Source organism: Mucilaginibacter sp. 22184 (genome assembly GCF_052045695.1).
Classification (GTDB): domain Bacteria; phylum Bacteroidota; class Bacteroidia; order Sphingobacteriales; family Sphingobacteriaceae; genus Mucilaginibacter.
The window spans coordinates 346,028-403,698 of record NZ_JBQEPI010000006.1 but is presented as its reverse complement, the minus strand read 5'-3'; the positions used below and the strand labels follow the sequence as shown (position 1 = coordinate 403,698).

Sequence of the window (57,671 nt, the reverse complement as noted above, 5' to 3'; positions counted from 1 at the left end):
TAATGAGGCGGGAGAGTACTTCCTGGCGGGTAAAAAACTACGCTGGCCCATGATCGGTTTGGCTCTATTCGCTACCAATATATCCTGTGTGCATTTGGTGAGCCTGGCGCAAAGTGGTTTTGACAAAGGGCTGCTCAATGGCGATTTTGAGTGGATGGCTGCTTTCACTTTGATCTTGCTGGCTTTGTTCTTCGCGCCGTTCTATATCAAATCCGGTGTGGCTACCCTGCCCGATTTTTTGGAGAAAAGGTATGATCGTGCCAGTCGCGATTGGCTGGCTATTATATCGGTAGTATCCGCGGTGCTTATTCATATCGCTTTTTCCTTACTGGCTGGTGGGGTGGTGCTGCATACGTTATTTGGGGTTGATATGTATACCAGCGTTATCGTTATCTCCATCATCACCACCATTTACACCATTGTTGGCGGCTTAACGGCTGTAGTTGTTACCGAATCTATCCAAACGCTGGTGCTGTTGGGCGGCGCTATCATCATGAGCATTGCCGCCTACAACAAAATGGGCGGCTGGGAGCCGATGGTGGATGTACTGAAACATACCGGCGAACTAAACAAGCTTTCCATGCTGCGTCCGCATGGCGATCCAAGCGGCATGCCCTGGTACGCTGTGTTTTTAGGTTACCCGGTATTAGGCATCTGGTATTGGTGCGCCGATCAAACCATTGTGCAGCGTGTGTTAGGGGCCAAGGACGAGAACCATGCCCGCGTAGGTCCACTATTCTGCGGTTTTATTAAAATACTACCCGTTTTTATTTTTGTGATGCCGGGCCTGTTTGCCTACACGCTGGCACAAAGCGGTCACCTGGATATTTCGGCATTAAAATCGGTTGTTGGCGGGAAAGAGGTGGTTGACAGCAAAGGCATCTACACCCTCATGATCACCCAACTCATACCCCAGGGCTTGATCGGTGTATTGGTGGCCGCCTTGCTATCGGGTTTAATGAGCCAGATTTCGGGTGCGTTAAATTCCATCTCTACCATTGTAAGTTATGATATTTATAAACGCTATAAGCCGGAGGCTAACGATGCCGGGCTGGTAAAAGTGGGTAAAATTGCAGCCGGGGTATCGTTAATCTTGTCGCTCGCCTTGCTGCCGCTGCTTAATCGCTATGGTAGTATTTTCGATGGGTTGAATGACATTATCGCTCATATAGCGCCGCCAATAACCTGCGTTTTCCTGCTGGGGGTATTCTGGGATAAGGCATCGGCAGTATCGGCCAAATATACTTTGTGGATAGGCTCAGCTATCGGTGTGATCGTATTCGCGATGAATAAGTTGTTTCCGGATACCGCGATAGGGCAGATCCCCTTCATGATGATGGCTTTTTACCTGTTTGTGATCTGTGTAGTGATACAGGTAACGCTATCTTATGCTTACCCGGTAAAACATACCAAAGAAAGTTCTGTACTGTACTGGCGATCGCCCTGGGAGCCTCTGCGCGGCCCGGCCTGGAGCGGCCTGGGGAACTATAAAGTGCTCTCGGTATTGCTGGTATTTATTATGGTAGTGCTTTTTTACATTTTTAGATAATTAACTACAGATATGAAGAGCGTTTTTATAGCGATCCTTTGCATGCTGGCTTTTTCGGCATGCCATCATCAACAGCAACAATCGGTAACCGATAGCCCCAAAGTAAAACGCTTTGGCATGGTAACCGGCCTAAAGCCCGAAAAAATGGCTTACTATAAAAAGCTGCACGCCGCGGCCTGGCCGGGGGTATTAAAAAAGATCAAAGCGTGCAACATCCGCAACTATTCTATCTACATTCAAAAAATAGGGGGCAAATATTTCCTGTTCAGCTATTTTGAATATGCGGGGACTGATTTTGATAAAGACATGGCCCTGATGGCTGCCGATACTACCACCCAACGCTGGTGGAAAGAAACCAACCCCACGCAAAATCCACTGCCCGAGGCGGCCGCACAGCAAAAAATATGGCAAAATATGGAAGAGGTTTTCCATACAGATTAAGCATGCCAATGGGTAATTGTAACAAATATCATTTGTGTTTAAATTAAAACTGTAAGTATTACATTTAATTTATATTTTTAGCCCCGATTGCTGCATCCAGGTTCTTTTGGAGATAGAATACGGTGTGAATATCCGGAGCGGGCAATAAAACCAATTAAACACAAAATTTTGTTCCTGATGATTAAAAAGATTGCTTGCTTTTCGCTTTTTTTAACGCAAACCGCATGGGTACTTACCGCCGGGGCCCAACAAGTAAACCCGGGCCTCCATCAAAAAAGTTTGACGGTTTGGGATGATAAACCCGCCAAAACCTGGATGACCGAAGCTTATCCCATCGGTAATGGCCGCATAGGCGGTATGGTATTCGGCGGACTGGCGCAGGAGCATATCCAGTTTAACGAGATCAGTTTATGGACTGGTGACGAAAACGAAACCGGCGCTTACCAGGCCTTCGGCGATCTGTACATTGACTTCAAGGGTAAAGATTCCACCCAAAAAATCCCCGCAAATTATCGCCGTCAGCTGGATATCAGCAAGGCCGTACAACAGATCAGCTATACCGATGCTGGCGTGACTTACCAACGCGAGTATTTTTGCAGTTTCCCCGGCAAGGTGATGGTACTGCATTTTACCGCCAATAAAAAAAGCGCCTATTCTGCCACTATTAAATTAAAGGATGCGCATAACGCGGCAACTACCGCCAATGGCACAACGCTGCAAATTACAGGCAAGTTAGATAATGGCCTGGCTTATGATGGCGAGGCAACTATTAAAACAGAAGGTGGCTCTGTCCAGACTGAATCAGATGGTAAAGGTGGTTCGCAATTGGTGATCAGCAAAGCCGATGGTTTTACTATATTATTGGCCGCGGCTACCGATTACAGCAACCAGCGCAATCAACACTGGCGCGGCGAAGCTCCCGGCATCAAAGTAAAAAAGGCGCTTGCAGCTACGCTGGGTAAAACCGAAGCGCAATTGTTAGCTGCTCATTTGCAGGATTACCAGGCCCTGTTTGGCCGTGTAGCTATTGACCTGGGCAACACCCCGGCAGATCAGGCTGCTTTACCAACATACAAACGACTTACAGTTTATAAAACTAAAGGCGATCCGCAATTGGAGGCTTTATTATATCAATATGGCCGGTATTTGCTCATCAGCTCCTCACGTAAAGGAGGCTTGCCAGCCAACTTGCAAGGACTTTGGAACGAAAGCAATAACCCACCATGGCGCAGTGATTATCACTCCAATATCAATATCCAGATGAACTATTGGCTGGCCGAGCCTACCAATTTGTCCGAATGTCATTTCCCATACCTCGATTATATCAACAGCATGCGCGAGGTAAAAAAAGAAAGTACCCGCAAGCAATATCCCGGCGTTCGCGGTTGGACGGTAAAAACCGAGAACAATATTTATGGCGGGTCCAGCTTTTTGTGGAACACGCCGGGCAGCGCCTGGTATATGCAGGGCATCTGGGAGCATTATGCCTTTACGCAGGACAAAGCCTATCTCAAAAGCTTTGGTTATCCTATTTTGAAAGAGATAGTGGAGTTTTGGGATGATCACCTGAAACGTCGCCCTGATGGTACGCTGGTATCGCCGCTGGGCTGGTCGCCCGAGCACGGGCCTACCGAGGATGGGGTTACTTATGATCAGGAAATAGTGTATGATCTGTTCACCAACTATATTCAGGCTGCAGATGCTTTGGGTATCGATAAAACCTATCGCGACCGTGTGGCGGATATGCGCGAGCATCTGCTGAAGCCAAAAATTGGTAAATGGGGCCAATTACAGGAATGGGAAACCGACCGAGACGACCCGAATGACAAACACCGTCATTCCTCCAACCTGTTTGGTCTGCACCCGGGCAGTCGTATCAGCACCCTCAAAACGCCCGAACTGGCTAAGGCTGCTAAGGTAAGTTTACTGGCCCGTGGTGATATATCAACCGGCTGGTCGATGGCCTGGAAAATGAATTTCTGGGCGCGCCTGCAGGATGGCGACCATGCTTATACCATTCTGAACAACTTTATAACGCTGGTTGGTGGTTCTGGTGTGAATTATGATGAAGGCGGCGGTTTGTACGCCAACCTTTTCTGCGCGCATCCACCGTTCCAGATCGATGGAAACTTTGGCTATACAGCCGGGGTAACCGAAATGCTGCTCCAAAGCCAAACTGGTGAGTTACAATTACTGCCTGCATTACCAAAAGCATGGCAAACAGGCAGCGTTCAGGGTCTGCGTGCCCGTGGTGATTTTGAGATCACTAACATGGAATGGAAAGACGGCAAAATTGTTAAGCTATCTATTAAATCATTGGCCGGCGGCGAGTGTAAACTGCAAAGCCCTAATGCTTTAAAATCGGGTGCGGAAGTATCGAAGGCCGATGGGGCAGGTAATGATGTGGCTTATAGTTTTAAAACAGAGGTGGGTAGGGTTTATGATTTTGTGGGGAATTGATAGCATCGCTGGATCGACTCACCCGATCATCGCTTCGCTTGATCACCCTCTCTTCGCCTGCGGTGGAAAGAGGGGATCGCTTTTCTTTTTGTCATCCAGAGGAACGAAGGATCTATTTTACAATTGAAAAGTTCAATAATAGATGCTTCACTACGTTCAGCATGACAAAATGTTTCCTCAACCCTCTTTCCGCCGCAGGCGAAGAGAGGGTCGTCCAGCGAAGCGTAGACGGGGTGAGTCGTCTGAGAAAGGTGAGGCAAAGGGGATTGTCCATCTATTTCAAAGATTTATCCATTTTTCGAGATATAATTAGCCAATACATTTACCAAACCAGTAAAAAAGCCTTCCGGCGAAACCATTATAACAGTATTACATGATGCAAGGCATGATAAAATTTAAATACTTATTTATTTTAACAATAACCCTGGGGGCTTTTTTACGGGTAAAAGCTCAGGATAAAAATACCCTTTGGAAGGGTTTTGAAAAAGTAACCATTAACATTAACGGGCACGACGCTTATTATGTAAAGCCCGCGCACCCGTTGCCGGGCAATCCCTGGGTATGGCGTGCTTCGTTCCCGGATTGGCATACCGAAATTGACAGTATATTGCTTACAAGGGGTTTTTATGTGGCCTTTGTTAATGTGGATAATCAATATGGCGCTCCACAGGCCTTACAGGTTTGGGATAAATTTTATGCCTATTTAACCGAAAAACAAGCGTTCGCTCACAAGGTAGCCTTAGAAGCGGTGAGCCGTGGCGGCCTGTATGTATATGGCTGGGCCAAGCGTAACCCCGATAAGGTAAGCTGTATTTATGGCGAAACCCCGGTGTGCGATTTTAAAAGCTGGCCCGGCGGCAAAGGTAAAGGCCCCGGTGATGCCAATAGCTGGAAAGAGCTAAAAGAGGTATATCATTTCACCGAAGAGCAGGCGATGGCTTATAAAGATAATCCGATAGATAATCTGGAAGGGTTGGCCTCGTTCCGCGTGCCGGTGCTGCATACTATCGGTTTGAACGATAAGCTGGTACCGCCCGATGAAAATACCTATCCCTTTGCCAAAAATTACCTGGCTTTAGGCGGTCCGGTCAGTATTCAGCCTATAACTCAGGGACCTGTGGAGCTACAGGGACATCATGTTAAAATCGATCGCCCCGATTACTATGCCGATTTCATCTACAGCAATTCGTACCCGGTAAAAAACGCGCTGCTATACAGCAATTATGTGACCACAGCCAGCAAGCTCAATAATTTTTATTACGCGGTAACGGTTAAAAAGAAAGCCACGGTTTCGTTCCTGGGCGGATCGATCACCTTTAACCCCGGCTGGCGCGATAAGATCTGCCGGTACCTGAAAGAAACCTATCCCGAAACAGATTTTCATTTTATAGCCGCTGGTATACCATCATTGGGCAGTTTGCCGCATGCATTCCGTGTGCAGCGGGATATCCTGGATTCGGGCAAAACCGACCTGCTATTTTTAGAAGCCGCCGTAAACGATCGCGGTACCGATAGCACCACACAGGTACGGGCTTTGGAAGGGATAGTAAGGCATGCCCGCAATGCCAACCCTTATACTGATGTGATCCTGATGGCCTTTGCCGATCAGCAGAAAATGGAAAACTATGCCAAAGGCAAGTTATCGCCCGAATTATTTAACCACGAACTGATAGCTAAACACTATAGCCTGCCCTATGTAAACCTGGCGCTGGAAGTGAACGATAAGATCAAAAATAAGGAGCTCACCTGGAACGATGACTTTAAGGATATCCACCCGGCCTATTACGGGCAGGAGCTCTATTTCGCCACCATCCGAACGTTGTTGCAGGAGTGTGCGGAGGCTAAATACAAAGTGCCGTTTAAAATGCCTGTACCCCAGGTGATTGATAAGGCCCGCTATGAAAATGGCAGCTATTATGATCTCAGCAACGCCAAACTGGGCAAAGGCTGGCAGATCACACCCGATTGGAACCCGACAGATGGCCTTTCTACCCGTGCCGGATTTGTGCATGTACCGGTACTGAATGCCGATGAGCCAGGTGCAGAGTTAACACTCCCTTTTAAAGGTAACGCGGTTGGTATTGCCGTAGTAGCTGGTGGCGACGCGGGTACCATATCCTACGCGATTGATAATGGTCCGTATAAAGATAAGGACCTGTTCACAGAGTTCAGCAGTTGGTTGCACCTGCCCATTTATCATTTACTGGGCGATAATTTGAGCAATGGCAGTCATGTGCTCAAAATTAAGATCAGCGATAAAAAGAACGGTTCGAGCAAGGGGCATGCCTGCCGGATAGTTCATTTTTTGGTAAACAACAAATAAATCCTGTATATGATGAAGAAAAAAGCGGTACTGATTGTGGCCCTGGCATTAGGCATTTGCACGGCGTTTGCCCAGGAGGTTAAAACCCCCAAAGTGGTTATGGATCAGTTTATGGACAAGCGTTTTGGCATGTTCATTCATTTTGGCCCGGTAACCCAGCGCGGTACCGAAATTGGCTGGAGCCGCAATAAAGAGGTAGCCCAGGTTGATTATGACAATCTGTACCGGGAATTCGATCCCAAGTTGTTCAATGCTGATGCCTGGGTGAAAACCGCTAAGGATGCCGGGATGAGATACCTCACCATTACCGCTAAACATCATGATGGTTTTTGCTTGTGGCCAACCACTTATTCTGATTATAACATATCCAACTCGCCATTTAAAAGAGATATTGTGGGCGAACTGGCACAAGCCTGCAAAAAGCAGGGCGTAACTTTTTGCATCTATTTTACCGTGTTAGACTGGCACGATCCTGATTATCCCATCCACAACCCTTACGACTCCACCCAAAACGTTAAAGGCGATATGACCGCCTTTAAAACCCGTATGAAAAATGAGCTGAAGGAAGTGATCACCAAATACAAACCCTTTATGCTGTGGTTTGATGGTTACTGGGAAAAGCCCTGGACAAAAGAAGATGGCAAAGAAATATACCAGTTCATCAAAAGTGTTGACGCCAATGTGATCGTGAACAATAGACTGGGCAAGATCAGCGAAAAACTGAACGAAGAATCGGTAGGGGACTTTTTAACCCCCGAGCAGCGCATAGGGGAGATCAATATGAACGAACCCTGGGAAAGCTGCATCACCATTTGCAACCAATGGGCCTGGAAACCTAACGACCAGATGAAATCCCTCAAGCAATGTATCCAGACGCTGGTAACCACCGCGGCGGGCAACGGTAACCTGTTGTTCAACGTTGGCCCGGCTATGGATGGACATATCGAGGCCCGGCAGGTAAAACGCCTGCAGGAAATGGGCGATTGGCTAAAACAATACGGCGAAAGTATTTACAGCACCCAGGGAGGGCCTTATACGCCCAATGCCGTTTATGGCGCTACCCGCAAAGGAAATATCGTATACCTGCATGTTTTTCAACGTAAGGATGGGGTGCTGAACATTCCTGCCATCCCTGGTGTAAAGATCACTAAATCTTATTTTATGAATGGGGATGCCGTAACGATCAAAACAGATAAAAAAACCTACCAGATCAGCCTGCCTGCTGCTTTGCCCAATGAAAATTGCTCGGTGATTGTTTTGGTGCTGGATAAAAACGCACAGAACCTCCCGGTAATACCTACAAAAGCCTAATTACTTAAAACCAATGATATCCAAACGTCTCACATCAATAACAAGCATGCTGTTATTAACCTCAACGCTCAGTTTTGCGCAAAAACAAGCGTTGAGATTGCATTACGATAAACCCGCGGCCGTATGGGAAGAAACCCTGCCCCTGGGCAACGGCCGCCTGGGCATGATGCCCGACGGCGGCGTAAACGATGAAAAGATCGTGCTGAATGACATTACGTTATGGTCGGGCTCACCGCAGGATGCCAACAATTACGAGGCCTATAAACAGCTGCCGAAGATAAAGGAGCTGCTGCTGGCCGGTAAAAATGTGGAAGCACAAGCTCTGATCGATAAGGATTTTGTGTGTAAAGGCCCTGGTTCGGGAGGCAGGCAATGGGGCTGCTACCAGGTTTTGGGCGATCTGGACCTGAAGTTTGACTATGGTAAAGCCGACGCTAAAGTTACCAATTACCAAAGGTCGCTATCCTTACCTACAGCTGTAGCCAATACCAGCTACCAGGTTGATGGTGTTACCTACAAACGCGAATACTTCACCAGTTTTGGCGATGATGTGGACATGATCAGGCTAACGGCTGATAAACCCGGCAAGTTGAATTTCAGTATCAATATATCACGTCCTGAACGTTCGGCCACCAGCACCAGCGGCAACACCTTGTTGTTGCAGGGCAGGCTGGATAATGGTACTGATGGCAACGGCATGCAATACCAGGCCAGCGTTAAAGCCAAATTAACCGGCGGTACGCTCAGCAGCACGGCTAACAGCCTGGTGGTGAAAAACGCCACCGAGGTGATTATTTACGTATCTGCAGCCACCGATTTCCGCAAGCCTGATTTTAAACAAAGGATCCAGCGCGATCTGGATGCCGCTATGAAAAAATCTTATACTGCGCAAAAACAACAGCACATCGCCAATTTTCAAAAACTGTTCAACCGTGTCGACATCAATTTAGGATCGCCGGAAAGCACCGAAACTACCGATCAGCAATTGATCAGCTTTCATAAAGAACCCGCTAACCATAAAGATATGGCTGTATTGTTCTTTCAGTTTGGCAGGTATCTGAGTATCAGCAGTACCCGTGTAGGCCTTTTGCCGCCAAATCTGCAGGGCCTTTGGGCCAACCAGGTACATACCCCCTGGAACGGCGATTATCACCTGGATGTGAACGTACAGATGAACCATTTCCCGGTAGAAGTATCCAATCTCTCAGAACTGAACCTCCCCCTGGTTGAGCTGGTGCGTGGCCTCGTTAAACCCGGCGAACGCACAGCCAAAGCTTACTACAATGCCGATGGCTGGGTGGCCCACGTAATTACCAACGTTTGGGGCTGGACAGAACCCGGCGAAAGCGCATCCTGGGGTGTAACCAAAGCCGGCTCGGGCTGGTTATGCAGCAACATCTGGGATCATTACGCTTTTACCAATGATAAAGCCTATCTGAAAAGCATTTACCCGATATTAAAAGGATCGGCACAGTTTTATAGCAGCATCCTCATCAAAGATCCAAAGAGCGGTTATTTACTTACGGCACCATCCTCATCACCAGAGAATAGCTTTTACCTGCCCGATGGCAGTCACGCCAGCATCTGCATAGGCGCAACTATTGATAACCAGATCATTCGCGAATTATTTACCAACGTGATCACCGCGTCTGAAACTTTGGGGATCGATAAAGCATTCCGCGATACCTTGCAGGCAAGATTAAAACAAATTCCGCCGCCCGGTATCATCAGCAAAGATGGCCGCATCCAGGAGTGGATGGAAGATTATAAAGAAACCGATCAACAGCACCGCCATATTTCGCACCTGTACGGCATTTACCCGGCCTCCGAAATTACGCCCGATGGTACACCCGAACTGGCCGAAGCCGCCAAAAAAACACTCAATGTTCGCGGCGACGACGGGCCGAGCTGGTCTATCGCCTACAAACTGTTGTTCTGGGCCAGGCTGCATGACGGCAACCGCGCGTACAAGCTGTTCACCGAGATCATGAAACCTACCACCCGTACCGATATCAATTACGGCTCGGGCGGCGGTATTTATCCCAACCTGCTTTCGGCCGGGCCACCATTCCAGATCGATGGTAACTTTGGTACTACCGCTGGCATAGCCGAAATGCTGATCCAAAGCCACGCCGGTTATATCGACCTGCTGCCCGCCGTACCCGATAGCTGGAAAACATCCGGCTCGGTAAAAGGCCTCAAAGCCCGCGGCAACTTTACCGTTGATTTTGCCTGGAAAGATGGCAAGGTCACCACATACAAAGTCACCTCGCCCAACCCGCGCGGTGTGAAAGTTAAAATCAACGGCGTAATTAAAAATATTACCGCCCAAAAAAGCTAAACAATTTAAACTATACATGAAGCCTATTGCAACAGCAACAAGACAATCTATCCAAAAAATAGCCAGGCCGGTTTTAGTGTTCGCACTACTACTGGCTTTGCCATTTGTAAATACCGTTTCGGCACAGGCGCGTAAATCGTCGGCCGCGGGACAGGTTATCATACCTTATGGTACCGGCAACGCCATTGCCTACGATCTGAAAAAAGGCCTGTATTCGGTGGCCGGAAATAAGTATTTGGCATACAGTGGGGTAAGTGCCTCCATCTCACTTAATGGTAAAGCTGTTTCCACTAAAGATTATACCTCCCGCACCTATACCAAAACCGCTGTTACCGATGGTTTTGGCAAGGGCGTTAAACATACCATCACGCTAAGCGGTAAAGGCCTTAACCCCATCAAACAGGTGTTTTACACTTACCCTGGGCACGATTATTTTATCACCCAGATAGAGGCATCTGGCAAGGGATTGCAAACCAATTCCATCATTCCGTTCTCAGGCAATATAGCTGCCATTACCGGTGATGCGCGCAGCATTTTTGTACCTTTTGATAACGATACTTTTATCCGTTATAACGCCAAACCGTTTACCGCGCCGTTCAGCAATATGAGCTCCGAAGTAGGTGCCGTATACAGCAACGATAGTCGTAATGGCTTTGTAGCTGGCTCCATCGAGCACGAAGTATGGAAAACAGGTATCCGCAGCACAGCTAAAAAAGACAGTGGCAATGCCATCCAGGTTTGGGCCGGATATACCGAAAACAGCGTAACTCGCGACAATATCGCTCACGGAACCATCAGCGGCGATGTAGTAAAATCGCCAAAAATATTGATAGGTTATTTTGCCGACTGGCGCACAGGCATGGAAGAGTACGCCAAAGCCAACCGCATTGCCGAGCCGCCTTATGTATTCAACTGGACAAAACCTACACCCGTAGGCTGGAACAGCTGGGGCGTAATGCAGGAAAAACTCACCTATGAGAAAGCTACCAAAGTGGCCGACTTTTTTGCCGATAGCCTGGCTGGTTTCCGCACCGGCAAAACCGCTTTTATTGATCTGGACTCTTACTGGGATTTTATGGTGAAAGGCGGCCCCGAAGGTGATTACAGCAAGCTAAAAGAATTTGCTGATTACTGCAAAAGCAAAGGCCTGGAACCCGGCGTATACTGGGCACCATTTACCGACTGGGGTTGGAAAGACGGTCCGCAGCGCAAAGTGCCCGGCAGCAAATACACTTTTGGCGATATCTGGACAAAAGTAGGTAACGGCTATCATGATATCGACGGTGCCCGCGCTATCGACCCAACCCATCCGGGTACCCTTGCACGTATCGACCTCACTATAGGCAAACTAAAAGCCTGTGGCTTTAAAATGATCAAGATCGACTTTTTAGGTCATGCCACGGCCGAGTCGACCCATTTTTATGATCCAACGGTAACCACAGGGATGCAAGCCTACCGCAAAGGCATGGAATACCTGACCGATAAACTGGGCGATCAGATGCTCATTTACGCCGCTATTTCGCCAAGTTTGGCTACCGGCAGATACGTACATACCCGCCGCATAGCCTGCGATGCCTTTAAAACCATCAAAGATACCCAGTACACGCTCAACAGCGTTAGCTATGGCTGGTGGCAAACTTTTTTATACAACTATGTTGATGCGGATCATGTAGTGCTCTCCACCGAAAGCGAAGGGGCTAACCGGGCCCGCTTTTTATCGGCTGTGATCACGGGTACGGTAATCACCGGCGATGATTTTTCGGTACACGGCCAATGGAGCGACAGGGCCAAAACCTGGTATCAAAAACCGGAGATCATTAAGCTGATCGAAAACGGCAAAACATTTAAACCCGTGGAAGGCAACACCGGCGAAAATGCGTCGGAAATGTTCACCCAAAAAATTGGAAATAGTATCTATATTGCCCTTTTCAATTACGGCAGCGAGTCAAAGACCTTTGCTATGGATGGCAAACGCCTGGGTTTAAACAGCAAAGATCAATACGAGTTACATGAGCTGTTACAGGGCGATATCCTGGGTAAAACATTAAGCTTTAAGCTTGATGGCGGCGACGCGGCTTTGTATAAATTGGATATTGACGCGAAGAAATAAAAAAGCATAGGGCCTGTGCGAATCCCCTCTTGAGAGTGGCGGAGGGGTGTGTTTATCAAAGCGAAGAACACACCCCGCCAGTACTCACCCCTCTCAAGAGGGGATTTTGAAAAGAATAATTGCTAACACATTAACACTGAAAATAACCTTATAAATTGAAAAGAATGTTCCGAAATCATTTACTGCCCTTATGCCTGGTTGGTGGCTTGTTTACAGCAGGCAGCAGTTTTGCCCAGGTGGTGACCATCCCGGTCGAAACACAGCACAACGCGCTGGTATTACAAACCGATGCCAATAAAAACCTGAAGATGGTTTACTTCGGCACCAAGCTGAGCAATACCGCGGAGTATGCCCACATCCAGAAAATGTATAACCAAAAGGACGACTCTGGTATCCTCAACTCCGCTTATACACCATCCGGTTCCGCCAACCTGGCCGAGCCTGCCATCACCGTAACCCATGCCAACGGCGATAAATCGCTGAGCCTGGCTTATGTGAGCCACGAGGTAACCAAAGTTGCCGACGATATTTCGCTGTTAACGGTTACGCTGAAAGATCCCGTGTATGATTTTGAGGTGAAACTGTTTTATAAAACCTATTTCAAAGAAGATGTTACCGAACAATGGTCGGTAATAAAACATCGCGAAAAAGGGGAGGTGGTATTAAACAAATTCGCTTCGGCCAACCTTAGCTTAAAAGGTAATGGCTTTTGGCTGAAACAATACCATGGCAACTGGGCCGAAGAAATGCGCCCTGAAGAAGCCAAACTGACACACGGCATCAAAACCATCGACAGTAAACTGGGTACCCGTGCCAATTTGTATGAACCATCTATGTTCGCGGTATCTATGGATAAACCGGCTACCGAAGATGAAGGCAAGGTATTGCTGGGCGCTCTGGAATGGTCGGGCAATTTCAAGATCGACTTTGAACTGGACGTAGCTGATAACCTGCGACTGATTGCCGGTATCAACAACGCTGCTGCCGAATATCACTTAAAACCAAATGAAGAGTTTGCTACACCTGCATTAGTATATACCTACTCAGATCAGGGTAAGGGCGATGCCAGCCGTAAATTGCAGCGCTGGGCACGTAAATATAAAATTGTTGACGGCGAAGGTTCAAGATTGACCCTGTTGAACAACTGGGAGTCGACCTATTTTGATTTCAACGAAACCAAATTGGCCGAATTATTAAAAGATACCAAGAAGTTGGGAGTCGACCTGTTTTTGCTGGATGACGGCTGGTTTGCCAATAAATATCCGCGTAATGATGATCATGCAGGCCTGGGTGACTGGCAGGAAAACAAACAAAAACTGCCAGATGGCGTAAGCTGGCTGGTAAAAGAAGCGCAGAACAATGGCGTAAAATTTGGTATCTGGATTGAGCCCGAAATGGTTAATCCGAAGAGTGAGCTGTACGAAAAACATCCGGATTGGGTGATCAGACAGCCAAACCGCCCCGAAAAGTATTTCCGTAATCAGCTGGTGCTTGATCTGTCGAATCCTAAGGTGCAGGATTTTGTATTTGGCGTGGTTGATAATCTGTTCACCAAAAATCCCGATCTGGCTTATATTAAGTGGGATTGTAACGCGGTGATCTATAACGCTTATTCGGCTTATTTGAAAAAAGATCAGTCGCACCTGTATACCGACTATGTGCGTGGCTTATACAAAGTATTGGAGCGTGTACGCGCTAAATATCCAAAAGTACCATTGATGTTGTGTTCAGGTGGCGGCGGTCGTGTAGATTATGGCGCGTTGAAATATTTCACCGAGTTTTGGCCAAGCGATAACACCGATCCGCTGGAGCGCGTGTTTATCCAGTGGGAGTACTCGTACTTCTACCCGGCTATCACCAGTTCAAACCACGTAACCGATTGGGGTAAGCAACCATTGAAGTTCCGTACGGATGTTGCTATGATGGGTAAACTGGGTTTTGATATTGTGGTAAGCAAACTGGGCGAGCAGGACCTGGAGTACGTTCACGGCGCCTTAAAGAACTATGATAACCTGAAAGAGGCTATCTGGCATGGCGACCAGTACCGTTTACAAAGCCCATGGGATAACGATGCCGCATCGATCATGTATGTAGATAATGCCAAAGCAAAAGCGGTGATGTTTAACTACCTGGTGAACAATCGTTACGGTACAGGTACCCCGGTGCCTATCCGCCTGAAAGGCCTCGATCCGCAGAAAAAATACGCGGTAAAAGAGATCAATCTTTACCCGGGCGCTAATTCATCCATAGAAAAAGACCTGGTACTAACCGGCGACTTTTTAATGAATGTAGGCCTTAACCCACACGTTGATAAAAACAGAACGAGTGTGGTAATAGAATTGGATGAAGCAAGGTAGTGAGTGGTTCTGAGTCTGAAGTTTTAAGTACTAAGTCAAAACAACTTCAGACTCAAGACTCACAACTTTGGACTTACAACTTAGTCCGCGCGTCATTGCGAGGCACGAAGCAATCTCCGACTGGCAGAGCCACTCTGTATAGTTTAGAGATTGCTTCGTCGTTCCTCCTCGCAATGACGCGTTTTTTATGGAACAAACCCACCCTGTCATCTCGAACGAGGTACGAGGAGAGATCTTTTACCCGGGATATATCAACCTGTCAATCTGCTCTTCCAGCCAATCCCCTTTTTCCACACGTCATTGTAATTTAAAACCCTTGCAATAAATTCACTAAAGCGATTACGCAATTATTTTGTTTATTTGATTTCATAAAACAAAAAAAGTTCTGATGGAACAGGAATTACCCTTCTGGTATGCACAGCTGAAGAGAAAATACCCCATAGTAACCGATGAAGAATGGCGCTTGCTTGATTTGATGGCGAATGTGAAGCACATCAAAAAAGGCGATTCGTTTTTAAAATATGGCAAGGTTGCGCGCTTTTCGGCGTTTGTAATTTCAGGATTGTTTAAATTTTCTATCCAGGACGAAGATGGTACTGAGCGGATTATCAAATTCGGTTTCCCCGATGATTTCCTGGCCAACTGCGAAAGCTATAATAAAAAGGCCCCTTCCGCTGTCAGTATCACAGCTCTCGAAGACGCTGTGGTACTAAGAATCAATATCAAAAAATTGCAGCCACTGTATGATCTGCACATGAACCTTTTGCACGTAAACTTGCAATTGTACCAGGAAATACTCGAACAGCAATCAGAGCATCAATACATCCTTTCGTTAAAAAGCCCTGTGCGGCGTTACCGGTATCTGTTAGAGCGGCGCCCGGCAATTATAAAAATGATATCCTTAACCAATATCGCGCGTTACCTGTACATCAGCCGCGAAGCTTTAAGCCGGGCACGATTGTTTGTGATGAAATGATCTGATTGTTTTTTGTGATCGCGATCACAAATTGAATCTGCACGCAGCAATAGCTTTGTTTAAAATGAAACAAAGTATCATATTGTTGCACGGCCTGTTTGGTGGGTTAAGCAACTGGAAGGAGGTTGTTGAATATTTTGAACCCCTTTTTGACGTTTATATTCCGGAACTACCCATATATGAAAAACACCAGGCCGATACCCTGGAGTACCTAATTGATTTCCTGGAAACGATGATTGAGTCGGCCGGTCTGACGAATGTTATCCTGGTAGGCAATTCGCTTGGCGGGCATGTGGCCATCCGCTATACGCACCGGCATCCTCATAATGTGGATAAGTTAGTGCTTACCGGCAGCTCGGGTCTTTACGAGAATACGCAGGTTGGCAGCTATCTGAAACGGGGTAATTACGCTTATATCCGGGAAAGGGTTGCCGCCACCTTTTATGATCCGGCCATAGCTACTGACGAACTGGTTGCAGAAGTGCTTCAGGTTACCACCAATCCATTCAAATGTATATGCGCCATTAAAGCAGCCAAATCTGCACAGCGCGATAATGTCCTGGCGTTGCTCCCTGAAATTTTAACACCAACACTATTAATATGGGGTAGTGATGACCAGATTACACCGCCATCCGTTGCCTACGAATTTGAGCATCATTTACCCAACGCACAGCTCATGATACTACCCAAATGCGGCCACGCCCCGATGATGGAAAAACCGGAGGAGTTTAATAAGGCATTAAATGCATTCCTTAGTTAGCATAACTGCTTTAGTCTTGACTGAACTTTTTAAACCTTTCAAAACAGGCCAAAAATTTGTTAAAAAGTGTTAAAATAGCGTTAAAATTTAGTTAAAACGGCCAAAAGTGATGCGTGTATGCCCTGATTTTAAGTAAAAAGTGTTAAAATTTAGGGTTTAAAAAGTCTTTCAGGCTATCAATTTTCATCGCAGTCACATATTCCAAAATCAAATTTTATTGACCCTGATGGTTTAGTATATTTACAACAAAGAGACGTTCTCCTGCGTTAATCGTACATACCTCATACCCCATGAATAAACAAACTTTAAAAACCACCGCCCAGCAACTTATGGCGGGCGACAAGGGCCTTTTGGCCATGGACGAAAGTATAGCCACCTGCAACAAACGCTTTGCAGAAGCCGGCATCCCCCAAACAGAAGAGTACCGTCGAAAATACCGCGAACTGATAGTAAGAACCCCCAAACTGGGCGAATGCATCAGCGGTGCCATCCTGTTTGATGAAACTACCAAACAGGTGGCCGATGATGGTACTCCCTTTATCGACCTATTGGTTAACGGTGGTGTGATTCCCGGCATTAAACTGGATGAAGGAGCTAAAGATATGCCCGCTTTCCCGGGTGAAAAAGTAACCGAAGGCCTTGACGGATTGCGTGAAAGACTGAAAAATTACGCTACAGCGGGTCTCCGTTTTGCCAAATGGAGGGCTGTGATCGTTATTTCTGGCGATACGCCAACTGATGGCAGCATTTACGCCAACGCCCATGCATTAGCCCGTTACGCGGCACTTTGCCAGGAGGCTGATGTAGTGCCTATCGTAGAACCCGAAGTACTGATGGATGGCAACCACACGATCGAACGTTGTTTTGAGGTAACTCAGCGCGTTTTACACATCGTATTTGAAGTGCTGATACAACAACGTATTTACCTGGAAGGCATGATACTGAAACCCAATATGGTGGTATCTGGCGTTGACGCCTCTGTACAAGCCAGCGTTGACCAGGTTGCTGATCTTACTGTTGAGTGCCTACTGCGTTGTGTGCCCGCAGCGGTACCGGGCGTCGCTTTTCTATCAGGGGGGCAGGCAGCTCCTGATGCCAGCGCGCATTTAAATGCTATGCATGTAAAATACAAAAGCAGGTTGCCATGGGCGCTTACCTTCTCATTCGCCAGGGCGGTTCAGCAACCGGCTATGGAATACTGGAAAGGTAATGATGAAAATGTGGCAGTGGCGCAACAAATTTTCTATAAACGCCTGAGCATTAACAATGCTGCCCGTCGTGGTGAATATACACCTGCATTGGAAGCTTAACTTGACTAAACGCAACAGCAAGTCGTTCATTATTAACGGCTTGTTGTTGCTTATATAGCTGATTGGTATTCTTATTTTTCCCGTTGGTAGTATAGTACAATTACCCCGGCATCCAGCGTTTGGGTTTTAGCCAGTTTTAGGCCCGAAGCCTGAAAATCATCAACAAAAAAGCGTTTTCCGCTGCCTAAAATAATGGGATGAACCATCAAACGGTATTCATCAACCAGGTCGGCTTTGGCCAGCGCTTTTACTAGTTCGGCACTGCCTTCCAGCATGATCTCTTTACCGGGTAGTTCTTTTAAGCGGGTAATTTCTTCTATCACGTTTTTGCTGATGATGGTGGAGTTATTCCAGTCGGCTTTTTCCAAGGTAGTTGAAACCACATATTTTGGCACGCTGTTCAGCTTATCGGCAACGCCGTCTTCGTTATTTTTTTTGGTCGACCAATACGGCGCAAGCATTTCGTAGGTTTTACGGCCAAAAAGTATAGCATCGCAAGTGTTGTGACAATCCTGAATGTAGGCAGCCTTGGCTTCGCCAAAATAAGGCATAAACCATTCGCCCATGCGGTCGGCATCAAATACACCATCTAAGGTTATCCATTCTGAAACTATTAGCTTTCTCATTTTCTTTTAATTTTAAATTGTGTGATCCTGTTTGTTTTTATATCACAAAGTAACGGAGCCAGGGCAACCTGTGATAGAACAAACCCGACAATCTGAAATTAACGAGGAAACTCCGAAGCGCTTTTCAGATACTCCAAAGGCGTATAATTGGTAAATTCTTTAAACGTACGGATCAGATGGCTTTGATCTGCATATCCGCTTTCAAAGGCCACATCGGTCATCTCTGTGAACTGATTTTGGCTGAGCTGTTGCAGGGCAGAATGAAACTGGCATATCCGGCTGAAAGTTTTGGGCGATACACCCACATGGAATTCAAACAGTCGTTGTAGGGTACGCTCGGTAACAAAAAGCTCTCCCTGAACCTGGGTAAGCGATATCAGGCCTTTACTCTTTTGTATAGCCTGTGTGGCAAATGCAATAGTGTTGTTTATGCCTGGTTTATACCGATCGGCCAATTTAAGCACATAGTTATTCATTAGCTGCAAACGCTTACCCAGTGTCATGGCATTCAGGAGCTGCTCTTTCAGACTTATGGAACGGGCCGGTTCAGAAAAATTAAGATCGATGCTGATATTGGTCAGTTCTTTAGCATCGATGCCAAACAAAGCCTTAAGCATATGCGGATACAAGAAGTAAGCTATAATGATCACATATCCGCGGGTGTGCAGCTCAATTGGTTTGGTGTTTTGACCGTAGAGCACAAGACTGTCCATGTTTTTTGGACTATTGAGCAATAGGCCCGTATCTGTTATCTGGAACGTGATACTCGGGTAACTATTGGCTATCAGCGGTAACACGGCTTCCCGGTAAATGTTGTTATTTTCAATCACCACGATGTTGCTCACATAAGCAGCAACGGATGGATGAGGGATAATAGCCTGTGTTTTCATTCCAGGATAAATGTTTCAATTGGTATCTGATCAACTAATTTACGTATATAAACCAAAATCTTATCATTTACCTTTGTAGATCACCGTCTTCTGCCTTGCCCGGTTCGTCAAGCAGTTGTATGGCCGATGCGGGCCCCAGATCAGGATCGCCGCATATAATATTAAAGCAGCGTTTTCTTCATCTGGCAATAATTATTACCCCAGTCGCACAAGGCGTCCATAATGGGTATCAATGTTTTGCCCAGCTCGGTTAACTTGTACTCTACTCGCGGGGGCGATTCGGCATAAGCTGTTCTGAGTAGGATGCCGTCGCGTTCCAGTTCTTTGAGCTGGGCCGTGAGCGTGGCTTGCGTAATATGGGGCATCTTTTTACGCAATACACCAAAGCGCATCGGACATTCTTCCCTCACTTTATTGAGCAGCTTTAGTTTCCACTTTCCACCAATAATGTCCAGTGCATTTGTCATGGGACAGTTATCTTCTAAAAAAAGCTCATTTTCTGCTTTTATAACCAGCTGATCGTCATCGTTAGTATCATTTTCCATACTTGGTATCCTCCATCAAACTACTTGTGAGCCTCACATCTCCCTCTCATCTTTGAATCGTAAAGTTAACAAAATCAGGCTTAAAGCCGGTTAAATTCATTTATCTGCAAATTATGAACAAGCCAATTTCAAGGTGGTTCCTGCTCATCATCCTCTCGTCGTCGGTGTTTTTATCGGTGATCGATATCTTTATTGTCAATGTGGCCATCCCCTCTATTAAAAGGGGTATACATGGGTCCGACAGTGATATCCAGCTGGTTATTGTACTATACCTGCTGGGCTATGCCGCCTTCCTGATCACCGGTGGCCGGGCAGGTGACCATTATGGTAAAAAGAACGTTTTTATAGTATCGATGCTACTGTTTATCGTTACTTCCTGCCTTTGCGGTTTTTCACAAACACCCTGGCAGATCAACACCTCACGTTTTTTACAGGGAATAAGTGCCGCATTTATGATCCCACAGGGTATTACCTATATCCAGGTGCTTTTTCCGTTGCATAACGATCGCATTCAGGCCCTGGGTATCTATGGCAGCGTAGCCGGTACTGCCTCCGTGATAGGGCAGTTTTTAGGAGGATTATTACCCGATGTCCATTTTTTGCTGGACGGCTGGCGACTGATTTTTCTTATTAATCTACCTCTTGGGCTGGTTGCAGTGATACTGGCGGCCATATTCCTGAAGGATACCAAAACCATCAAAAAATCCAGGTTTGATCATTCGGGTGTTGGTTTGCTAACCGTGGCATTGATTGCGCTCATTTATCCACTGGTGCGCGGTCCCGAATTGCACTGGCCCTGGTGGAGCTCAGCATCCATCGGCATGTCACTCATCCTGTTGTACCTGTTTATCGTTAACCAGCGCAGAAAACTACATACTGGCCCGGAACCCCTGGTTGATGTGCGCCTGTTCAGTTTTAAAGATTTTAATATTGGCCTTTGCGCCGTGCTGTTTTACTTTATGGTACAGGACACCTATTTTGTGATCAACGTTGTTCTGTTTCAGAATGGCTTTGGCATCAGCTCGTCAGAGACGGGGATATTCTTTGTTTTCCAGGGTGTCGGGTATGTGGTGGCCTCTTTGTTATCCCTTCGCCTGGTACCACATTATGGTAAACGGGTATTGCAGGTTGGCGTTTTTATCATGATTGGTTCGCTTCTGTTCCATTTATTGTTTTTCAATTCGGGAAATATCAGCAGGTATTTACTATTACCCATACTTTTTATTTATGGCACCGGCTGCGGATCGGTATTGCCATCGTTGTTAACCATGGCTCTCAAAAGTATCCCTACCCATTTTGCCGGGGCGGCCTCCGGCACTTTCTCCACCGTTCAGCAAACCGCTATTGCTTTGGGGATAGGGATTGTAGGTGGTGTGTTTTTTTTCAAGCTGGCCGGTAATACCAGTTTGGCCGGATACGTATCGGCATACAGGTTGGCCACGGGTATCAATATTTTTTTGCTGGGTGTGGTGAGCCTGTTTCTTTATTTGCTGCCTGGCAAACCAGGGGAAAGTAGACACTGAAAACTTTTTAAACCTTAAATTTTAACACTTTTTTGCTCAAAAACGAGGTGAAAACGTATCAGTTTTGGTCATTTTAACTAAACCTTAACGCCATTTTAACACTTTTTAACAAATTTTCGGCATGCTTTTAAAGGTTTAAAAAGTATTAATTTATTAATTGTCAAATAGCTAAATAAAAATCAGTTGATTTTTGGCCTTTTTTGCTCCTTATGCAAACGGCCCGGTTCTCGTTGTTTAGGAGAGAACCGGGCCGTTTGCATACAAATATACTAAAATAAAGGGAGATTCCGAAAGCCGTAGGCCTGGCAATTCATGTGGTAAGAGCAAGGAAAAGCGGTTTTTTTGTACCTCGTAATGACACGTGGATAAATCAGCTTCTTTACCGCCTGCTGCAGAGAGGGTAGGCCAGCGAGACGTTGACAAGGCGGCGAATGGATGAAAAAAACATTTCCAATGTTTTAAGGGTTTTACAAAAAAGCCTAAATTGTAATCGATTACGAACCTTAAAATCATTGCCTATGAATTCGCGCCGTGACTTTTTACAGAAGCTGGGGATCTCTGCCCTGGCTTTACATCTGGCCCCGCTTTCGGGATGGGCCAACAGTAAAAACAATACCGAAGCTCCTTACGAGGGCCGCGTACTCCGTGTTGCCATTATGGGGCTCGGAGGCTACGGCACCCGGGTAGCCGAAGCCATGCAATCATGCACAAAAGCCAAACTGGTTGGCTTGGTGAGCGGTACACCTTCAAAAATTAAGGACTGGCAAAGCAAGTACGGCATCGCCGAAAAAAATTGCTACAATTATGAGAATTTCGACAGCATCAAAAACAACCCAGATATTGATGCGGTTTATGTGATCACACCCAACGCGTTACATCACGATATGGTATTACGGGTGGCCAAGGCGGGTAAGCATGCCATTTGCGAAAAACCCATGGCCGTAAATGCCAAAGAAGGACAGGCTATGGTAGATGCCTGCAAAAAAGCTAATGTGAAATTGCTCGTAGGCTACCGCATGCACTTTGAACCCAAAACGCTCGAGGTGATCCGGATGCGCAATAGCGGCGAGTTTGGGAAGATCTTGTTTTTCCAGGGACAGTGTGGCTTTAAAATTGGCGATCCTACCCAATGGCGATTGAATAAGCAACTGGCAGGTGGGGGCTCTATGATGGATATTGGTATTTACGCAATCAATGGTTCGCGCTATATGACCGGCGAAGACCCGGTTTGGGTTACCGCCCAGGAAACAAAAACCGATCCTGTGAAATTTAAGGAGGGGGTTGATGAAACTATCCAGTTCCAGTTTGGCTTCCCGAGCGGGGCTGTAGCATCCTGCTTATCAACCTATAATATGAATAACCTCGACCGCTTTTTCCTGGATGGGGAGAAGGGTTTTGCCGAGCTACAGCCATCTACAGGTTATGGCCCCATACAAGGGCGTACGCACAAAGGCGAACTTACGCAGCCAGTTACTACACATCAAACCGTACAAATGGATGAAATGTCGGCCATTATTTTTGATAATAAACAACCCGTAGTGCCCGTGAACGGGGAGGAAGCGGTAAAGGACTTAAAGATCATTGATGCCATTTACCAGGCAGTTAAAACTGGGTCAAAGGTGACTATTAGTTATTAACCCTGGCGAAATATATTTATTGCTGAGCTGTTAGGGAAATAAAAACCCGTCATTGCGAGCGTAGCGTGGCAATCCCCTACTTACAGAACGGCCCTGCTAATTGGGGATTGCCACGCTACGCTCAATGACGTGGTGATGATGTGGTCTTACCTAGCAAGACCGTGATGAATTTTTGCTAACGTTTTACTCATTAGTCAAAAAGCCACCCTTGCCCCGGTAAAGATCAAGTTTGCCATTCAATTCAACTTTTATTACGGACATATACTTGTCCTGAAGGTTTTCGGGGATAGTGATGAAGGTTAGGCCTGGCACAACGCTCCAGGATATTTTGCCAACAATTTTATAGGTGAGCGGTGCATCGCTGCCCAGTACGCATACTTTTTTAATGCTGTTTTTTAAGCCTTTTATCAATACCGGTGCGCTGGTTTTGGCTGGCACGAACAGGTATAAGATTGTTGAATCTTTTGATAGGGTACTTGCGCCATAATAATGACCCTGTGGCATTCCGGCAATGGTATTAAAAACGCCTTCGCCATTTTTTTTGTTCCAGGCGCCCAGTTCTTTAAGCAGGTTTACTTCTTCCGGAGGGATGCTGCCATCACCTTTAGGGCCAATATCCAACAGTAAATTTCCACCGTAACTAACAGCATCAGTAAAAATGCTGATGATCTCATAAGGGGTTTTAAAGTTTTTGTCCTGCGGCTGGTAGCCCCAGTTGTCATTGATGGTCATGCAAAGTTCCCACCATTTGTAGGCTGGTCTTGATACCGGGAAGTTTTGTTCGGGTGTATCATAGTCGCCATAACCCTGTAAGCGTCCATTGATGATGGTGTTGGGGTTATAGCCTAATAGTTTTTGTCGTACCCCGGTAGCATTCCATTCTTCGGCACTATGTTCCCAGTCGCCATCAAACCACCAAAGGTCGGGATTGTATTGTTTGGCAAGCTCATCCAGTTGCCCGTTCATAAAGGTTAAATATTTGGCCCATTTAGCAGATTGGTCTTTTACCTGGTAGCGGCTGCTGTCCTTTAAAAACCCAGGATAATCGTTATGGCTCCAGTCTATCAGCGAAAAATAGGCGCCTACTTTTATACTGCGTGCGCGCAGGGCATCATACAGTGGTTTTAACAGATCTTTTTTAGCCGGAGTTTTCTGCACTACGTTAAGCGCACCGTACTTGCTATTCCATAAAGCTACACCATCGTGGTGTTTGGTGGTCATCACCGCGTAACGGGCACCACTTTCCTTAATCAGATCCGCTAGTTCATTAGGTTTATACTGACTTGCCGTAAAGCCCTTTAACTGGCTCATATAATCAGGATAGCTGATCTTTTTGTTATGAAAGCTCCAGCTTTCGTCTATCCCTTTTACGGAGTAGATGCCGTAGTGAATAAATATGCCCAGTTTGGCATCGGCAAACCATTGCATCTTTTCTTTGATCGCATCGGGGCTTACACGGTGTTGCGCCTGGGCATAACCCGTATACAATATGGTAATCAATACCACGAGCAGGTGTGATAACTTTTTGAACATTTTCAAAAGTAATTATTAAGATTATAAACTATTACTAAACTTTTTAAAAAAATTAAAAAGATTTCTTTTTTAATTAAATTAATTTTTTTATATATGCATATATAAACCCCCTGCTACATGTTTTTTAAAAATATTGATTTGATTAAGGCGCTGTATTACAGTAAGACAGCCTCGCTAGCCGACCTGAGTATTGACACAGGCAGAAGCATTCCGTATGTAACCAAAGGGGTAGCCGATTTAGTCAAGTTAAATATTGTAAAAGAGATTGGTATAAGAACGTCAAGCGGTGGCCGTAAACCTGCAACCTACTCTCTGATAGCTGATACCGGATATATCATCTCGGTGGCCATGAACCAGTTTGTGACCCGCATTGTGATTGTGAACATGAATAATGAGTTTGTAGGCGATGTACAGGAATTTGAGCTGAAATTGAGCGACAACAGCAATGCTATCCATTCGCTTATAGCACATATCAACGCTACCGTTATTAAGTCTGGTTTGCCACATGATAAATTTTTGGCTGTAGGTATTACCATGCCGGGGTTTATTGATGCTTTTCAGGGTAACAACCTAAGTTTTCTCAAATCTCCCGATGAAACCTTAGTGACTTATATTGCCAGACAGGTTAAATTACCCGTATTTATCGAAAACGATTCCACATCTATAGCTCTTGCCGAGCAAAAATTCGGGCTCTCCGTAGCCCGTAATAATTCCATGATCATTAACCTGGGCTGGGGTATTGGTTTAGGAATGATCATCAATAAAGAAATATTTAAGGGACATAGTGGCTTTGCCGGCGAGTTTAGCCACTTACCACTCCACAAAAACGGAAAGCTATGTTCATGTGGTAAACAGGGCTGTTTGGAAACGGAAGCATCTTTGTTGGCTATTGAAGCCAAAGCTACCGAAGGCTTAAAGCAAGGGAAGGTAAGCAGCCTGGTGAAATATGATACCATATCGGCCGATAATATCATTGACGAAGCACTAAAAGGAGATGCCTTTGCTGTAAAAATAATTTCCGAAGCTGCTTATTTTATTGGGCAGGGCTTGGCTATCCTGCTGCACCTGATGAATCCCGAAAGTATTATTTTAAGCGGAAAGGGCAGTGTTATAGGTAAACTATTACTTAGCCCCATTCAGCAGGCCATGAATGAGCATTGCATACCGCATTTAACCACATACACCCAACTGGCAGTCTCCAACCTGGGTAACGATGCGCAACTGTTAGGGGGCGTAACCACCGTGATCGAAAATCTGTATAAACTTAGTCCGCAGGCCAATATTTCCGAGCCTGCATAAGCATGCGAAAGGTCTTTTTTTAACTCAATTAATTAATTTTCATGCAACTAAAGATACCCGCACAACAAAAATATTCTGGGATGTAAAGTAATAGTTGATTAAGAGGTGGCTCGCCATGGTGGGCGCCTCTTTTTTACTGATTTTCTATACTAAAGAGGCTGTATCATCAATCATGATCAGCCTCTTTTTTTTGATTACTCAGATACGTAAGCGACGGATAGCCTTGTAGGTTGAATTGATTAAACTACTAAAAAGTGGGTTTACATGGTTTACATAATTTAGGGTTTACATTGATGTATATAGTTTATAGTGAGATAGTTAATTGTTTTTTTTTAAGAAAAAGTGTAAACCCACTTTGTAGCCTCTATTGTTGAATGATTTTATTTTGATGCAAACCAGGCAAGGTAAATTGGGTTATACTATAAATACGCTTAAATATTTTAGTATGAGGGCAATATGGAGAGGGGCTATCGGTTTTGGACTGGTGAGCATCCCAATAAAGTTGTATTCGGCTGTGCAAACAAGTTCCCTTGACCTGGATATGCTGGATGGCAGGGATCATTCCCGGATCCGTTACCAGCGGGTTAACGAGCAAACGCACAAAGAAGTGCCGTATGACAAGATCGTTAAAGGCTATAAGCTTAAGGACGAATATATAATAGTGGAAGAAAGCGACTTTGCCGACGCGGCTCCCGAAAAAAGCAAAGTGATCGAGATCGAGAACTTTGTGGATATGGCCGACGTCGATCCCATGTATTATGAAACGTCCTATTATGTCGAACCTGATATCCCTTCTAACAAAGCTTATGCGCTCTTAATAAAAGCCATGCTCAAATCGGGCAAGGTGGGTTTGGCTCGTTTTGTATTGCGCAATACCGAAAGTTTATGCATTGTTCACCCATCAGATAACGTGATGGTAGTAACCCGTATCCGTTTCGCGCAGGAGATCAGGCCTACTGATGATTTAAACATCTCCGATGATGTTGGTATCACCAAAAAAGAACTGGATGTAGGTTTGGCATTGATCAAGCAATACACCGAGCATTTTGACATCTCCAAGTTTAAAGATGAGTATAATAGTGAACTGCTCAATATTATTAAGGCCAAAGCCAAAGGAAAACGGCCAACCATCAAAAAATTGAAACCACATAAAACCACCAGCGATGACCTGTATGAGCAATTGATGGAAAGTTTACAGACCAAGAAAGGGGCATAAGATGAGCTTAACGGATTATATCAAAAAACGCGATTTTCAACAGACTACCGAACCTAAAACAGGTAAAGGCAGTGGTAAAACCCTCTCGTTTGTGGTACAACGGCACCATGCCACCAGTTTGCATTATGATTTCAGGCTGGAACTGGATGGCACCTTAAAAAGCTGGGCTGTGCCAAAAGGCCCATCCATGAATCCGGGTGACAAACGCCTGGCCATGATGGTAGAAGATCACCCGATTGATTATCAGCATTTCGAAGGCATCATCCCAAACGGTAATTATGGGGCAGGGGTAGTGCTGATCTGGGATCACGGTACCTACGAATCGCTGGCCGAATCACGGGCAGATGATGTAAAGACTTTAAGAGCAGGCTTAAAAAGCGGCAACCTGAAGTTTAAATTAAACGGCGAAAAGTTGCAAGGCGAATTTGCCCTGGTGAAACTGCACAATGCCGAAAATAATGCCTGGCTGCTGATCAAGCATAACGATGAATTCGCTGTAAAAAAGAAATACAGCAGTGAAGATTTGGTACCTGCCGATATTAAAAAAATGAGGAATAATAAAAACGGCGAAGCAACTGCGTTACCGGATCTTAAAGAGAAAGAGGTCAAAAAAAAAAGTCCAGCCCCCAGAAGCAGGAAAAGCGTTTAGTTGAAAAAGCCTATACGCCCATGATGGCCAAATTGGAGAGCAAAGTTTTTGATCAGAAGGGCTGGATCTATGAGCGTAAACTGGATGGTTACCGGGCCATCGGACACACAGGAAAAGGAGCAAAACTGATCTCGCGGAACGGGATAGATTTTAGTGAGAAGTATAATAAAGTAATAGACGCGCTCAGGCAAATAGGTCAGGACGCCATACTGGATGGCGAGCTGGTGATTGAGGATAAAAAAGGCCAAAGCCGTTTCCAGGATATTCAGCATTATGAGGGCGATAGCGCCAACCTGATCCTTAAATATTATGTATTTGACCTGTTGAACCTGAAAGAACATGATCTGCGTGGGCTGGAACTGGTAAAACGCAAGAAATTATTGCAAACGCTGATTGAACCCTTGAACAGCAACACCATAATTTACAACACGCATATAGAAGGCAATGGGGCCGGTTTGTTTAAGAAAGCACTGTCGCTGGGCTGGGAGGGAATCATCGGTAAAGATGAGGAAAGCACATATCACAGCGGCAAACGATCAGACAGATGGCTGAAATTTAAATCGCGCAACTCGCAGGAAGCCATTATTTGTGGTTATACCGCGCCATCGGGTTCGAGAAAACATTTTGGCGCTTTGGTATTGGGTATTCGTGAAGGTGCTAATATCAGGTATATTGGCAATTGCGGCACAGGTTTTAATGATACCGGCTTAAAAGAGCTGTACGGAAAGTTACATTCTTTGGAAACGGATGAAAAGCCGTTCAAAGAAAAAGTTAATCAAAGAAGTAAAGTTACCTGGCTGCGGCCAGAATTGGTTTGCGAAGTTTGGTATGCTGAATGGACAGCAGATGGCCATTTAAGACAACCTGTTTTTAAAGGACTACGCGCAGATAAAGAAACAGAGAACGTAATTATGGAAACACCAGAAAAACAAATGGCCGACGATGAAACTATTGCATTTGGCCGTACAAAATTAAAAGTAACCCATCTGAACAAAGTTTTCTGGAAGGAGGAGGGGATAACTAAGGGCGAGTTGATCAACTACTATCAGCACATGGCCGACTGGATTGTGCCCTATTTAAAAGATAAACCTATTTCTATGCGCCGCCAACCCAATGGTATTGAAGATGGTGGATTTTTTCAGAAGGACGTAGATGTAACGCATTTACCCGACTGGATAAAGACCGAACCATTGCACTCTGAAAGCAATGATAAAGATATCAACTACATCATCGGGAAGGATGCTGTTACTTTGCTGTATATGGTAAACCTGGGCTGTATTGAAATAAATCCCTGGTTAAGCTCCTACAAAAAACCGGACAACCCGGAGTTTGTGGTGATTGACCTTGACCCTCATGATGTGCCGTTTACTGAAGCGGTAGAAGCCGCTTTAAAAACCAAAGAGATCTTTGATCGCATGCATTTGGATGTTTTTATCAAAACTTCCGGTTCAAAGGGCTTGCACATTTATTGCTACCTGGCGGCAAAATATGATTACGATTTTGTAAAAATGTTTGCCGAGTACACGGCCAGCCTCATCCACCAGGAACTACCGGATACAACCAGTATAGAAAGAAGTCCCGCTAAAAGAAAAAACAAGATCTATATTGATTTTCTGCAGAACAGACGCGGCCAAACGGTAGCCTGCCCATATTCTGTACGGCCCAAGCCGGGGGCAACGGTTTCGGCACCCTTGCACTGGCATGAAGTGAATGATGAGCTTAAACTATCCAACTACACAATTTATAACATGGCAGATAGAGTAAAGAAGATCCAGGACCCCTGGAAAAATTTGACAGCCAAGCCCGGTGATCTGAAAAAAGCGCTTGAGTTGATAAAGGGGAAATAGCTTGTTAGCCGGTGGTTTGTGGTGATAACACCGACCATAAGCTAATGAACTATCCACGTCATTTCGAACGAGGTACGAGGAGAAATCTTTTGCGCCATGCAATTGAAGCTTTGCATGGCGCAAAAGATTTCTCCTCATCCCACCACGTTGCCCCTCGCTGTTTGTCGAAATGACATAAGTGTTTATTTATATCAAACTCACATCATCCAATCAGTTCTTTTGAACAGGGGTAACCCGAAACTCTGTTTTATAATTGTTTCGTAATACACCTATAAATTGAAATTGCCCGATTTTTTCGTCGGATAGCAATTTAAAAAGCGCATCAGAACTTTCAATAGCCACATCATTAAAGGAGAATAAAATATCCCCGCTCTGTATCCCGGCTTTATCTGCAGGGCTTCCCTTCGCCACATCAGAAATAAACAGGGCCTGTTTATTAGCTACTTCGGCTATTGTGCGTAATTTGGGTACAATGTCTATCTGTTGTAGTACCAAGCCCAGGTAGGCCCTTCTCACTTTTCCAAAACGTATCAGCTGGCTGGCTATATCCTTTGCGGTATTGATGCTGATAGCAAAACATAATCCCTGCGCGCCATTTATGGTGGCTGTGTTAACGCCAATTACTTCGCCATCGGTATTGATGAGCGGCCCACCGGAGTTTCCCGGATTTAAAGCCGCGTCTGTCTGGATCATGCTATCCATCTGACGCCCATTCTGGCTTTGAAGCGTTCGGCCAAGGGCACTTACAACTCCGGCTGTTACGGTATGCTGAAATCCCAGGGGATTCCCAATGGCTATAACCAGCTGACCTATGGCCAAGGCTTCCGAATCGCCCATGTGTACTGGCACAAAGTCCGCTGCCGAAATTTTAAGTATGGCCAGGTCTGTATCGGGGTCCTGACCTATTAGGGTAGCCAGGTGCGTGGCACCATCATGCATTTTAACCTTAATGATCTCTGCCTGCTGCACTACATGACTGTTGGTAAAAAGGTACCCGTCTGAAGAAAAGAGGAACCCTGAGCCCGAGCCAACAGGTTGTTCCTTATCCTTTTGTTGTTTAAAAAGTTCAATTTTGACCACTGCTGTTTTTACTTTCTCTACAGCATTAATAATGGTCGAAGAATACTGATCCATATAAATCCTTTCAGGCAATGGTCCTCAATAAGCGAACCCTTTGAAAAACACTGTAATAATTTCCGTATTCGACGCAGGTTCATTGAAAAAACATGTTGTTTTGTCATTAATTACCTTGTAATGAACCCGATTAAAGGATTGTCTTTTTTTTGTCTTAACAAAAATATTTTACATAGCTTATTAATATTCTTTCCCGGTGTACAACTTATTTAAATATTATTATATTAGCTCTGCCAATTGAAAAAGTGTTATTAGGACAATTAATGTCTGTATAAACCTATTGATAATTAAACATTTACCTGATAATGCCTGGTTGATAAAGTGCACTTATCAACTTTTTATCAGAAACAGCCAATAGTACACAGCACCCTCTTACTCCACCCCTGAGTATTAGGACGTGATATTATTTGCCCTTGCCACGGCATCCCGGTATCGGGTATCGCCTATATCAGCCTTTTTATCGAATTAACCAATTAGTAAAAAATAAACTAAAACAATTGCCTATGGGGAAAATGAGCTAAAACGATTATGTAATGTCAGAGAGGCCATGATTAATGGATTTCCTCCTGAAAGTATCTGCACATCTTATTACACGCATTAATTATTAACTAATTAAAAAAGCTATGAAACACAATTTGGATAGGAGCTATCCCCTGCTAAAAGTTTATAAAACTATTTTGTGCCAACTATTAATAATGCTGATATGGGTGCCATTTTCCCATGCTGATGTTATTAATACCCGGAAAATATCGTCCAAAACGATATCGGAGCGAAAAAATAACCTAAATACTCCTGTTAAAATTTCCGGTAATGTAAGCGATCAGACCACGGGCGAAAAACTGGTAGGCGTATCGGTTATGGTGAAAGGTACCAATAACGGTACGGTGACCGATATTAAAGGAAACTTTACCATTACCGCTCCCGATGACGGAACGCTGGTGGTAACTTACATTGGGTATAATACTTTAGAGGTTCCTGTTAATGGAAAAAATGCCATCAGTATCAAATTGCAAGCCTCATCAAAAGGACTTTCTGAGGTTGTTGTAGTAGGTTATGGCGTACAAAAAAAGGTAACCGTTACAGGCGCTGTAGCCGCTGTAAGAGGGGCCGAGTTGGAAAAATCGCCTACGGTAAACTTGTCAAATACACTGGCCGGTCGTTTACCGGGAGTTACAGCGGTACAATCAAGCGGGGAGCCTGGTTATGATGGATCAGCTATCCACATCCGCGGAACCAACAGCCTGGGCAACAGTGATGCCTTGGTGGTTATTGATGGTGTACCAGACAGGGCCGGAGGTTTGGAGCGTTTAAACTCGGCCGATGTGGAAAGCATATCCGTACTAAAAGATGCCTCTGCGGCTATTTATGGTTCAAGGGCGGCAAATGGTGTTATTCTGATTACCACCAAACATGGTAAATCAGGCAAAACACAACTTTCCTATGATTTTAACCAGGGTTGGGCGCAGGCAACGGTGATACCCAAAATGGCCAATGCAGCAGAGTATGCAACCATGCTCAATGAACTTACTTTATATTCTATTGTTGATCCATCAGAGTGGGGCCCCGCATGGGCGGGATTTCAACAAACGGGTAGCTATAAAGATGTAGACAAATCCAAAATTATCCAGCCTGCCGATATACAGAAGTATCGCGATGGATCGGATCCGCTTGGCCATCCAAATACCGATTGGTTTAAAACCACGTTAAAAAACTGGTCGCCTCAAAGCCGTCATAATCTTCAGTTAAATGGTGGCTCAGAAAACTTCAAATTCCTCACCTCGCTGGGTTATACCAACCAGGATGGTTATTATAAAAACTCCGCGACGGGTTACAAGCAATATGATTTCCGCATAAACCTGGATGCAAAAGTAAATAAGTATATCAATACCAGCGTTGGCGTAACGGCACGTGAGGAAGCCCGTAATTTCCCTACACAAAGCGCGGGCTCTATATTCCGGATGCTGATGCGTGGCAAACCGACAGAGCAGGAGGTTTGGCCCAACGGGCTGCCAGGCCCGGATATTGAAAACGGCCAGAATCCGATTGTGATTACCACCAACAAAACAGGGTATGACAGGGACAGGAGGGATTACTTTCAAACCAATGGAAAGGTAGAAATACAGGTTCCGGGGGTAGAAGGCTTAAAATTAACAGGTACAGCTTCTATTGATAAATATATCAAGCGGGAAAAGGTATGGTCGACACCATGGACGCTGTATTACTGGGATCATCAATCCTTTGAGGCCGATGGTAAAACGCCGGTACTTACGCCCAGTGTACGCTCTACCTTCACCGATCCGCGGCTATCCCAAAGCGACGAAAACAAACTGAATGTTTTACTCGGTGGCTTTGTTAATTACGACCGCACCTTTGGCGATCATACCCTCAACCTGATGGCCGCCGTAACCCGCGAAACCATAAGCGACGATTATTTTAGTGCCTACCGGCGTTATTTTCTTTCGCCCGATGTGGATCAGTTATTTGCCGGTGGCGATGCCGAAAAAGATAATGGCGGTGGTGCTTATGACCGTGCCCGCTTAAGCTATTTTGGCAGGGCGGCCTATAATTATAAACAAAAATACCTGGCCGAGTTTTTATGGCGCTATGATGGGTCATATATTTTTCCCGAAGCACACCGTTTTGGCTTTTTTCCGGGCTTTTTGTTAGGTTATAATATATCGCAGGAAAATTTCTGGAAAAACAATTTTAAGGCCATCAATTACTTAAAGATAAGGGCCTCATACGGCCAAATGGGTGCCGAGCCATATTTTAATAACACCTTGCAGGAAAATCAATACCTGTCAACCTATGGTTTTGGGAGTTATATATTAAACAACCAGGTGGCCAAAACATTATATGAGCTTAGGGTACCCAATCCTAATTTTACCTGGGAAGTAGCCAATAACTACGATATAGGTTTAGAAGGAGAACTGCTCGAAGGGCGCATTAATTTTGAGCTGGATTACTTCTACAACAAACGAACCAATATACTCTGGGCCCGCCAGGGTTCAACGCCTGCCAGTACTGGTATCAGCAACCTTTTACCGCCCGAAAATATAGGCAAGGTTAATAATAAGGGTTACGAGTTTAAGATAGGATATAAAGGAAAGATAGGTGAGCTTAAATATAATGTGAGCATCAACGGCGGATATGCTAAAAATAAGATCATCTACCAGGATGAAGCGCCCGGTGTGCTTCCATATCAGCGGCAAACAGGCATGCCCATCGGATCGCCGCTTTTATATGTTGCCGATGGCGTGTTTAAAGACCAGGCCGAAATTAACGCCAATAAAGTAGATTATAGCGAAATGACCCCCCAGCTTAAACCCGGCGATCTGCGGTTTAAAGATATCAATGGCGATGGCAAAATTAATGGCGACGACCGTAAAATAATGGATATGGGCTTAACCCCCAAGTTTACAGGTGGTTTTGCTATTAACCTGCAGTACCGAATGTTCGACCTGTCGATATTATTCCAGGGCGCAACAGGTGGCTATCTGCCGGTGGATACAGAATCGGGCGATATCGGTAACTATCTGCAATATACCTATGATCACCAGTGGACGGTTGATAAGCCAAGCAGTGTTGACCCGCGTATAGCCAACCGTGGCGATGCCTGGTACTCCCTGGGTAATAAGGCCAATACCTATTTCTACAGAAGTACCAATTATCTCCGCTTAAAAAACGTGGAGTTGGGTTATAATCTGCCCGGTAACATTGCGCAAAAAATTGGCATGGGCAATTTACGGGTATATGTAAGTGGTCTCAACCTCATTACCTGGGACAAATTACATATATGGGATCCGGAGTCGCTTTCTGGTAACGGACAGTATTATCCGCAGTCGAGAATTTTAAATACCGGTGTCAGAGTAACCTTTTAATAACGAAAACCATGAAAAATTTAATCAAACCTATTTTAACTGTATTAATTGTTTCGGGCGCGTTACTTACCTCATGTAAGAAAGACTTTTTAAATACCAAGCCCTTAACAGAAGTGCCTTCTGAAGATACCTGGAAAGACGGCGCTCTTTCCACCGCCTTTGTAAATGAAATTTATAACGGCTTAGGCAACGGAGGCTTTGATGAACAGGAGCTGGCTTCGCTGTCAGATGAGGCTGTATTTACCCATCCCGGCAGAAGTATCAATATCGTTAATGAAGGTACCCTCGGCCCAAGTAATATCGGCTGGACAAACAATACTTACGAATGGGGCAGCATGTATAACCGCATTCGCACCTGTAATGTGGCTTTGCAAAACCTGGCCAAGGCCCCAATTGATCAATCACTCAAAGAACGCCTGCAGGGAGAAGCTCATTTTTTAAGGGCCTATTTTTATCAGCAGTTAGTACGCTATTATGGTGGTATACCTATTATTACCAAGGTTTACCAATTAGGCGAAGCTGATTATTCCGCAGCACGAAACAGTTATGACGATTGTATCAAATTCATTACTGCCGATTGTGATAGCGCTGTTACGCTGCTAACAGGTAAAACTCTGGATAAGGGTCGTACGTCTGTACCGGCTGCTCTGGCTTTAAAATCAAGGGTATTGTTATATGCCGCGAGCGATCTGCACGATATCCCTACCGCGAAAGCCAAATCAAGTGTGATCAGCGGTTACGCCCATCCCGAGCTATTAGGTTACATCAGCGGCGACAGAACGGCTCGTTGGCAGGCGGCAAAAGACGCGGCTAAAGCGGTTTTAGATGCAGCGGGTACCGGCTACAAACTTAATTTAGCTGCACCAGCTTCTTTTGATGATGCCAAAACCAACTATATCTCTATCGCGATGGGCGGTGGCAGTAAAGCCACATTTGTTGACGCAACTGCCGCATCCGAACTTATTTTTGCCCGCTATTTTGTTGCTGGTAAAGACGAGGGCGGAGAAAACGTAGGTTTAAATAATGGCCCAAATGGTTATCACAATTGGGCAGGTAATACACCGGTTGAAAACTTAGTAAGCGACTATGAAAATATCGATGGCACTAAATTCGACTGGAATAACCCGGCCAATAAAGCCGCGCCCTACAAAAACAGGGATCCAAGGTTCTATGCCTCTATTCTGTTTGATGGAGCCGGATGGAAACCACGCGATAAGATCTCTGGTAATGTTGACCCGGCTAATCAAATTCAAACCGGAAGTTACCAGGTAGGCTCGGGCACGCTGGCCGGTCTGGATACCCGCCAAAGCAGTATAGAAAACTGGAACGGCAGCTGGACTGGTTACTACGTGCGGAAGTTTATCGACATAGACCCGAATGTGGTTGATAATAACACCAAGCAGTTTATCCCCTGGCCGTTTTTTAGATATACCGAAGCGGTATTTAACTATGCCGAAGCCTGTATCGAATTAGGTCAGGATGCCGAAGCCCGGACGTGGCTCAACAAGATCCGTTTCCGTGCGGGGATGCCAGCCCTTACAGAATCGGGCGATGCCTTGAGGCAGCGTTACCGCAATGAGCGCCGGGTAGAGATGGTTTACGAAGAACAACGTTACCACGATGCCCGCCGCTGGATGATAGCACCCACAACCCTGGGCCGAAAGCTGATCTTTATAACAGTAACCGGCACCTTAAAGCCTGGTCAAACAGCTCCATCGCCATATAAGCATGACGAAACTGTTTATAACTATACCTATACGCCCGTTATTGATAACAGTATCGAAAACAGGCAATGGCTGGATAAGATGTACTTTTTACCTATCAGTTTAACAGAAGTAAATAAGAACCTCAAATTGATCCAGAATCCGGGATATAATTAAAAAATAGAAAGGCTATTTAATAAATTAATATTTGCAGAAGGCTTTGCCGTTATTAACAGCAAAGCCTTTTGTTTTTTTAATCAATGTAATTAATTTTTAAGCTTTCAAATCGCTATATGGTGCTGAAATTCGCTTAGATTTATTAAAATGGGTATTCATAAGGATTAATACGGCAGGTTTAGTGTAACAAACCCATGATAATTAAAATATTTATTCTTTTTCAGAGCTTAGATTAATAAATTTAGGGGTAAGTCAATACATATGAAAAAAACAATACTTTTTTGCTTTCTCTTTTTTACTCTAAAAATTTCTAATGCTCAGGAAACCTTCCCGGTTAACGGTGCATGGGATATCCGTCCGGGGCAATATGCGTTTACCAATGGTACTATAGTTACCAGTGCTGATCAAACCATAAGTGGCGGCACGCTATTGGTTAAAGACAGGATAATTGAAGCCGTTGGCAAGGATATCCCTATCCCGAAAGGTTACACTGTAGTTAACCTGGATGGGAAATATATTTACCCCGGTCTTATTGATGCCTATACCACCTACGGTATACCAGAACAACCTCGACAAGCTTTCGGCGCCGGTGGTTTTGGACGGGTTATCGTACCCGTATCCACCAAACCAGGGGCTTATGGTTGGAATGAATCCATCAAGCCTGAGATGAATGCCAAAACGGTATTTCATGGTGATGCAGCAAAGGGCGAAGAGCTAAAGAAAAACGGCTTTAGCACGGTACAATCATTGATACATGATGGCATCGCCCGCGGAACTTCGGTGGTGGTTAGCCTGGCCGATGAGCGCGATAATTTAGTGATGCTGAACGATCAGGCGGCCGCGCATTATTCTTTCAGCAAAGGAACGGCTGCTACCAATTATCCATCATCATTAATGGGGAGCATAGCATTACTCCGTCAAACCTATTATGATGCGCAATGGTATAAAACACAAAAAGCAGAATACAATATTTCGCTGGATGAATTTAACCGTACCCAAAACCTGCCCCAGATTTTCGAAGTAACCGACCCGCAAAGTATTTTACGGGCCGATAAAATAGCCAAAGAGTTTGGCCGCCATTATATTTACAAGACCGATGGGTTGGAATATCGTCGTATCGCCGCGATCAAAGCTACAGGCAGTGAGTTCATTATTCCCGTGAATTTCCCCGAGCCTTATGATGTGGAGGATCCTATAGATGCCCGGACTGTTAAATATGAGCAATTGAAAAACTGGGAATTGGCCCCAACCAATCCCGGGGTTCTGGAAAAAGCAGGTGTGAAATTTGCCATAACATCATACGGACTGACCAATGCCCGTGATTTTTGGACAAACATCAGAACGGCCATCAACTCCGGATTGAGCGAAAAACAGGCGCTAAATTCATTAACAACAATCCCGGCAGAAATACTTGGTGTATCCGGCAAAGTAGGCACTTTAACCAAAGGCAAACTGGCCAGCTTTATTATTACTTCGGGCGAGCTGTTTAAACCGGATAATATCATCTATGAAAACTGGACAGAAGGCCGCCAGTATGTGGTTAGTAAAATGAATATTGCCGACTTACGTGGCAATTACCAGGTTAACGGAACAGGCTTTGCTAATACCACTTTAACCATCAGCGGTACGCCTGGCGTTTATGAGGCGAGTGTTAAACGTGCTGGCACGGATAGCACCCGTACCCGTGGCACCATTACCAGGACCGGCGACAGGGTAAGTATCTATTTTGATTATAAGAAAAGCCCCGAAGGTATCATCCGTCTATCCGGATATATCGCTTCTGCATCACCGGTAACCTTGAAAGGGGATGCCATATTCCCCGATGGATCATTAAGTAAATGGACAGCAACGTTCACCGGCGCAGCTTCTGCATCCAGGTCTTCACAGGATACTCCTAAACCTAATGCAAGCGTTGGTCCAGTTATTTATCCGTTCACCGCGTTTGGTAATACCGAAATACCCAAGGCCGAGACTGTGTTATTAAAAAACGGCACCGTTTGGACAAATGAAAAGGATGGCATATTAAAAAACACCGACGTTTTGCTTGAAAATGGCAAAATAAAGGCGATAGGTAAAAACCTTTCGGCAGCAGGCGCAAAAGTGATTGATGCTACGGGCAAGCATATATCTGCCGGTATTGTTGATGAGCACTCACACATCGCTGCAACCGGCGGGATTAACGAAGGCACACAGTCGGTTACCTCGGAGGTTCGCATAGCCGATGTTATTGACGCGGAAGATATCAACCTGTACCGTCAACTGGCAGGCGGGGTAACCACATCACATATATTGCATGGTTCGGCCAATGCTATTGGCGGGCAAACGCAACTGATCAAACACCGTTGGGGCATGCTGCCCGAGGAGATCAAGGTTGCAGGCAGCGATGGCTTTATCAAATTTGCCCTGGGCGAAAACGTAAAAGGTAGCAATAATGGGCCTGTCGCCAATAATTCGGCCCTGCGTTTCCCGCAAACACGTATGGGGGTTGAAGAAGTATATATAGATGCCTTTACACGTGCCAAAGAATACAAAGCTGCCCGCGCCGTAAAAGGAAGCACTACCCGCAGGGATCTGGAGCTGGACGCCCTGGTAGAGATACTGGATAACAAGCGCTTTATTACTTGTCACTCTTATGTACAATCGGAGATCAATATGCTGATGCATGTGGCCGATTCCATGGGTTTTAAGATCAACACTTTCACCCACATATTGGAAGGCTATAAAGTGGCCGATAAAATGAAGGCGCATAATATCGCCGGTTCCACATTTTCGGACTGGTGGGCATACAAAAGCGAAGTGGCCGAGGCTATTCCATACAACGGTAAGCTGATGCATGAGGTAGGTTTGGTAACCGGCTTTAATTCGGATGATGCGGAAATGGCCCGTCGCCTGAACCAGGAAGCCGGGAAAGCCGTAACCTACGGACACATGAGCGAGGAAGACGCTTTAAAACTGGTGACCCTGAACCCGGCAAAAATGATGCACGTAGATAACCGGATAGGCAGTATCAAGCCTGGTAAAGACGCTGATATTGTTTTATGGTCGGCCGATCCACTGTCTGTTTATGCCGTTGCCGAAAAAACTTTTGTGGATGGCGTATTGTATTGGGACATTGAAAAGGATGCCGAAAAACAAAAAGCCATAGCTGCTGATGAAGCCCGTATCATACAAAAAATGCTGGAAGCAAAAAGCAAGGGCGCTGCTACGCAAAGACCAACTGCTACCCGTCGCAGGCTTTACGAGTGCGAAAGCGTAGAAGAAGATAATTTTGTGGTAGCCGACGACTATACAGAAATGGAGCGGGCAAAACAGGCTGCACGCGAAGCAAGAGACCATAATGAGCAATAATTTCCTATTTAAAATTAACATGAAAAAAACGATATTAAGTTTAGGAGGATTATTGCTTGGCATTTCCTTCTCTTACGGACAAGCGAATATTTCACCAGCCAAACCACAGGCAAAGCCGGTAGTAATTACAGGCGCAACTATACATATTGGTAACGGACAGGTAATTAATAACGGTTACATCACTTTTGTAAAAGGCAAAATTACAGGTATTGGTGAAGGCGCTGCACCAAGCGTTGCCGATGCGGATGTGATTGATGCCACCGGCAAACAGGTATACCCTGGGTTTATAGCTCCCATGACCACCTTAGGCCTGATTGAAATAGAAGAGGGTGCCCGTGGTACGGTTGATGATACAGAAACCGGCGACCTTAACCCGCATGTACGCTCCCTGGTAGCCTACAATACCGATTCCAAAGTTATTCCAACGGTGCGTTCCAATGGTATTTTACTGGCTCAGCCTACACCAAATGGCGGGGTAATTTCAGGGGAGTCATCCGTAGTACAGTTAGATGCCTGGAACTGGGAAGATGCGGCATACAAAAAAGATATGACCATTCACTTAAACTGGCCCGTTGCCGCCAGTGGCCGCGAAAGGAGAGGGGCCGCGTTGCCGGTACCCGGAGTTGTGCAGGAAACACCAGCTCAGCGTGCCCAGAAAAAGATAGATGAGATAACCAGCCTGTTTGAGCAGGCTAAGGCCTATATCGAGATAGCTAAGCCCACGGTAACCAATATCCGCTTTGAGGCTATGCGCGGTTTATTTAACGGTACAAAAAAGCTGTTCATCATTGCTGATAATGCCAAAGAAATAGGGCAGGCAGTAGCCTTCTCCAAACGTTTTGGTATTGCTGCGGTTATTGTGGGTGGTAAGGAATCATACCTGGTTACCGACCTGCTCAGAGACAATAATGTGCCGGTAATCATCCGCGAAACCCAGGCTTTGCCGGATAGGGACGAAGACGATGTTTACCTGCCATACAAATTACCCAAGCTGTTGCAGGATGGGGGCGTACTTTATGGCCTAACCGGAACCGGTTTCTGGCGCCAGCGTAATCTACCATTTGAAGCCGGGCAGGCGGTAGGGTATGGCCTAACCAAAGAGCAGGCCTTATCTATGATCACCCTGAACAACGCCAAAATATTGGGTATCGATAAAACCACAGGTACTTTAGAAACCGGGAAGGATGCCAACCTTTTTATATCCAAAGGAGATGCCCTGGATATGATAGGACTGGATGTGGAAACCGCTTTTATACAAGGTCGTAACATCAACCTGGATAACCTCCACAAACAGCTTTACAAAAAGTTTAGCGACAAATATGGCTTAAAGTTATAATTGATTTTTGAGTCATAAAAGTGGGTTTACATGGTTTACACTTTTTATGGTTTGCATTTAGTTAACTAATTTAAAATCAAATATTTAAATATATTTTATAGCGATAAAGTGGGTTTACATGTAAACCCACTTTATTTGCTTAAAAGAGGTTTTGCGGGTAAAGGTATAATGAAAGAATGCGGGCTGTCACCCTGAGCTCCGCCGAAGGGTGGAGCGCAGAGGCCTGCCACCATGCTTCGACGGAGCTCAGCATGACAGCTATCAAAAGAGCCAGAGCCCTTGTGCGATTCCTTCCCTGGGGAAGGGGAGGAAGGGGTTTATGGAACAGGATAAGCATCGCGCGTAGAAACCCCTCCCTGTCGCCACACAGTTCATCGCACCCCTCCCGTGGGCTACGGTGTGTACTCATCTTTTAGTTAAATCCCCCATTAGGGGGAATAGCTTTGTAGAAAACAGATAGTTATGTGCTTTTTGCTCCGGTAGGCGCAAAACATCTGCTCCCAGATCCAGGCCCATGTATAGGTTTTGCACCTGACGGAGCAAAAATGTCTCACAAAAATGATATGCTACAAAGCTTTAGCTCCTAATGGAACATATTACGTCCCATCAGGGTCTCCTGAAAGGAACCCAATGTTAACCCTGGTCAATACAAGATGCAGGATACTTTTACCAATAGACCGCTGCAAAGACATAAAGCGATGTTAACAAATTGTTTAAAAAAACTTGTTCGTTCTTTTAATTGCCTGTTAGTTTAATTTTATAAATTGCCGGGGTAATATGAGTAAATACTTGATCCTCCTTCTTTTTATAGGCCTTACCACATCGCTGTTCTCCAAAACGCATGTGCGCAGATTTAAATTAACTCATAAAATAAAGCATGTAAATGCCAGTTTATCAACAGATAGCGTTTCGGCGGATACGCTTTTACATTTCGCCCAAACCCTTTTAGGTACCCGGTATCGTTCCAGATGTTCCGATCCATCAGTGGGTTTCGATTGCTCTGGCTTTGTTAGTTATGTTTTCAAGAAATTCAACTTTAATGTGCCCCGCTCATCATGCGAGTTTATCGGTGTAGGCACAAAAATAAGATTAGAGGATGCCCGGCCAGGTGATATTATCCTGTTTACAGGTACTAAAAAACATACCCGACGAATTGGCCATGTGGGCATCGTATACTGCAACTCCAGCGATGAGTTTAAATTTATCCACTCCACATCGGGCAAAGAACATGGCGTTACCATATCCAATATGGACGAAAGGTATAAACGTCGCTTTGTACAGGTTATCCGCTTATTAATTTAACAAATTATCCATCCAATTTGATATAAAAAAAGCTTCTTTGATGACCAAAGAAGCTTTTTTTATGACGATTTTCCGTCCTTTTAACAAATAATTTAATTCTTCTGTTGGGAAAGAAAGGTAATGAGCGAAGCGAATTCCTCGTACGATAACGCGTTGGCCAAACCTGTTGGCATCATGGAGGTTTTTAATTCTTTACGACTGATCACATCAGCAGCTTTGATGGTAAATACATTGCCGGTTATATCCCGCATCACAATTTTTTGTGCCGATTCTTCGGTAATAAAGCCCATATAGTTTTTGTTTCCTTTGGCAGATATCATAATGGTGGCAAAACCCTGCGAAATGGAAGCGTTGGGTTTAAGAACCGACTCCGCAATTTGCTGCCTGGTCATGATCGAGCCTATCTGCCCCATAAAGGGTCCTTTCAGCTTTTCGCCCCGGGTGAGGCTATGGCAGGCGATGCAACCCTGGCGAGCAAAAAGAGCTTTACCTTTTAAGGGATCACCCTTTATTTTAGCGATCATGATCATCACATCCTCGATAGAGGATTTTCCGATCTGGCCTTTTTTATTGGTGATCTTGGCCAGGTCGATCTTAACTTCTTTTTGGGCAGTAGCTTTTTCTTCACCGCCAAAGGCTGTAATACCCATTTGATGGCGGGCATTTAAATTGGCATAAAATTGTTTTCCGGTTGGGCTTGATTTTGTCCACTCGGCTTTTAAAAACTGCTCAATTTGAACTGAACCAGCCCAGGTAACCCCTTTGTAAATTGGCCCGTGCGAATCTGGTCTGGTACCCCACCACCAGGAAGCATCGTAATCAGCCTCCTTTTTATAAAGGCGTGACAGGGTTACCAGTATCTGTTTTTTAGTTTTATCATCCTTCACTTTGGTGTAGGCTTTAATTAAACCATCAACGGCTTTCGCGTCATACATATACCGTAAAGCCCATAAAGCCAGGGTTGAGTTTGCGGTGCCGATGGCATTTACACAAGCATCAACCGCGTTCATGCTCACCAATGCCCTTACCGCAAGGTGCGGCAGTATAATAGGCGAGTTCGGTTTGGCATGAGGGCCTTCTTCGTTTTTGGCTGGCGCCACAAAGGAGGCCGGAACCGGTGTTGCCAATAAGGCCTGCGCCGCGGCTATCCTCCCCAGACGATTCAGACCTACGATCGCTGCTGCTTCAACACGTTCAGATGGATCTTTCAATCCGGCTAAAAACGGCTCAATAGGTACGTTTTGAATGCCCGGCTTTCTATCGGCCAATGCCCTTAACGCAAATTCTTTCAGATCTTTATCTTTAGTAAGCTGCACTAACGCAGGTATGCCATTTTCACGGGTAGCCTGGGCGTAAGTGTAAACGCCAGCTACGCGCGCATATAACGGCAGGCTTGCATCGTTAGCGATCCCTAATGATAGTTTACCGGCCTCTTCAACATGATGAGCAAGGAGCTCCTGAGACGCGTTTAACCTGGCCACGGCACTTGCCGATTTCAATAAGTTTGCCAGATCACTTGCAGAAGCTGTTTTAAGATCAGGGAAAGCTTTGTAGGTCCAATCTTTAGGTACGGCTCTTACCACATAACCCTTGGCAGCATCGCCTGAATAACCGGCGCCATCCCAGGCCGATAGATAAAGCCTTCCGGATCCATCCACATCCAAATCTGTAATTTGCGGTAACTGGATAAATTCTTCTTCTTTTTGCTGAAAGCTGGCGCCATCGGGTTTTATACGATTGATATACAATTCGCTTCGTCCCCAATCGGCGGTCATGGGTACGTGGTTGTATTTTTCTGGCCAGGTAGGTTCGTCCATAAATAAAGATCCCGTGCCCGATCCACCACCTAAATCAACCAGAGCCGGTAAGATCTCATCTGTAAAGTGCTGAAACAATACCGGGTACCCGTACTCGCCTGATTGGATGTGATGAGAAAAGCGGATGTTCCAACCACCACCGTCATTGGTATTGTCGCGGGTAAAAACGTTCATGTAAGGATCGATAGCGACATCATAAATATTCCGGGTGCCATGGGTGTAGATCTCCATCTCGGTTCCATCGGGGCGTACCCGAACGATGCCGCCGCCCAGCATGGTTAATTTTTTACCGCTGCGGTCTACGGCATCATGAAATCCAAAATCGCCCACGGCAATATATATCCAGCCGTCGATACCCATGCGTATACCATTGGTAGCATGGTCTGTACCGCGTTCGGCCAGCATGTGGGCATTGCTGATATGTTCAATAAGCGGTTTTGGCGGCCCGTCGGCAATACCGTCCTGGTCTTTATCTGTAAAAACTTCCAGGTTCATGCCTGTAGCTTTGCCTGTTTCTTTGGAAAATACGGTATGCATTACAAAAACCTGGTCGCCCATTACCAGGATACCGCGTGGATCATCAACTTCGGCAAATTCTGTATGCTTGTCTATCTTGCCATCATTGTCACTATCAACCAGCCTGATGATTTTCCCTTTACCGGGAGTTTTGCCTAAGGAACCTATCATATCCACACCAACAAATACCTCACCGGTTGGCGCTGTGGCAATACATGCCGGACTTGGGGTAAGATCCGGGCCGGCAAACCGGGCAATGGTTAATCCATCGGGCCCATGTGAGGTATCTCTTTGCCCGATAGTTGATGCATGGCTTTGATTTAGCAAAGGATGCTTACTTTGTGATTGATCTTCTTGTAAAAAAGTACCTGCGAAATACCGGAGTATACCCAAAAAAACAACGACAAAAAGCAGGTTGAAAGAAAGTTTTAGCATAAGGTTAAAAATTTTAGGAAATAATTTTGCTGTTACGCGGATAAATTTATGCGTTTCATTTCATGATCTCTTCATTTTTTTTACCCAATTTAACGTAGATGACTGGGGCCGACTGATAGACTAAATCGTTTTTAGTTTCTTTATAATTGAATTGTTTAATACATTTATTCCTTTACAATAAAATATGAAACAAATAGCTTCATTTCTGGTACTTTCCGCTACGTCTTTAGTGGCATTTTCCCAGGAACCAAACACTAAACTCAATCTGGCAACACCAAAGCCCGAGTTTACAATTCTCAAAAATAACCAGGCAACACCGGTTAAAAATCAAGGCAATTCCGGTACTTGCTGGTGTTTTGCTACCACGTCGCTTGTGGAAAGCGAAATGCTTTCTAAAAAGGAAAAAGACCCGGACCTATCTGAAGTGTACACGGTATATAATTTATATATAGATAAAGCCGAAAAGTACATTCGCAGGCGTGGTAACACCCGGTTTACCGAGGGCGGCATACAGCAGGATGTAATGTTTGCTGCGGATAACTTTGGCTCCGTGCCACAAGAAATTTACCCGGGTGTTGGCCGCGATACGGTATTAAACCACGATGGGCAAATGGAAGCTAAATTGAAAGCTTACCTGGATGATTTGCTGAAGAATAATCCTGATACCATTCCAGCAGCCTGGAAAGTAAACTATAAATCAATTTTAAACAGCTACCTTGGGACTCCACCGGCAACTTTTAGCTATAACGGGAAAACTTATACGCCAAAATCGTATGCGGCAGAGTTTGTTCCGCTTAAACTTTCGGGCTACATAGGGCTAACTTCGTTCAAGCATCACCCTTACAATACCACTTTTGCTATCGAAATTCCGGATAATTATAACAGTAACATGTTTTATAATTTACCGCTTGATGAATTTATAAAAACCGTTAAAACAGCTGTAATGCAAGGTTATACCGTAGCCTGGGATGCCGATGTAAGTAATAAGGGTTTCCAGATGAAAAAAGGGTTTGCCAAATGGGTTGATAAGGACGACGAATCAAAAGATTTTGCAACTTTTACGGAGAAAACACCAACGGCCGAAATTCGCCAGGATTTGTTTGACAGACAGGTTACCCAGGATGATCACCTGATGCAGATAACAGGTCTTGCTAAAGACAGCAAAGGTAAAGAGTACTTTATAGTGAAAAATTCATGGGGTAAAGGTGCGAGCCCTTTTGCCGGTTATTTATATGTGAGCATACCTTATTTTGCCATAAATACCATATCGGTAGTTGTAAACAAAAAAGCTATACCTGCATCTTTGATAGCAAATGTTGGTGACTGATAAGCAGTTTTTTCTGCCCCGGTTTTAAATGCATGAGAGGTTTCCTGAATGAAATGATATCGGGAAACCTCTTATAATAAAGTTAGCTGTCGGATAAACCGGGCTGCTATTAATGTAGCGTATCAATCTTTATCGCATTGAGCAATTGCCGGTAATGTACAATAAAATCGGCAAGGGTAAACCCCCGGTTTAAGCCGCTGGGGTTTGGTAACACCCATACTTTAGCCCCACAGAAATCCTCGGGTTGATGTCCCCACATAATCTGCTTTTTTCCGGAGAAAGCCATGTAGGCAGGTTTGCCGAGGAAGGCTATATATTGAGGTTGAAAACGCGTCATTTTGATTTTAAAGGTTTCGATGGAATTGTCGAACTCTTCTTTTGAAAGCTCATCTGCCCGGGATGTGGCCCTTGCCACGGCAGTGGTCAGTCCATAACCAAAATCAAGAATAGTGGCATCATTCAGGGCTTCAATTTCATATGGCGTAAAACCCGCCTGGTACAAAACTTTCCAGAAACGGTTACTTCGCCCCGAAAAATGGTGGCCATCCCATGCCGATTTTAAACCGGGATTGATCCCACAAAAGATCACTGTCAAGTCTTTGATAATAAGATCGGTTAGTATTGGCGGCATTGGATAAGTATAATCAAAATAAACTGGTGTAAACGCTACAGATTAACGGCTGATTTTCTATAGGTAATATCCAAAATTTCTATTCAATAAATGGGGCGTTTTTTAAGGTAATTTTTAATCAACGCGTAAAATAAATTTTACAATTTAATAATGTAAAGAAAAAATACCTATAATTGTTTATTTAACACCAATTGTGTTTGTGTGGTCCCAATGAGTTCTTATGAATTATTTTCAGATACAGAATTGACCCTTTTACTCAGGAAGGGCGACGTGACCGCTTTTTCAGAAATACACAGCCGGTATTATCCCTTACTATACAAGCACGCTTACAAGCGATTACAGGACCGGGAAGAAGTTAAAGACATTTTGCAGGAACTATTTTCGTCTATTTGGCACAACAGGACCGCATTTAACCTGAGTACAAGTCTGTCTGCATATCTGTATACCGCCGTCCGCAACCGGATTCTGAATATTTATAAGCATCATAAGATCAAATCTGATTATGTTGCTTCGCTTCAAAGCTTTATCGATAACAATCAAGTGCCGGAGCCCGATGAAAATGTGAGGATAAAACAACTGATCGAGCTTATAGAGACAGAAGTTGCTAAACTACCAACGCAAATGCGCCGCATATTTGAAATGAGCCGCAATGCCAATCTATCGCACCAGCAAATAGCCGATGAGCTCAACATCAGTCCGCTTACGGTACGTAAACAGGTAAACAATTCCCTTAAAATTTTAAGGGTTAAGCTGGGTACGCATTTTTTTATGATTTTTTTTTAATTCCGTCTACTCCCTCCGCCGGGCTGAGTTGTCTTTAGTATGATCAAGCGCTATATCCTGTATAGACCATGCATAAAAACAACGCAGAAGATTTATTACGACGGTACCATAACGGACAGGTTTCTGAAGAAGAAAAAGCCTGGGTAGAAACCTGGTACCTGCACATGAAAACCGATGACCAGACTGATGAGTTGACCGACGATGTTATGGAACACGACCGGCAGCAAAGCCTGGATGCATTGCTGCACGATATTAACGCACCTCGCCATACACGCCTGTGGCCCCGGTTCGTAGCCGCGGCAGTAATTATAATGATACTGGCCGGTATTTATGCCTTAAACCACAGGCAAAAAACACCACAAACCGTTGCTGCTACTAAGCCGGTAGTACATGATTTTGCACCCGGTAGCAACAAAGTGATCCTGACGCTTTCAAACGGCAGCAAAGTAGAGCTAAACGATGCTAAAAAGGGTAAAGTAGCTGATGAAAGTGGTACCCTTATCAATAAAACTGCCGACGGGCAAATCAGTTACGCGAAACAGGAGGGGGCAGATCATCTCAAAAATCAACAGCTTTTTAATACGGCGGCAACCCCGCGCGGCGGGCAATATCAGTTGGTATTGGCCGATGGTACACGGGTTTGGCTGAATGCTGCTTCATCGGTTAAATATCCGGTTGAGTTTTCGGGTTCGGAACGTAAGGTAGAATTGACCGGCGAGGCTTATTTTGAAGTTGCCCATGATCAGAAACGCCCTTTCCGGGTGGTATCAAACGGGCAGAGGGTTGAGGTGTTGGGCACGCATTTCAATATCAATGCTTATGATAATGAGCAGGCAGTTAAGACCACCCTGCTGCAGGGCAGTGTACGTATTGTAGCCGGTGCTAATATCAAAACGATAAAGCCCGGCGAACAGGCGCAGTTAAAACACGGCCAGGTAACGGTGAATGCAGTAGATACCGACGAGGCCGTGGCCTGGAAAAATGGTTTCTTTAATTTTAATGATGCCGATATAGGTACCGTGATGCGGCAGCTTACCCGCTGGTATGATCTGGAAGTGAAATATGAGGGCAGCATTCCGCAGCGGCAGTTTACGGGCGAAATCTCCAGAAATGTTACTGCCCGCCAGATCCTGGACATTTTAAGCTTTAAAAAAATTCACTATCGGATAGATGGGAACACCATAGTGATAACACCATAACAGAATATTCACCTAATTAATTTAAAATGAAAAGAAAAATACTACAAATGTCTTAACCAGACCACCTCAACAAGGGAGTTCAAAAAAAAGCGTACCCCGACGGCAATCGGAATACGCAAACATTTGAGCCAACCCGTTCCCCAAAAGGAAAAAATGCGAAGCTTAATCAGTATTAACCCAAACTCATCAAAAGTATGAATTTAAATGCTTTTTCTATAGCTGGCCGTAAACAGCGGCTGCTTAAAAAAATTCTCCTGGTTATGAAATTGACCACCTTTATTCTGTTCTTAGGATTACTGCAGTGCAGCGCCAGCGCGTTCAGTCAAAAGATCAGCCTTAATGAAACCAATGCGCCCCTTCAAAAAGTATTGAAAAGCATTAACAAGCAAACCGGTTATGTTTTCTTTTACGACTCAAAAGATGTACGCAATAAAAATGTATCCATTAATGTAAAAGATGCCTCGCTTGATGAGGCCTTGAGCGCATGTCTTAAAAATATGCAGCTAACCTATAAACTGGTTAACAAAACTATCCTTTTACAGGAAAAGGAGACAGCACAGGCAAATGAGCCGGCAGCAGCGGTTGTTGCTATCCCGGTGAGCGGTCAGGTTTTTGATGAAAAAAACAATCCATTGCCTGGCGTAACCATAAAGATCAAAGGCGCTAATGGGGCGGCCATTACCGATATCGACGGTAAGTTTAAACTGGATGTGCCGGATAACAAAGCCATCCTGGTGTTCTCCTACATTGGCTTTACAACTGTTGAATTGCCCGTAGGGTCAGCATCTATGGCCGTACACCTGCAACCAGATCTTAGCAAACTAAGCGAGGTTGTCGTAGTAGGTTACGGTACGCAAAAGAAAGTGAACTTAACAGGTTCCATAGCCACAGTAAACAGCGACAAATTAGAGAACCGCCCAATGGTAAACCTGGGCGATGGCTTGCAAGGTCTTGTACCAAACTTAAATGTAAGTCTTGGTGGTGGCCAACCGGGTACAGCTGCAACATTCAACGTACGTGGTGGTACCACGCTTAACCTGTCGTCGCAGGCGGTGAGTACAACTCCATTGGTATTGGTTGATGGTGTTGCCCGTGACCCTAACCTGATTGATCCGAATGATGTGGCCAGCGTAACGGTATTGAAAGATGCTGCATCCGCGTCTATTTACGGCGGCAGGGCAGCCAATGGCGTGATCCTGATCACCACCAAAACAGGCAAAGCCGAGCCAACAAAGGTTAGTTATTCGGGTTCGTACACGATATCAAGACCTACGCGCCTGGTGCAGCAGGTAAACTCCCTGGAGTATATTAAAATGTTTAATGAAGCTAACCGCACGGGTCTAAAAAGCGGGGGGTATTCAACCACACCATTTACCGCGCTCGACTCTACCATGGCTACGGCTTATTTTAATGATCCGGCAAATAATCCTACTGGTTACCCAGATCCGGGCAATCCAAAAAGATACCGTTATGTGGGTAATACCGACTGGACAAAAGTACTATACCCAGGCTGGGCTCCGCAGCAGCAGCACAATGTATCGGTTTCGGGTGGTGAAGGTAAAACTTCGTTTTTGGGTAGCATGGGTTATTTCAGACAGGATGGTTTAGAGAAATCGGCCAACCAGGTTTATCAGCGTTATACCCCTACCATAAAGGTTAACTCAGACGTGGCCAAATGGTTAACGCTGGGTTTAAACATGAGCATGACGCATACCGATAATAACCAACCGGCAGCAACGCGTATAAACCAGGGCGGTGCATGGCTGTATTCCAACATCCCACCGGTAATGCCGGTATATAACCCCGATGGTAACTTTGCCGGTCAGGGTAATTACACCAATCCGCTGGCAGTTAATGCGCTGTCGGGCAGGGATATCGACTCGCAAAATGATTTCTGGACAACAGGCCGCGTGGTGATCAAACCCATCAACCACGTATCTGTAAATGTAGATTACACCTGGAATGCACTGAACGATAACCGCAAAGCCAACCTGATACCATTTAATGAGTATGGGGTTAATGGCGCGTTCCTGGATATTTATCCATGGACAAACCCATCGCAGGTTATCGAAAACAAAACCAACAATAATTACAACGCTTTAAATGCATTTGCCACATATGAAAACACCTTTGGCAAGCATTACGTTAAGGCCCTGGTAGGTTACAACCAGGAATATCAACACTATCAGTTAGGCAGTACGCTGGTTAAAAACCTCATCGATCCTAACCTGCCTGCATCGGGTATCAATAATGACCCTCAGCCGCAGGTGGGTAGCGTAGAGACCGAATATGCCCTGGTAGGTACCTTTTCAAGGTTGAACTATATTTATGATAATAAATACCTGGTCGAGATCAATGCCCGGTATGATGGTACATCACGTTTCCAGCCCAATAGCCGCTATTCATTCTCACCTTCAGCCTCAATAGGTTGGAATGTGGCCGAAGAATCGTTTATGGAAGGCATTAAAGGTACCTTGAATCAGTTAAAAATAAGGGCGTCATACGGTCAGTTGCCCAATCAATTGGTACCGGGTGTGGGTTCAACCGGGCAGATGCTGAATATGCTGGCCAGCTCCGTTGCTTCATCGGCCTATCAATATCCTTATATAGCTGTACAACAAACAGGTTTGGTTAATTACCTGCTGAACGGCCAGCAAGGTGTTATGGTAGCATCGCCGGGCCTGGTAAGCTCATCATTTACCTGGGAAAAGGTACAAACCAAAAATCTGGGTCTGGATTACTCCTTGTTTAATGACAAGCTGAACGGCTCGTTTGATTATTTTGTTACCAATATTAAAGACATATTGGTACCGGGACAGCAATTACCATCAACCCTGGGCGCGCCGGTTCCGCCAAGTAATTCGGCCAATGTAAGCTCACATGGTTGGGAATTTAGTTTGAACTGGAGAGACAAGATCAATGAGCTGAACTATAGTTTAACGCTGGGTCTGTCAAATACTTCCAACACCCGTGTAACCAAGTATAACGGTAACCCAACCAACAGCATCAATGATTTTATACAGGGGCAGGACCTGGGTAATATCTACGGCTATGTGAATGATGGTTTTTATAAAACCGATGCAGAGGCTGCCGCTGTAGATAACTCTGCCCTGGCCGGGTACAAATGGCTTGCCGGCGATATCAAATATAAAGACCTTAACGGCGATGGCAAGATAAACTATGGTAACAATACCCTGGGTAACATGGGCGATAAAAAGCTGATAGGCAACACCACGGCACATTACAAATTCGGGTTTAACCTGAACCTGTCATACAAAAACTTTGATTTTGCCACCTTTATACAAGGAGTATTAAAACAGGATTTTTATCCTAATGAGTATGTGTTCTATGCTTTCAGAGATGATGAATACAGTATCCCATCACAAATGACCACCAATTACTGGACACCTACTAATACCAACGCTTATTATCCGCGTATCAGGTTTAGTGGCGGCGGTAATGAACAGGCTCAGGATAAGTATATCCTGAATGCCGGTTATGCGCGGGTTAAGCAATTAACATTGGGTTATAGCCTGCCAGCCATGATGGTAAAAAATATTAAGCTGCAAAAATTAAGGGTATATGTAACAGGTGCCAACTTATTCACCTTTACCTCGCTCAATAAAAGCTATGATCCGGAAACGGCTACATCTTTTGGCACTTATCCGCTTAACAAATCATTGTCATTTGGTGTGCAGGCTTCGTTTTAATCAAAGCATAATAATTAAATGGGTTTAAAAATTACAACAATGAAAAATAAATATATCCTATATATAGCTTGTGCCGCATTAGGCATGGTTGCTTCCTGTAAACGGGAAAGCTTCCTTAACCGCACACCGAAGAGTGATATCATCCCGGAGAATTTTTTCAAAAATGAAACCGATCTGCAATTGTATTGCAACCAGTATTACCCGGCATTAACCATTCAAAACTTTTTGAAGCTGGACGATAACTCTGACGATAAAGCTAATGCAAGTATCAACGCTCTTTTGGCCGGTACTTACACCGTTCCCAGCACGGCTACGCATAATTATTCGGGCAGTACTACCTTAAATTTTGATTCCAATAATATTGGTGGTACCGTAAATGTTAACCAATCTGGTACCGACTGGGATTTTGCGCTCATCAGGGCTTGCAATTTCTTCCTGGCCAATTATCAAAAAGCCGCCCTGCCCGATGCCACTAAAAACATCTACGTAGGCGAAACCCTGTTTTTCAGGGCCAATGATTTCTGGAAAAAGGTAAAAGCCTTTGGCGATGTGCCCTATGTAAACCGTTATATTGTTGACACCTCCAAATCTGTACTGTACGGCCCAAGGATGCCGCACAAACAGGTAATGGATTCGGTATTAAAAGATATCAACTTTGCGGTAAACAACCTGCCGGTAACACCTGCCGATGGCCGTTTGGGTAAATATGCAGCCCTGGCTTTGAAAGCACGCGTTTGTTTATGGGAAGGCACTTACCGCAAATACTTTGGTGTGGGCGACGAAACCACTTACCTGCAGGCCGCCAGTGACGCCGCCGAGCAGATCATGAACTCGGGCTTGTATAAGCTTTACACCACCGGTAACCCGCAATCAGATTATTATAATTTATTTATACAAGACGAGTTAAAGGGTAATCCTGAAGCGATATTGCCGATGCGCTACCTGCAAAGTATATTGATGAATGGTATCGACCGTTCATTGGGCGAGGCTGGTGATGGCTACAGCAAGGATTTTGTAAACTCTATTTTGTGTTCAGATGGATTGCCAACCTCGCTAAGCCCGTTGTATAAAGGTGATGATACACCCGAAAACGAATCGACCAACCGCGACCCGCGTTATAAACAACAGATAGCAACCCGGGGCTTCGATTTCCTGGCCGGCGATCTGATCACCCTGCCCCGTATCGGTACTACAGTAACTTCAACCGGTTATCAGCCAATAAAGGGGCGTTCCAACAGCTTGGCAGCCTGGAACGCCAATGCGTCTGTTTATGATTTCTTTATTTTTCGTTATGCCGAGGTATTGCTGATTGAGGCAGAAGCGAAAGCCGAACTTGAACTGGCCACGCAAACAGTAATTGACAATACTATCAATAAACTGCGCGATAGGGTGGGTATGCCGCATATGATCATCGCCAACCTGGTTAAAGATCCTAAATCGAATTTTCCAACGCTGCCGGTACTCATTGATGAGATCCGTCGCGAGCGCCGTGTGGAGCTGGGATCGGAAGGTTTCCGCTTTGATGATATCAAAAGGTGGCATGCGGGTACGTTGATCAATAACCCCAACACTATTCTGGGTATGAAACTTACCCCTGCGCTGCGTACGCAATATGCCGCCGAAAATAAGGATGTCACCAACGTAGTTGTTGATGCCAATAACTATATCCGTATCTACCCCGGCACCACCACCCGCAGCTGGAATGATAAAATGTACTTGTTGCCCATCCCAACACAGGAGATTACGCTTAACCCAAACATTAAGCAAAACCCAGGCTGGTAACAGTATCTGAAGTATAGCACATTAAAAAATACACAGGCTTGTTTGATAACCCTTCGGGGCGAATCAACAAGCCTTTTTTATGCAAACTGGAATAGTTTTATTTATTGAAAATTAAGTGTAATTTAAACACTTTTTATTGGAAGAATGATACACAACAAGCCAATTACGTCGCTGACTTTATTTCTACTGTTATTTATTACAGCCTTCAATTGCCCGGCACAAAATAGATTCATTAAAAATCCTATTACAGAAGGATATTATGCCGATCCAACGGTGGTGAAGGATAAGGGGGTATATTATATTTATGCTACTATTGATCCCTGGGGTGCTAAGGAACTTGGAGTTTTAGAAACACGGGATTTTAAAACGTTTGTACGCAGGCATATCAACTGGCCAACCAAAGAGGCATGTACAAGTCCAACTTCTGGCGATGCCATGGTGTGGGCACCCTCGGTACGGAAGTATAATGGTAAATTTTACATGTACGTAGCCGTGGGCAGCGAGATCTGGGCGGGGGTAAGTGATAATCCGCTCGGTCCATGGAAAAACGCGAAGACTGATCATTCGCCCCTGATCACCAAAACCGATTTTCCAAAGGTGCATAATATCGATGCGGATTGTTTTATTGACGATAACGGCAATGCTTATTTGTATTGGGGCTCCGGGTTTAACTGGGTAAACGGGCACTGTATGGCCGTTAAACTAAAAAAAGATATGGTGAGCTTTGATGGCGCCCCAAGAGATATCACACCGCCCCATTATTTTGAAGCGCCTCATATGCTAAAGCGAAACGGCATATACTATTTGATGTACTCTTATGGAAAAGCTATCGACGGCACCTACCAGGTCAGGTACTCAACGGGCAACACCCCTTTTGGGCCATGGACGGAAGGCCCCCATGACCCGATACTTTCTACCTCACCAGATAGTACCACCATGGGGCCAGGGCATCACACTGTTTTTAAAGAAAAAGATCAATATTATATTTTATATCATCGCATCCATCCGCAAAAAGAGCAGTACGTGCTGAGAGAGCTATGTTTAGATAGCCTGAATTTTGATAAAAAAGGCGATATATTAAAAATTAAGCCATCAGGCGTACATTCCTTTATTAAATAAAAGATTTTAGATCAATGCCACTGGCTTAAAACAAACTAACCTGTTCGGTTCCGGGGCTTTGTAACTCATGCTGATAGGTACGGATCAAACCGATCAGTTCCGGTCCATATTGCGTTGCTTTCTGCATCCCAATGCCTTTGATGCTGCTAAGCGCTTTAAGTGTATCCGGTAGTTTTTCTGCTATAGCCAGCATCGTCTTTTCAGAAAGTACCATGTTAGGCATGATGTTTTCCTTGACGGCCATTCTCTCCCGCCACTCCAGTATTTGTTCGTAAAGCTTTTCATTGGGCGGTGCGTTCAAAGCTTTCAGATAGGAGCGGTCATGCGTTTTAACTTTGTCTTTAGTCTGTTCCAGATAGGCGGCCGCTGTAAAAGGAGTCTGCGCGAAGTATTCCATTAGCCGGATACGGTTCATTAACCAAACCATGAGTTGATCAGCCTTTTTAGCTAATTCTTTTGATTGCCCGATGAGGTCTGGCAACAGTTGATGCAAGCTTCCGGTAGCCGCGGTCAGTTTTTCAAGGAAATAAGTGGCGGCCTGTACACTGCGTTCGATATTGAGCTGTTTGGTGAATTTGGCAGCAACGCTGATAATGTCTTTTTCCAGGTCGGGGAGTAATATCCTGAAGCCCTTGATCCGGGTTTCCAGCGCAGCGAAATTAAATAACTCGCCAAGCAAATACTTTTCATAAAGCACCTGGTCGCGCCGGAGTGTGTCTGCATCGGGCGTAGTCAAAGCAGCCTGCTCATTAAAACGGATAACCGCCGGATCGCCAATAATATTATGGGCGCTTATGGGGTTACGTAATACCATGCCCGATAAAGTACGGCAACGACTCAGCGCAACATAGGCCTGCCCCGAAGCAAAAGCCTCACTCACATCAATAATGGCTTTATCAAAAGTTAAGCCCTGGCTTTTATGGATAGTGATAGCCCAGGCCAGTTTTAAGGGGATCTGTGCAAAACTGCCGGAATTGCTTTCACTGATAGCCTCACCGTCTAGTTGATACTTTACATTTGTCCATTCCGCGGCTTCTACCTCAATCTCTTTATCATTAGAGTTGCATTGAACAAATACGGTATTACCCTCAACGCGACTAACGGTACCAATCTTGCCATTATAATACAGCTTTTCGGCCGAACCATCATTTTTTACAAACATAACCTGCGCACCAATCTTGAGTTTAAGCTTAGTTTCGGTAGGGTAGGCATCTTTGGGAAAATCGCCGCGTATGGTGGCTGCAAATTCAAATTCCTGCCCCTGCAGGGCTTCCAGGAATTCGGTATTTACTTGTTGGGCAATGCTGTTGTGGGTAGTCAGGGTAATATAGGGATCATCGGTGGCTGGCCGAAAGTCGGGCACGTAGCGGGCATTCAATAATCTTAAACTTTCCTCGCTGATCTGCTGGTTGCGCACTTCATTCAGGATATCAACAAAGGCTTGTTCTTTTTGGCGATAGATATGGTTCAGTTCGATGCGGACATAAGCGGCCTTTTGCATAGCCAGCGCGCTGAAAAAATAAGGGGTGGCATAGTAACGACTTAATAACATCCATTCATCATCGCGGATGATGGGGCTCAGCTGTGAAAGATCCCCGATCAATAATAGCTGTACGCCACCAAAAGGATGGGGCGATTCTTTAACGTTCCGCAGGATGAGGTCTATCTGGTCGAGCACATCCGGTCGTACCATACTGATCTCGTCAATGATCAGCAATTCCAAATTATCCAGTAACTCCTTTTTTTCCGGGCTATAATGAACGTCGGG

36 protein-coding genes (2 of these 36 running past the window's edge) are annotated in these 57,671 nt (G+C 45.1%); 28 read left to right on the top strand and 8 right to left on the bottom strand.

Going from position 1 to position 57,671, the window contains the following annotated elements; all coding sequences use genetic code 11:
- The 11 genes from ACTJKG_RS15570 to ACTJKG_RS15520 form a co-directional block, all read left to right on the top strand.
- A protein-coding gene (locus ACTJKG_RS15570; RefSeq protein WP_440739760.1) for a sodium:solute symporter crosses the window boundary here: on the top strand, positions 1-1,549 show its 3' portion. It extends 107 nt beyond the left edge of the window; only the last 1,549 of its 1,656 coding nucleotides appear in the window; its start codon lies off the left edge, out of view; it ends in the stop codon at positions 1,547-1,549.
- Between the two features lie 12 nt (positions 1,550-1,561).
- Positions 1,562-1,990: an L-rhamnose mutarotase gene (locus ACTJKG_RS15565; RefSeq protein ID WP_172337428.1), complete on the top strand. Its 429-nt coding sequence runs from the start codon at positions 1,562-1,564 to the stop codon at positions 1,988-1,990.
- A 177-nt stretch (positions 1,991-2,167) separates the two neighbouring features.
- Positions 2,168-4,450 (top strand): glycoside hydrolase family 95 protein, encoded by a 2,283-nt coding sequence (locus tag ACTJKG_RS15560; RefSeq protein WP_440739759.1) that lies wholly within the window; start codon positions 2,168-2,170, stop codon positions 4,448-4,450.
- Between the two features lie 385 nt (positions 4,451-4,835).
- Positions 4,836-6,773 (top strand): SGNH/GDSL hydrolase family protein, encoded by a 1,938-nt coding sequence (locus ACTJKG_RS15555; RefSeq protein WP_440739758.1) that lies wholly within the window; start codon positions 4,836-4,838, stop codon positions 6,771-6,773.
- 9 nt (positions 6,774-6,782) lie between these two features.
- A complete protein-coding gene (locus ACTJKG_RS15550) occupies positions 6,783-8,084 on the top strand; it encodes an alpha-L-fucosidase (protein ID WP_440739757.1) in 1,302 nt (433 codons plus the stop codon).
- Between the two features lie 46 nt (positions 8,085-8,130).
- Complete coding sequence (locus ACTJKG_RS15545; RefSeq protein ID WP_440739756.1) at positions 8,131-10,425, top strand: glycoside hydrolase family 95 protein; 2,295 nt, start codon at positions 8,131-8,133, stop codon at positions 10,423-10,425.
- A 16-nt stretch (positions 10,426-10,441) separates the two neighbouring features.
- Positions 10,442-12,535 (top strand): alpha-galactosidase, encoded by a 2,094-nt coding sequence (locus tag ACTJKG_RS15540; protein WP_440739755.1) that lies wholly within the window; start codon positions 10,442-10,444, stop codon positions 12,533-12,535.
- Positions 12,536-12,699: 164 nt separating this feature from the next.
- Positions 12,700-14,892: an alpha-galactosidase gene (locus ACTJKG_RS15535; protein ID WP_440739754.1), complete on the top strand. Its 2,193-nt coding sequence runs from the start codon at positions 12,700-12,702 to the stop codon at positions 14,890-14,892.
- A 388-nt stretch (positions 14,893-15,280) separates the two neighbouring features.
- Positions 15,281-15,868: a Crp/Fnr family transcriptional regulator gene (locus tag ACTJKG_RS15530; RefSeq protein WP_172337421.1), complete on the top strand. Its 588-nt coding sequence runs from the start codon at positions 15,281-15,283 to the stop codon at positions 15,866-15,868.
- Positions 15,869-15,932: 64 nt separating this feature from the next.
- The gene (locus tag ACTJKG_RS15525; protein ID WP_440739753.1) at positions 15,933-16,628 is read left to right on the top strand and encodes an alpha/beta fold hydrolase; all 696 of its coding nucleotides are present in this window, start codon (positions 15,933-15,935) and stop codon (positions 16,626-16,628) included.
- 290 nt (positions 16,629-16,918) lie between these two features.
- The gene (locus ACTJKG_RS15520) at positions 16,919-17,938 is read left to right on the top strand and encodes a class I fructose-bisphosphate aldolase (protein WP_172337419.1); all 1,020 of its coding nucleotides are present in this window, start codon (positions 16,919-16,921) and stop codon (positions 17,936-17,938) included.
- A 71-nt stretch (positions 17,939-18,009) separates the two neighbouring features.
- Here the strand turns inward: ACTJKG_RS15520 and ACTJKG_RS15515 are convergent, their stop codons facing one another.
- The 3 genes from ACTJKG_RS15515 to ACTJKG_RS15505 all read right to left on the bottom strand — a co-directional run bounded on the left by ACTJKG_RS15515 (position 18,010) and on the right by ACTJKG_RS15505 (position 19,999).
- Positions 18,010-18,564, bottom strand: a complete 555-nt coding sequence (locus ACTJKG_RS15515) for a dihydrofolate reductase family protein (protein ID WP_440739752.1) — start codon at positions 18,562-18,564, stop codon at positions 18,010-18,012.
- A 98-nt stretch (positions 18,565-18,662) separates the two neighbouring features.
- Positions 18,663-19,454, bottom strand: coding sequence for a helix-turn-helix transcriptional regulator (locus tag ACTJKG_RS15510; protein ID WP_172337417.1), 792 nt, complete (start codon positions 19,452-19,454; stop codon positions 18,663-18,665).
- A gap of 161 nt (positions 19,455-19,615) precedes the next feature.
- Positions 19,616-19,999 carry a winged helix-turn-helix transcriptional regulator gene (locus tag ACTJKG_RS15505; RefSeq protein ID WP_172337416.1) on the bottom strand — a complete coding sequence of 128 codons (384 nt, stop codon included), beginning with the start codon at positions 19,997-19,999 and terminating at the stop codon, positions 19,616-19,618.
- Between the two features lie 113 nt (positions 20,000-20,112).
- Here ACTJKG_RS15505 and ACTJKG_RS15500 point away from each other — a divergent pair, with 113 nt between their 5' ends.
- Together ACTJKG_RS15500 and ACTJKG_RS15495 are read left to right on the top strand one after the other, a co-directional pair.
- Entirely contained in the window at positions 20,113-21,522 is a 1,410-nt protein-coding gene (locus ACTJKG_RS15500; protein WP_440739751.1) for an MFS transporter, read from the top strand.
- A 518-nt stretch (positions 21,523-22,040) separates the two neighbouring features.
- Positions 22,041-23,159: a Gfo/Idh/MocA family protein gene (locus ACTJKG_RS15495; RefSeq protein ID WP_440739750.1), complete on the top strand. Its 1,119-nt coding sequence runs from the start codon at positions 22,041-22,043 to the stop codon at positions 23,157-23,159.
- 183 nt (positions 23,160-23,342) lie between these two features.
- Here the strand turns inward: ACTJKG_RS15495 and ACTJKG_RS15490 are convergent, their stop codons facing one another.
- Positions 23,343-24,692 (bottom strand): alpha-L-fucosidase, encoded by a 1,350-nt coding sequence (locus ACTJKG_RS15490; protein ID WP_440739749.1) that lies wholly within the window; start codon positions 24,690-24,692, stop codon positions 23,343-23,345.
- Between the two features lie 117 nt (positions 24,693-24,809).
- Between ACTJKG_RS15490 and ACTJKG_RS15485 the strand changes: the two genes are divergently transcribed.
- The 4 genes from ACTJKG_RS15485 (at position 24,810) to ligD (ending at position 29,703) form a co-directional block, all read left to right on the top strand.
- Positions 24,810-25,991: an ROK family protein gene (locus ACTJKG_RS15485; RefSeq protein ID WP_440739748.1), complete on the top strand. Its 1,182-nt coding sequence runs from the start codon at positions 24,810-24,812 to the stop codon at positions 25,989-25,991.
- Positions 25,992-26,436: 445 nt separating this feature from the next.
- Positions 26,437-27,207 carry a non-homologous end joining protein Ku gene (ku, locus tag ACTJKG_RS15480; protein WP_440739796.1) on the top strand — a complete coding sequence of 257 codons (771 nt, stop codon included), beginning with the start codon at positions 26,437-26,439 and terminating at the stop codon, positions 27,205-27,207.
- A 1-nt stretch (position 27,208) separates the two neighbouring features.
- Positions 27,209-27,856: a DNA polymerase ligase N-terminal domain-containing protein gene (locus ACTJKG_RS15475; RefSeq protein ID WP_440739747.1), complete on the top strand. Its 648-nt coding sequence runs from the start codon at positions 27,209-27,211 to the stop codon at positions 27,854-27,856.
- A 20-nt stretch (positions 27,857-27,876) separates the two neighbouring features.
- Complete coding sequence (ligD, locus tag ACTJKG_RS15470; RefSeq protein WP_440739746.1) at positions 27,877-29,703, top strand: DNA ligase D; 1,827 nt, start codon at positions 27,877-27,879, stop codon at positions 29,701-29,703.
- A gap of 210 nt (positions 29,704-29,913) precedes the next feature.
- Here ligD and ACTJKG_RS15465 read toward each other — a convergent pair whose 3' ends face one another.
- Positions 29,914-30,837: a S1C family serine protease gene (locus ACTJKG_RS15465; RefSeq protein ID WP_440739745.1), complete on the bottom strand. Its 924-nt coding sequence runs from the start codon at positions 30,835-30,837 to the stop codon at positions 29,914-29,916.
- Between the two features lie 623 nt (positions 30,838-31,460).
- Here ACTJKG_RS15465 and ACTJKG_RS15460 point away from each other — a divergent pair.
- From ACTJKG_RS15460 to ACTJKG_RS15440, 5 genes are all read left to right on the top strand, one after another.
- Positions 31,461-34,718, top strand: a complete 3,258-nt coding sequence (locus ACTJKG_RS15460) for a SusC/RagA family TonB-linked outer membrane protein (protein WP_253952305.1) — start codon at positions 31,461-31,463, stop codon at positions 34,716-34,718.
- A gap of 11 nt (positions 34,719-34,729) precedes the next feature.
- Positions 34,730-36,598: a RagB/SusD family nutrient uptake outer membrane protein gene (locus ACTJKG_RS15455; protein ID WP_172337406.1), complete on the top strand. Its 1,869-nt coding sequence runs from the start codon at positions 34,730-34,732 to the stop codon at positions 36,596-36,598.
- 261 nt (positions 36,599-36,859) lie between these two features.
- Positions 36,860-39,946: an amidohydrolase family protein gene (locus ACTJKG_RS15450; protein ID WP_440739744.1), complete on the top strand. Its 3,087-nt coding sequence runs from the start codon at positions 36,860-36,862 to the stop codon at positions 39,944-39,946.
- Positions 39,947-39,965: 19 nt separating this feature from the next.
- On the top strand, positions 39,966-41,282 hold the full coding sequence (locus tag ACTJKG_RS15445; protein WP_440739743.1) for an amidohydrolase family protein: 1,317 nt from the start codon (positions 39,966-39,968) through the stop codon (positions 41,280-41,282).
- Positions 41,283-42,059: 777 nt separating this feature from the next.
- Complete coding sequence (locus ACTJKG_RS15440; protein ID WP_172337403.1) at positions 42,060-42,584, top strand: C40 family peptidase; 525 nt, start codon at positions 42,060-42,062, stop codon at positions 42,582-42,584.
- Between the two features lie 92 nt (positions 42,585-42,676).
- Here the strand turns inward: ACTJKG_RS15440 and ACTJKG_RS15435 are convergent, their stop codons facing one another.
- Entirely contained in the window at positions 42,677-45,352 is a 2,676-nt protein-coding gene (locus ACTJKG_RS15435) for a DUF7133 domain-containing protein (protein ID WP_440739742.1), read from the bottom strand.
- 184 nt (positions 45,353-45,536) lie between these two features.
- Here ACTJKG_RS15435 and ACTJKG_RS15430 point away from each other — a divergent pair, with 184 nt between their 5' ends.
- On the top strand, positions 45,537-46,679 hold the full coding sequence (locus ACTJKG_RS15430) for a C1 family peptidase (protein ID WP_440739741.1): 1,143 nt from the start codon (positions 45,537-45,539) through the stop codon (positions 46,677-46,679).
- A gap of 109 nt (positions 46,680-46,788) precedes the next feature.
- Here ACTJKG_RS15430 and mug read toward each other — a convergent pair whose 3' ends face one another.
- A complete protein-coding gene (gene mug, locus ACTJKG_RS15425; RefSeq protein ID WP_440739740.1) occupies positions 46,789-47,310 on the bottom strand; it encodes a G/U mismatch-specific DNA glycosylase in 522 nt (173 codons plus the stop codon).
- Between the two features lie 243 nt (positions 47,311-47,553).
- Here mug and ACTJKG_RS15420 point away from each other — a divergent pair, with 243 nt between their 5' ends.
- The 5 genes from ACTJKG_RS15420 to ACTJKG_RS15400 all read left to right on the top strand — a co-directional run bounded on the left by ACTJKG_RS15420 (position 47,554) and on the right by ACTJKG_RS15400 (position 55,903).
- Positions 47,554-48,093 (top strand): RNA polymerase sigma-70 factor, encoded by a 540-nt coding sequence (locus ACTJKG_RS15420; protein WP_253952304.1) that lies wholly within the window; start codon positions 47,554-47,556, stop codon positions 48,091-48,093.
- A gap of 68 nt (positions 48,094-48,161) precedes the next feature.
- Positions 48,162-49,292 (top strand): FecR family protein, encoded by a 1,131-nt coding sequence (locus ACTJKG_RS15415; RefSeq protein WP_440739739.1) that lies wholly within the window; start codon positions 48,162-48,164, stop codon positions 49,290-49,292.
- A 260-nt stretch (positions 49,293-49,552) separates the two neighbouring features.
- Complete coding sequence (locus ACTJKG_RS15410; RefSeq protein WP_440739738.1) at positions 49,553-53,002, top strand: TonB-dependent receptor; 3,450 nt, start codon at positions 49,553-49,555, stop codon at positions 53,000-53,002.
- A 39-nt stretch (positions 53,003-53,041) separates the two neighbouring features.
- Positions 53,042-54,784 (top strand): RagB/SusD family nutrient uptake outer membrane protein, encoded by a 1,743-nt coding sequence (locus tag ACTJKG_RS15405; RefSeq protein WP_440739737.1) that lies wholly within the window; start codon positions 53,042-53,044, stop codon positions 54,782-54,784.
- A 144-nt stretch (positions 54,785-54,928) separates the two neighbouring features.
- Entirely contained in the window at positions 54,929-55,903 is a 975-nt protein-coding gene (locus ACTJKG_RS15400) for a family 43 glycosylhydrolase (protein ID WP_440739736.1), read from the top strand.
- A gap of 25 nt (positions 55,904-55,928) precedes the next feature.
- On the opposite strand, the gene ACTJKG_RS15395 is transcribed toward ACTJKG_RS15400, so the two are convergent.
- Positions 55,929-57,671, bottom strand: the 3' portion of a protein-coding gene (locus ACTJKG_RS15395) for an HRDC domain-containing protein (protein ID WP_440739735.1). The gene runs 249 nt beyond the window's last position; 1,743 of the gene's 1,992 nt are visible here — the last part of the coding sequence; its start codon lies beyond the right edge, outside the window; its stop codon occupies positions 55,929-55,931.

What these genes read in the sequence shown, in the direction of transcription:
- ACTJKG_RS15495 (WP_440739750.1), top strand. Translation starts at nt 22,041, where the DNA reads ATGAATTCGCGCCGTGACTTTTTACAGAAGCTGGGGATCTCTGCCCTG.
- ACTJKG_RS15445 (WP_440739743.1), top strand. Translation starts at nt 39,966, where the DNA reads ATGAAAAAAACGATATTAAGTTTAGGAGGATTATTGCTTGGCATTTCC.
- ku (WP_440739796.1), top strand. Translation starts at nt 26,437, where the DNA reads ATGAGGGCAATATGGAGAGGGGCTATCGGTTTTGGACTGGTGAGCATC.
- ACTJKG_RS15435 (WP_440739742.1), bottom strand. Translation starts at nt 45,352, where the DNA reads ATGCTAAAACTTTCTTTCAACCTGCTTTTTGTCGTTGTTTTTTTGGGT.
- ACTJKG_RS15430 (WP_440739741.1), top strand. Translation starts at nt 45,537, where the DNA reads ATGAAACAAATAGCTTCATTTCTGGTACTTTCCGCTACGTCTTTAGTG.
- ACTJKG_RS15550 (WP_440739757.1), top strand. Translation starts at nt 6,783, where the DNA reads ATGATGAAGAAAAAAGCGGTACTGATTGTGGCCCTGGCATTAGGCATT.
- ACTJKG_RS15535 (WP_440739754.1), top strand. Translation starts at nt 12,700, where the DNA reads ATGTTCCGAAATCATTTACTGCCCTTATGCCTGGTTGGTGGCTTGTTT.
- ACTJKG_RS15540 (WP_440739755.1), top strand. Translation starts at nt 10,442, where the DNA reads ATGAAGCCTATTGCAACAGCAACAAGACAATCTATCCAAAAAATAGCC.
- mug (WP_440739740.1), bottom strand. Translation starts at nt 47,310, where the DNA reads ATGCCGCCAATACTAACCGATCTTATTATCAAAGACTTGACAGTGATC.
- ACTJKG_RS15525 (WP_440739753.1), top strand. Translation starts at nt 15,933, where the DNA reads ATGAAACAAAGTATCATATTGTTGCACGGCCTGTTTGGTGGGTTAAGC.
- ACTJKG_RS15555 (WP_440739758.1), top strand. Translation starts at nt 4,836, where the DNA reads ATGATAAAATTTAAATACTTATTTATTTTAACAATAACCCTGGGGGCT.
- ACTJKG_RS15565 (WP_172337428.1), top strand. Translation starts at nt 1,562, where the DNA reads ATGAAGAGCGTTTTTATAGCGATCCTTTGCATGCTGGCTTTTTCGGCA.
- ACTJKG_RS15530 (WP_172337421.1), top strand. Translation starts at nt 15,281, where the DNA reads ATGGAACAGGAATTACCCTTCTGGTATGCACAGCTGAAGAGAAAATAC.
- ACTJKG_RS15405 (WP_440739737.1), top strand. Translation starts at nt 53,042, where the DNA reads ATGAAAAATAAATATATCCTATATATAGCTTGTGCCGCATTAGGCATG.
- ACTJKG_RS15450 (WP_440739744.1), top strand. Translation starts at nt 36,860, where the DNA reads ATGAAAAAAACAATACTTTTTTGCTTTCTCTTTTTTACTCTAAAAATT.
- ACTJKG_RS15490 (WP_440739749.1), bottom strand. Translation starts at nt 24,692, where the DNA reads ATGTTCAAAAAGTTATCACACCTGCTCGTGGTATTGATTACCATATTG.
- ACTJKG_RS15475 (WP_440739747.1), top strand. Translation starts at nt 27,209, where the DNA reads ATGAGCTTAACGGATTATATCAAAAAACGCGATTTTCAACAGACTACC.
- ACTJKG_RS15415 (WP_440739739.1), top strand. Translation starts at nt 48,162, where the DNA reads ATGCATAAAAACAACGCAGAAGATTTATTACGACGGTACCATAACGGA.
- ACTJKG_RS15440 (WP_172337403.1), top strand. Translation starts at nt 42,060, where the DNA reads ATGAGTAAATACTTGATCCTCCTTCTTTTTATAGGCCTTACCACATCG.
- ACTJKG_RS15545 (WP_440739756.1), top strand. Translation starts at nt 8,131, where the DNA reads ATGCTGTTATTAACCTCAACGCTCAGTTTTGCGCAAAAACAAGCGTTG.
- ACTJKG_RS15505 (WP_172337416.1), bottom strand. Translation starts at nt 19,999, where the DNA reads ATGGAAAATGATACTAACGATGACGATCAGCTGGTTATAAAAGCAGAA.
- ACTJKG_RS15465 (WP_440739745.1), bottom strand. Translation starts at nt 30,837, where the DNA reads ATGGATCAGTATTCTTCGACCATTATTAATGCTGTAGAGAAAGTAAAA.
- ligD (WP_440739746.1), top strand. Translation starts at nt 27,877, where the DNA reads ATGATGGCCAAATTGGAGAGCAAAGTTTTTGATCAGAAGGGCTGGATC.
- ACTJKG_RS15410 (WP_440739738.1), top strand. Translation starts at nt 49,553, where the DNA reads ATGAAATTGACCACCTTTATTCTGTTCTTAGGATTACTGCAGTGCAGC.
- ACTJKG_RS15500 (WP_440739751.1), top strand. Translation starts at nt 20,113, where the DNA reads ATGAACAAGCCAATTTCAAGGTGGTTCCTGCTCATCATCCTCTCGTCG.
- ACTJKG_RS15560 (WP_440739759.1), top strand. Translation starts at nt 2,168, where the DNA reads ATGATTAAAAAGATTGCTTGCTTTTCGCTTTTTTTAACGCAAACCGCA.
- ACTJKG_RS15460 (WP_253952305.1), top strand. Translation starts at nt 31,461, where the DNA reads ATGAAACACAATTTGGATAGGAGCTATCCCCTGCTAAAAGTTTATAAA.
- ACTJKG_RS15400 (WP_440739736.1), top strand. Translation starts at nt 54,929, where the DNA reads ATGATACACAACAAGCCAATTACGTCGCTGACTTTATTTCTACTGTTA.
- ACTJKG_RS15485 (WP_440739748.1), top strand. Translation starts at nt 24,810, where the DNA reads ATGTTTTTTAAAAATATTGATTTGATTAAGGCGCTGTATTACAGTAAG.
- ACTJKG_RS15515 (WP_440739752.1), bottom strand. Translation starts at nt 18,564, where the DNA reads ATGAGAAAGCTAATAGTTTCAGAATGGATAACCTTAGATGGTGTATTT.
- ACTJKG_RS15520 (WP_172337419.1), top strand. Translation starts at nt 16,919, where the DNA reads ATGAATAAACAAACTTTAAAAACCACCGCCCAGCAACTTATGGCGGGC.
- ACTJKG_RS15510 (WP_172337417.1), bottom strand. Translation starts at nt 19,454, where the DNA reads ATGAAAACACAGGCTATTATCCCTCATCCATCCGTTGCTGCTTATGTG.
- ACTJKG_RS15455 (WP_172337406.1), top strand. Translation starts at nt 34,730, where the DNA reads ATGAAAAATTTAATCAAACCTATTTTAACTGTATTAATTGTTTCGGGC.